The sequence below is a fragment of the Staphylococcus sp. 231237_7MaSpsaltlick genome (genome assembly GCF_043107035.1).
Window position 1 is genome coordinate 170291 of record NZ_JBICNX010000003.1, and the last position, 57671, is coordinate 227961.

The following is a 57671-nucleotide window of genomic DNA, read 5'->3' on the forward strand; positions in this document are numbered from 1 at the left end:
GCATATTTGCATTTGAAAATTCTGTACCGATGATTATTGTTTCTAGTTTTTTCATTGTAATAGGAAGTATTTGCACAGTTTTTGCCAGTCTACTTATATTTAAAAAGTATAAGTCATAACCTTATTCATATAAAAAGTTTGAATCATAAATTCCATAAACATAGCACTCAGATAAATGAATTCAATTTATCTGAGTGTTTTTTGTTTTAATTACGTATTGTTGGCTCGCTTTCCTAGGGGACTGCTTCAGCCTGTAGTCTTCAGCTTGTCCTGCTCCCTCAGGAGTCTCGCCAAAATACGTTGAAATTATTTATGTCTTTTATATTACTGTACATTTAAATTCTTATATTCAATTTGTCTTGTTTATGTTGGTATATCAATCATTAAATACTTAATACCTTATCTACTAGATTTTCATTCATAGTATGTTTTGTTGACTCCCTTTCCTAGGGGACTGCTTCAGCCTGTAGTCTTCAGCTTGTCCTGCTCCCTCAGGAGTCTCGCCAAAGTTCTGTCCCAAAATTATAAAAAAAGGCAACTTCTATATGATTTCAATAGAAATTGCCTTCTAATAATTGTACTAAAACTTTATGTCTTAGGGACTTTATTTCATTGTGTCCTTTGAAAATTAATCTTCAGGATTCATAACATGGTCTACTAAACCGTATTCTTTCGCTTCTTCAGCTGATAAGAAGTTGTCACGATCAGTATCTTTTTCAATTTTTTCAATTGATTGACCAGTACGATCTGCTAAAATTTGATTTAATTTAGTACGTGTTTTTAAAATATGGTTAGCAGCAATTTCGATTTCAGTTGCTTGACCTTGCGCTCCACCTAATGGTTGGTGAATCATTACTTCTGCATTTGGTAATACATAACGTTTACCTTTCGCACCAGCAGCAAGTAAGAATGAACCCATTGAAGCTGCCATACCAATACAAATTGTTTGAACATCAGGTTTGATATGTTGGATTGTATCATAAATAGCAAAACCAGCAGTCACACTTCCACCTGGTGAGTTGATATAAAGATAAATATCTTTCTCAGCATCTTGTGCTTGTAGGAATAATAATTGTGATACGATAGAGTTTGCTACGTTATCATCGATTTGTGAACCTAACATGATAATACGATCTTTTAATAAACGTGAGTAAATGTCATAAGCGCGTTCCCCACGGTTTGTAGTTTCAATTACTGTAGGTATTAAATTCATTAATATTGCCTCCTTATTTCTAACTGATAAACTTATTTTAACCTAAAAGTCAAACATGGTCAAAAAATAAAGCTCAAAATATTTAACCATTTTTATTTCATTCTTGTTGACCCTTACAAATAACATTTGTAAACTAATATTATTGTTATATTTACCCCTCGTAGTGTAATGGATAACACATAAGATTCCGGTTCTTAGAATAGGGGTTCGATTCCCTTCGAGGGGATACCTTACGCATAATTACATACAATTTAAGATAAAGAACCCCATAACAATGGGGTTCTTTTTATGTTATCTATCAATAATATACTATATTCTACAAAATTTCAGGGACTTTTTGGGATTCAATAATTAATATTAATGTTATATAATAAAAAGTGAGGATTTCTGAATTTTCAGTCATCTACATAGGAGGAAAAACATGTCTATAGAAAAACAACTTTTTGAAGCTGCTAAGTCTTTAATCGAACTTAGATATCCGAATGGTTGGGGTGGTGCGGCAGCTATGTATTCACTAAATGGCAATATCTATACTTCAATAGCACCTGAAGTTATAAATGCATCTACGAATTTATGTATTGAAACTGGTGCCATTTTGGAAGCACATAAAAATAATGATCCAATCACACATACAATTTGTGTTGTAAGAGATGATGAACAAAGTCAGTTTAAGATTCTTACACCTTGTGGTACTTGTCAAGAGCGCTTAAAATATTGGGGTAGTGAAATTAAAGCAGCTGTTACTGACAAAAACTTTACTCTAACATTTGTTACACTTAAAGAATTACAACCTTATCATTGGTCACAAGCATATTACGATTAAATATTTAATTAATGCATTTAGATAGGAGATTTTTAAAATGAGTTTAACTGTAAATTTATATTATACTGGTAAAAATGGAAGTGCTAAACGCTTTATCGAATCTATGATTAATGAAGGAATTGTAGCAAGAATTAAAGCACAACCTGTAATTTAAAATATGATTATTTCTTATCTTATGAAAATCCTGAAACTGTGTTATTGATATATAGTTGGATAAATCAAGAAGCATTGGATAAACATCATGCTTCAGATATGATGAAAGAAATTGCTGCATTACGAGATAAATATGATTTACATATGAAAATGGAACGTTACAAAGAAGATAATAGTTCACAGAATGATGATCATTTTTTAAGAAAGTAATCGTAACTTTACGCAAAAGTGACTTACCGCAAAAAATCATAATATACATCAACTTCATTGATTGACTGCGCATTTCGCGACTCCTAATGGTATGCTTGAAAGGCGTGTTCTGAACTGCATCTTATCTTAAACATGCAAGCAACAAAAAGACAAAGTGTTAACGTAATAATTAACACTTTGTCTTTTTACAGCTTAAATTATCAACTTCATTTTCTAATGATTATGGTTATATTTCTGTGTTATGTTATAGCTCAACTTTATTATTATCACTTATTTTAATTTTCATCATAGTATGCGCATTTTTTTGAAATTCATAATCAACTTTAATCAGTTCTGTCTCATGACCTAAATCTGAAATATAGCTTAAAATCTCAGATAGATATTGGTATTGCTCACCTTTTAAATCAACTATAGGAAAAATTCTAATTTCGTTCTTTGATACTCGAAGCATTTCATTAATGCAAGCACGATGAAATTCATAATCTAACTGGTCAGCATACATAAATAAAAAATGTGCAGATAATAAAATATCAAAACTATGATCTGCAAATGGCAAAACAGGCAACTTCGCGGCTACATAATCTTCCTTATTAATGACCATATCCGAATAACAATTCTCAAGTGCTTGGATGCGCGAATTTTTTAATTCTTGAATATTCTTAAAGTATGTCCAATTATAAAGATGCTTTGCTTTCTCTATATTTTCTATCGCATGTTGAATATCTTGTTGCCCTTTCTTATATAATGATTGTTTATCAAAATAATAAGCTATGTCACATGATTTAATATTTATTGAAGAAGATTTCATTTTAGACCCAAAGGCACATGCACCTGCTGGACAATCAAGTATATTTTTCCCCTTTAATTCTGCCACATTTAAATTAAACATTTTCATATATTCATCAAACGTACGTCCAATAAATATAATTCTATCTAGACTTAATCGATCTGTATTTACGCTCAAACAAAACACATCCTTCGCAAAATTGATTTCATATATCCATCTTTTAACTTAACATTTATTAGAATATTCTGAAATAAGTGATTAAATAAAAAAGAGTTCACTTATTAATGAGTGAACTCCAAATTTATACTGTTGTTATTTTATAATAATTTCTTTAAAAGTTTCATACATATCTACTATTTCAATTCTAATGGTTCTCCGCTTCGAATTTTATCAGCCATTTCGTTTAATTTTCTTAAGCGGTGATTCACACCTGATTTTGAAATCGTACCTGTAGACATCATTTCACCTAATTCCTTTAAAGATACATCTTGATGTTCTACTCTTAATTTAGCAATCTCTCTTAATCTTTCTGGCAAATTATCCAGCCCAATTTCCTCATCAATCAGCTGTATGCTTTCAACTTGTTTCATTGCAGCACTTACAGTTTTATTTAAATTAGCTGTTTCACAGTTAACTAAACGATTTACTGAATTTCTCATATCTCTGACGATACGGACATCCTCAAATTTTAATAATGCTTGGAATCCTCCGATTAGGCTTAGGAAATCAGATATTTTTTCTGCTTCTTTTAAATAGGCAATGCTGCCCTTTTTACGTTCTAAATGTTTCGCATTCAATTCATAATTATTCATTAATTGCGTTAAGCCTTCTGAATGATCTTCATATAATGAAAAAATTTCTAAATGATATGAAGACGTTTCTGGATTATTTACAGAGCCTCCTGCTAAAAAGGCCCCTCTTAAATAACTGCGTTTCATTTCATCATCTTGAATCATAGACTCATCAATTTCTCTAGTGAATACGCCGTCCTTTAAGATACCTAAATCATTCAATATCTCTCTAGATTGTGATTTGATACGACAAATATAAATGTTATTCTTCTTAAGTTTCATTTTTTTTCTAACAAGTAGTTCTACTTCAACACCGAATACCTTTTTAATTAAGGAATAAATACGGCGTGCCGTCGTGGCATTTTCAGTTTGAACATTTATGACAAATTGCTGATTGGCAAGACTGAGCGCACCATTCATACGAATAAGTGCACTGAGCTCTGCTTTTGCATTCGCTTCATCAACTTCTATTCTCGTGAGTTCATTTTTCATATCGGATGCAAAGCTCATTGTTTATCAGTCCTTTCCTTACTAAATCACTTTAGTAAAATTTATTTAGTCTTTTCATCTCTATTAAATTCAATTGTTTCTGTTTCGTTAATTGCGATTTCATAAATCATTTTAGCTAAAATTTCATAATTATGTCGTACATAATTTTGAGTTGAAATTTCAATTAAATCTGGGTGTGTCATCACTTTGATACCTAATTTTTCCATTTCTTGAATATCGCAATGTACAGGTTTAGCATTTTCCTCCCTGTAACGTCTCAACACTTCTTCATTATAGGTTTGTGGTCCACAGATTGCATAATCAATGCATCTTTCACCAATGTGTTCATGTATCGCATTAACATGATCTTCTGCAGTGTAACCTGTTGTTTCACCAGGTTGTGTCATCACATTAGATACATATAATTTGGGTGCTTCACTTTGTAATAAAGCTTTACTAATGCCTTTGACACATAGATTGGAAATCACGCTCGTATACAGTGAACCAGGACCAAGGACAATTAAATCAGCATCTTCTAATGCCCTAACCGCCTCTTCCATAGGCTCTACGTCTTCAGGTTCTAAAAATACACGCTTAATCCTTTTATTCTTTTTTGGTATTTCTGACTCACCATAAACAACTTCACCATCATCCATCACTGCATTTAAACGTACACTGGTATTCGTAGATGGAATCACTCGACCCTTTATATTTAAAATTTCACTCAATAACTTTACCGCATGACCAAAATCATCAGTAATATTTGTCAAAGCAGCAATAATCAAATTACCCAATGCATGTCCTTCGACTTGATTCTCTTTAAAACGATATTGAAATAGTTGATTTAACGTCGTTTCTGTTTCGCTTAATGCTGAAATTACATTTCGAATATCTCCAGGCGCAGGTATATCCATTTCATTTCTAATCTTACCTGTACTACCACCATCATCAGCTACAGTTACTATCGTTGTTATATCAATTTGGTAATCTCTTAAGCCACGTGCTAGTACGGATAAACCTGTGCCACCTCCGATGAGTACAAGTTTAATTTTTCTCATTTTTATTTCTCACGCCACTTTCAACATGTGCATCACGATGGTGCACATAGACATTATAGTCAAAGCTATCTTGCAAATCTGCTCCTATCCGCTTCGCTAAAGCAACAGACCTATGTTGACCACCTGTACAACCAATTGCGATAACTAATTGTGATTTCCCTTCCTTTTTATAACCAGGGATCATAAATTTTAGTAAATCCATTAATTTCTCAAAGAAGATATTTGTCTCTTTCCATTTCATTACATAATTGTATACAGGCTCATCTTCACCAGTAAGCGGTCTGAGATCGTCAACGTAATGTGGATTAGGTAGGAAACGTACATCAAATACTAAATCTGCATCCATTTGAATACCATGTTTAAAGCCGAAACTTGTCACGCTGATATTAAAGGTATCGATGTCATTGCGATTAAAATAGTCTTCAATTCTTTTACGCAATTCTTTTGGTTTCATGTATGATGTATCAATCGTATAATTAGCTAAACTTTTTATTTCATTTAAAAGATAACGCTCTTCATCAATAGATTCTATGAGTGAACGTTGACCATTTTCATTTAAAGGATGTGCTCTACGTGTTTCTTTGTATCGAGAAATTAACTTTTCATTTGAAGCTTCCAAAAACATTAAATCGACAATCAAATTGGCGTTGCTCTTTATTTGATCCATTTCTTGAATTAATGATTTAAAAAGTTCTTTCCCTCTCAAATCAATTGCTATTGCAACCTTTTGTAATGATGGGTTTCCCTGTTCCATCAATTCAACAAATTTTGGTAACAAAATGGGTGGCAAATTATCAACACAAAAATATCCAATATCTTCTAAACTTTGTATAACGACTGATTTACCAGCACCTGATAAGCCTGTTACAACCAATAATTCACTTTTAATTGTTTCCTTTTCTCCATGTTGCATATCTTCACACCATCCGTTACATATTTTCTATTACACTTCATTATAGATGACAATCTTATCAACCATATTGTCGTTGTATAAAATCAACTAATATTAATCATGCTATCATATTATATTTTACATTAAAAACCACATAGGTAATAGTTTATTATCTTAATTATTAAACCACATTTTAACCACTTCGTCTTTATGTACTTATCATTTTTTAAATAATATGTTTTTGTGTGAAAAATCCTATGCTATTTCTTTTCCCAAATAACTTTAAAGATAACAATAATAAACTTTTTATTAACCTCTTTCATATCTCTATATACATACGTAAAAAAGCTAGAATGTTATATTCACCATTAATTCTATGTGATAAACATTCTAGCTATGACTGAATTATTATTTTATTGTTCGTGTACTGCGAGTTATATTAATTATGCTTCAATTGTATCCATTAAATGTTCGATATATGCGATGGCACTTTGTGCAGCAATACTACCGTCGCCAGTTGCAGTTACGATTTGACGTAAACCTTTATCACGAACATCTCCTGCTGCATAAACACCAGGAATGCTTGTACTCATATCTTCGTTTGTTACGATATATCCAACTTCGTTTGTAATACCTAAATTTTCAAATGGCGCAGTTAGTGGTTTCATACCGATATAAACAAACACACCGTCTGCGTCTAATGTTTGTTCAGCACCATCTTTAGTTGATTCTAATGTTACTGAACCTACTTTACCATCTTTTTCATTGATTGTTTTCAGTGTGTGACTCCAGATAAAGTCAATTTTGTCGTTTTTAAATGCACGATCTTGTAAGATTTTTTGTGCGCGTAGTTCATCTCTACGGTGAACGATTGTCACACTATCTGCAAATTTAGTTAAGAAAGTACCTTCTTCAACTGCTGAGTCACCGCCACCGATAACGAATAATTTTTTGCCTTTGAAAAATGCACCATCACATACGGCACAATAACTTACACCGCGGCCACCTAATTCTTGTTCGCCAGGAACACCGATTTTCTTATATTCTGCACCTGTTGAAATAATAACAGCATGTGCTGTAATTTCGCTATTACCTAAATTGATGACTTTATAGTCACCTTTATCTTCAATTGATTTAATATCGCCATATTGGTATTTTGCACCAAATTTTTTAGCATGTTCGAACATTTTTGTTGATAAATCTGGTCCAGTTACCATTTCGAAACCTGGGAAATTTTCAACTTCTTCCGTATTCGCCATTTGTCCACCTGGCATACCACGCTCTATCATAACAGTGCTTAAATTTGCACGAGATGCATAAACTGCTGCAGTCATACCTGCTGGTCCAGCACCAATAATTGCAACATCAAAATCCACTTGTTCAGCCATTTAAATTGCCTCCTGTTTATTAATTCATTATGCGCATTATATATGATTTCTTGATTTTATTAAACTTATATGCTCAATAAATAATCTATGGTTTTATTTAATTTATAATTAGATATTTCAAACCAGTCACAGACTTGTTGCTTTGTGACCTTTTGCTCAGAAGCTCTATAATGCATATACACATAAGCTGCAACATAAGCATTAACGTCTGTTAAATCTGATTGTTCGGCAATAATTGCTTCTGCTTGGTCAATCCAAATAATAAATAACATTTCATTATTTTTTAATGCTTCCACATTGTACATCATCAGTAGGCCTTTGTGAATGAAATCTAATTTAGTTAATTTTAAATCTTGAATTAAATAAGTTAGATATAACTTCTCATAATCATTCATTGTTTCTAATACAGACCAAATTTCTTCAGTCATAAATACTTCCTTACCCCTTAATTGATTCAATAAAAAAATACCATATAATCTATGGTGATTATCATCATTCATCAACAGTGGTAAAATTTGTTCATCAAAATATACTTTACTTTCGGCAATGACCCACGGTGCATAGCCAACGTCAACTTGTGCAATATCTTGTAATTTTGACCAAAAATATTTACTTTCTTCAATATTATTTAAATGGTAATAATTAAAACTGAGTGCATTATACATTTGAATTGAAAGAAATTTGCCTTTTTTATATAGAGGTAAGAGCACACTTTGCGAAGCTTCGTATTGCTTTAAATAACAAAGTACGATACCGAGTTTAAATGATTCATCTTCATTCATCGGTGCGACTTTATTCAATAAATTTAAATAGCGTTCATACTTTTCTACATCATTTGTATTGTACAGTAACAACGTGTAATGGCAGAGTGCGTGTACATCGGTGTTATCTTCAGCTAGTAACTGTTCAAACATTTCACGTGCCGTATCATATTTATTGAGATATAAATAGCACATTGCAAGTAAATTACGTAGTACTCGATGTGCTTGAAGTGTGTCGCTTTGCCTTAACAAATATTTCTGAGCATCTACTAAACGTCCGTGTGAAAATAAATATTGGAAAATTAATTGTATGGCAAATAATTGACTTTCAATTTCTATTTTCTCTGGAGAATGATAAGATACTTCGAACATCTCTTCTAATTCTTCTTGATAATCTTCATCCTCGGCAAGAATAACGTAATTCATTCCAAATAAGAAGGCCTTATTAGGATCATTTTTTATAATATTTAACTGACTTAATTCGTAATAACTATCAGCAACGTCTTCATCTTGTGCAATGCTTTCATAATAAAGCTGTTCTGCTTTATTACTTAATCCCAGTTTCACAAGACTTTCTGCATACTTTACTTTGCTCTCAAAATCATGAGGTGACATATCAAGCACTTTTTCGAAGTATTCTGCAGCCTTTTTATAATCTTGATGTTGAAATTTTTGTTCAGCTAATCGCTTATAAAAATGACTATCTAATTTCATTTGTATCACTTTATTGTTTTGCGCCATCTATGTTCACCTCCTAGTTACATGTTTCATTATTTAATTTGCATTGGATTGCCGTATGCGACAGCATAATCTGGAATATCCTTTGCAACGACCGTTCCAGCACCTACTTTGACATTACTACCTATCGTCACACCAGCTAAAATTGTAACATTTGCACCAATTAATGTGTTGCCACCAATCTGAACTGGTCCAGTGCGATATTCATCAACTAAAAATTCATGCGTTAAAATAGTTGTATTGTAGCCTATTACACAATTATTGCCAATAGTAATAAGTTCCGGCTTAATGATATCTGGAACAACCTTAAATGCAAAGGCTGTATTCGTACCTATCTTCATCTTTAATATATGCTGATATATCCAACGCTTAACCTTTAAGTTTGGCATATAGCGACATAGTTCTATGACTATCGTTTGCTTAAATACTTTAACGGCTTTGACATATCGATACATTTGCCAAAGGGGATTAGACCCCTTTGATGGCAACTTTGTTAACTTACGCATAAACAATCATCACTTCACCTTTTTAGTTGGCCAAGCTAAAGGTCCGACAGCTTTATACTGTGGCGCCTTATATTTCACTCTACGTATTACCATTATCACGATACCGACGATAATGAGTACTACGGACATCACTTGTGCAACTCTAATATGTTCTGTCAACATAAGACTATCCGTACGTAATCCTTCAACGAAAAATCTACCGATCGAATACCATATTAAATAGAGACACAACGTATCTCCAACACGTAAATGCTTTCTAATAAAGATTAACACAATAAAACCAATAATATCCCAAAGTGATTCGTATAAAAATGTCGGATGATAGTACTTACCATTTATATGCATATTCTCAATAATAAAATTTGGTATATGTAGGTTCTCTAAGAAACTCTTAGCAACAGGACCACCATGTGCTTCATGATTCATAAAGTTACCCCAACGACCTATACCTTGACCTAATATCATACTTGGAGCAATCACATCACCAATTTGAAATGGATTGAGATTCTTATGTCTACATACAAAGATACCGGTAATAAATCCGCCTATTAAACCACCGTGTATTGCGATGCCCCCATGCCAAATCATAGGGATTTCTATTGGATTTTGTGCATAATATGGCCATTGAAATATTACAAAGTAAATACGTGCAACGATAAATCCTACAATAGCACTCCAAAATATAATATCTACTAACGTATCTTTATCATGACCAATTCGCTTCACACTAGCCTGTGCAATAAAATAGCCAAGTAATATACCGGTAGCGATAATTATGCCATACCAACGTACTGGAATTGGTCCTAATTCAAATGCAATAGGATCAATATAATTTAAACTCATCATCAATTAGTTCTCCTCACTGTGGTGTCCATTTCTCATAATTTCAGCATTGAGACGATCATTGAATTCTTCAGCAGTGTTGATACCCATAATATTTAAACGATAATTCATCGCTGCTACTTCAATGATAACGGCCACGTTACGCCCAGGTCTGACTGGAATCGTCTTCTTCGTGATTTCATTATCTAGGATTTTTAACTTTTCCTCATTTAAACCAACACGGTCATACAATTTATCTTTGTGCCAATTTTCTAAATGAATATTTAAACGTAGTCTTTTTTCAGTTAAAATTGACCCCGCACCAAATAGCGTCATTACATTGATGATACCTAAACCTCTAATTTCAAGTAAATGCTCGATTAACTTTGGCGCTTTACCAATGAGTTCGTCTTTACTCACTTCTCGAATTTCGACATTATCATCTGCAACGAGTCGATGACCACGTTTAACAAGTTCTAATGCTGTTTCACTCTTACCGATACCAGAATCACCGGTAATTAAGACACCTACGCCATAAACGTCAACTAACACACCATGTAATGAAGTCGTTCTAGCTAATTCATGTTCTAAAAACGTTGTCAAACGACCCATTAATTGTGTTGTCGCAATCGTTGATGTAATCAATGGTGTTTCAAGCTCAGTTGCAGCTTGTATCAACTCTTCAGGTGGTTCTAAATCACGCGTTACAATGATAGCTGGTGTTTCGGGGCGACATAGCTTTCTCATTCTACCCTTTCGCTCTTCATCTGGCAACAAGTTATAAAAAGATAATTCCGTTGTTCCCAATAACTGAATACGGTCAGAGGCATAATGAGAAAAATAACCTGCCATTTCTAAACCAGGTCTTGAAATATCAGTATTTTTAATTTGCTTATTTAAACCCGCTTCACCTGCAATAATTTCAAGTTCAAAGCGTTCGACTAAGCTTTTCGTAGTTAACATAGCTTCACCTCTATCAATATTTCTCCTACATTTGCGATATGTATTTATCATATCAAAAAGCATTGATAATCCATATTAAAAAGTGTAGTAGTTAATAAAATAATTCATACAATACTATTCTACCTTACATTTCTGTTTAGCGATATTACGATATTAAGTCTCTAGAATCATGCTTTATCGCTAAATTTTAGCATAAACTTATATTGCTTTTTAGTAGTTTAATAAAATCTATTCGTTATGTATTGAACCAATAAATTAAAGCATAAAGCGCATACCTTAAAATTTAAGTTCTTCGTCGATTCGGACTGTTGCGCATAATTTCTCAGCAGTCCAATTTATTATAGAACCAAAAGTTAATGGCTCAGTATAATAAAAGGCCGATTGGATAATTATAATCCAATCGACCTCATATGAATACACGATAATTAAATATCACTGATATATGCTACTATTGTTGAACTAAGATGTGATTGTATCTCTTTCTAATACTGGCTTTAAGTATCGACCTGTATAGCTTGCTTCAACATTCGCAATCTCTTCAGGCGTACCTGTGGCAACGATTGTACCGCCACCATCTCCACCTTCAGGACCTAAATCAATAATATGATCTGCCATTTTAATCACATCCAAGTTATGTTCAATAATAACGACAGAGTCACCATTTTCTACTAGTTTATTCAATACTTTAAGCAATCTACTAATGTCATCAACATGTAAACCAGTTGTCGGTTCATCTAAAATATAAATGGATTTACCTGTTGAACGTTTGTGTAATTCTGAAGCTAATTTAACACGTTGCGCTTCTCCACCTGATAATGTCGTTGCAGGTTGCCCTAAGGTTACATATCCTAGGCCAACATCGACTAATGTTTTTAATTTACGATGTATTTTAGGTACATTTTCAAAGAAATTAGTCGCATCTTCAGCAGTCATCGCTAAGATATCCGCAATATTTTTCCCTTTATAAGTTACTTCTAATGTTTCACGATTATATCTTGTACCGCCACATACTTCACATGGAACATACACATCTGGTAAGAAATGCATTTCGATTTTGATAATTCCATCACCTTTACAAGCTTCACAACGGCCACCTTTAACATTAAAGCTAAAGCGTCCTTTAGAATAGCCACGAACCTTGGCTTCATTTGTTTGTGCAAATATATCTCGAATATTGTCAAACACACCAGTATATGTTGCTGGATTTGATCTTGGCGTTCTACCAATTGGTGATTGATCAATATCAATAATTCGTTCTAGTTGATCAATACCTGTGACCTCGTCACAATCACCAGGTTTAACTTTAGATTTATTAATTTCTTTTGCTAATGATTTATATAGTACCTCATTCACTAGTGAACTTTTACCGGAACCGGATACGCCAGTTACTACTGTCATTGTAGATAGTGGAAATGACACGTTTACACCCTTTAAGTTATTGCTACGTGCACCTTTAACTTCTATCTTTCTGTCGGTAACTTCACGACGTTGTTCTGGTACTTCAATACGTTTCTTACCGCTTAAATACTGACCTGTTAGTGATTTTTTATTATTCATAACTTGCTTTGGTGTGCCACTTGCAACAATTTGACCACCATGTTCTCCGGCACCAGGTCCTACGTCCACTAGATAATCAGCAGCTCTCATCGTATCATCATCATGTTCAACAACGATTAATGTATTACCTAAATCTCTCATTTCTTTTAACGTGTTAATCAAGCGATCATTATCACGTTGATGCAATCCAATAGATGGTTCATCGAGTACATAGAGCACTCCAGATAATCTAGAACCAATCTGCGTGGCTAAACGAATTCGTTGCGCTTCTCCACCAGATAGTGAACCTGACGCTCGATTTAAAGTTAAATATTCTAATCCAACATTATATAAAAATTCTAATCGCGAAATAATTTCCTTTAGGATTTGATCGGCAATTTTTTGATCTTGCTCTGATAAATCGATATGTTGGTATAAATGTAATGCGTTTTTAATAGAATTCTCTACTATTTCACCAATATTATGACCCGCTACATAAACTGATAGCGCTTCTCTACTCAATCGTTTACCATGACATGTTTCACATGGTAGCTCAGTCATATACTTACTCATCATTTCTCTCACTAGTTCTGATGGTGACTCATGATAGCGACGATTAATATTTGGAATTACACCCTCAAACTCCATTGTACGTTTACGTGTTTGACCATTACGTTGTTTAAAGGTAAATTCGATTTCCTTACCTTTAGAACCATATAAGATGATGTCCTTTTGTCTATCTGTTAATTTTTTATAAGGTTTATCCATATTTATTTTAAAGACTTCGCAAACACGTTTTAACAATGTTGGATAATATTCCGAACTTGTTGGTTCCCAAGGGATGATTGCACCTTCATTCAGTGTTTTGTTTGGATCAGGAACAACTAAGTCTAAGTCTACTTTTAACTTTTGACCTAAACCATCACAAGTTGGACACGCTCCAAAGGGACTGTTAAAACTAAACATACGTGGTTCTAGTTCTCCAATAGAAAACCCACAAATTGGACAGGCGTGATTTTCAGAGAACTTTAACTCCTCACCATCGATAATATCTACGACGAGGTTTCCATCTGCAAGTTGTAATCCTGTCTCAATTGAGTCTGCTAGACGTGTTTCGATACCATCTTTCACAACTAATCTGTCGACTACGACTTCGATCGTATGATTTTTATTCTTATCTAATTCTGGCACTTCATTAATATCAGTAATTTCACCATCTACTCGTACACGAACATAACCTTTCTTACCAATATCATCAATCAACTTCTCATGTGAACCCTTTCTATGAGAAACAACGGGTGCTAGCAATTGAATTTTAGTACGTTCTTCCAATTCCATAACACGATCGACCATCTGTTGCACTGTTTGTGATTCAATTTCAATACCATGATTTGGGCATATTGGTTTCCCTACACGTGCATATAATAAACGGATGTAATCATAAATCTCTGTAACTGTTGCTACCGTCGAACGTGGGTTCTTACTTGTTGTCTTTTGATCAATAGATATTGCAGGTGATAAACCTTCAATTGTATCAACATCGGGTTTATCCATTTGACCTAAGAATTGTCTTGCATATGCACTTAATGACTCTACATAGCGACGTTGTCCTTCGGCATATATAGTATCAAACGCTAGTGACGATTTACCGGACCCTGAAAGTCCTGTCATCACAATCAACTTATCTTTAGGTATTTCGATATCTACACTTTTTAAATTATGGGCACGAGCGCCTTTAACTACAATAGATGGTTGTTTCATATACTTCACCCTTCTGCTTTTAATTCAAATAACATATCTCTCAATTCTGTCGCCTTCTCGAAATCTAAATCTTTGGCGGCTTGTTTCATTTCCTTTTCTATATTGGCAATTGTTTTTTCGCGTTCTTTCTTCGTTAATTTCTTAGGTACTTCTGTTTGTTGTTTTTCATTTGTGTCATCATTTTCTACTGTCGCGCTAATAACGTCATGGATTTGTTTATTAATGGTCGTTGGTGTAATACCATGTTTTTCATTGTATGCCATTTGAATATTACGACGACGTTCTGTCTCATCAATCGCATATCTCATAGAATCCGTAATCTTATCTCCATACATGATTACTTCACCTTTACTATTACGCGCAGCACGTCCAATTGTTTGAACTAATGAACGCTCTGATCTTAAGAAACCTTCTTTATCAGCATCTAAAATTACAACAAGTGATACTTCTGGTATATCTATACCTTCTCTAAGCAAATTAATCCCGACGATTACATCATAGGTACCCATTCGTAAATCTCTAATAATTTCGATTCGTTCTAATGTCTTTATTTCCGAATGTAAGTAGTTAACCTTAATTCCTGCTTCTTTCATATATGTCGTTAAGTCTTCACTCATTTTCTTAGTCAATGTCGTAACTAGTACACGTTCATTTCGGTCTATTCGCTCTTGAATTTCGCCAAGTAAATCATCAATTTGATTTTCCGTAGGTCGGACCTCAATCTTAGGATCAAGCAAGCCAGTTGGTCGAATAATTTGTTGTACCATTTCGTCTGTGTGCTCTAGTTCATAAGGTCCTGGTGTCGCAGAAACGTAGACCAGCTGATTTGTTTTTTCTTCAAATTCTTCAAACTTAAGCGGTCTGTTATCCAGAGCACTTGGCAAACGGAATCCATGATCAACTAAGACTTGCTTTCGTGCACGGTCACCATTGTACATACCACGAATTTGTGGCAATGTCACATGAGATTCATCAATCATAACCAGCCAATCGTCACCAAAATAATCAAGCAAGGTATATGGAGTCGAACCCATTGGTCTCAATGTTAAATGAACGGAATAGTTTTCTATACCAGAACAAAAGCCCATTTCTCGCATCATTTCTAAATCATAATTCGTACGTTGCTCTAGCCGCTGCGCTTCTAGTAGTTTATTTTCCGCTCTCAATTCTTCCAAACGTTCTGCTAATTCATTTTCAATTCTTTGTATTGCAGATTTCATCTTTTCCTCACGTGTTACGAAGTGGGATGCCGGGAAGATTGCAAAATGTTCGCGCTCTCTCAATACTTCTCCAGTTAAATAATTAACTTCGCGTATACGATCAATCTCATCACCGAAAAATTCAACTCGAATACACATTTCCTCACGAGAAGCAGGAAAAATTTCAACAACATCACCGCGTACTCTAAAGGTACCTCTTCGGAAATCAATGTCGTTTCTAGTATATTGGACGTCAACTAACTTTCTCAGTAACTCACTTCTATCCATTTCCATACCTACACGTACACTTACAACTAAATCTCTATATTCTTCCGGATTACCTAAACCATAAATACAGCTCACACTGGCAATTATGATGACATCATCTCGTTCAAACAAAGCACTTGTAGCAGAATGTCGTAGTTGATCAATTTCATCATTGATTGATGCATCCTTTTCAATGAAAGTATCTGTAGATGGTACATATGCTTCCGGCTGATAATAGTCATAGTAACTTACGAAATACTCTACTCTATTTTCAGGGAAAAATGTCTTAAACTCACTATATAATTGACCTGCTAATGTCTTATTGTGTGCTATGATTAACGTCGGTTTGCCGACTTCTTTGATAACATTACTCATCGTAAATGTCTTACCAGTTCCCGTCGCACCAAGTAATGTTTGATGACGTTTCCCTTCATTTACACCTTTGACAATTTCTTTAATCGCTTCTGGTTGATCACCTTGTGGCTCGAAATTGGATTGTAGTTTAAATGGATAGTGTTCCATGTTGACACACGCCTCCTATATATTTTCTTATGTGACAAATGTAACGCAAAGTTCTATGCTTTAATATTGATTTGTCTACTAAATTGTAAATTATTGTGTATAGTGTATAACCTTATTCTATATTTTAACAGATTTATGCACAAAAAGACAAACGTTTGTTCGTTATTTTAACATGTGTAAACAACAAAAAACAAACATAGTATCTTACCATGTTTGCCTTAATTAATTGCTTTATTTATTTTAAGAAGGTAATTATTTTATAGTTTACAAGTCATTTTTACAACTAGATTGCTTGTAACTTATCATTAATCACCATCATGCTTATGAAATTCGAGTTGATCGATAATAATATATCCCGCTAATAATGACACGACATCAATAAATATGATCCATTCATTATGAAAAAAGCCTTTGGCAACAGATGCCCCAATTAAGATGAGTGTCAAAATAGTGCCGACCCATTTATTTCTCGTCAGCACACTAAATAGTACGACTAATATGCACGGAAAAAATGCCGCAAGCATATACCAAATCATCTATGTCACCCATTTCTATTATTTAGGATTGTCATCGTTGTTTCTCTCAGTTCGGCACGTGGAATAAAGTTCTCAGTTAACATCTCTGGAATAATATTATCTATAAAATCTTGCACGGAACTTAAATGATCAAATTGCATAATTGTTTCTAAAGACATCTCATAAATTTCAAAAAACAATGGTTCCGGATTACGTTTTTGTATTTCTCCAAATGTTTCATATAATAAGTCAATTTTATCTGCTACCGATAAGATTTGGCCCTCTAAGGAATCATCCTTACCTTCTTGTAGCCTTTCACGATAGATATCTTGGTATGCTTCAGGAATTTCTTCGTTAATAAAATGATCTACCATTTCTTCTTCAACCTGTGAGAATAGTTTTTTTAATTCTCCACTCGCATATTTAACTGGTGTCTTAATATCACCTGTAAACACTTCAGCAAAGTCATGGTTTAGTGCTTTCTCATATAAACTTTTCCAATTCACTTCATTGCCATGATATTCTTCGACAGTTCCAAGATATTGAGCAATTTTAGTTACTTTAAATGAATGTGCAGCAACATTATGTTCAAAGTATTTGAATTGGCCTGGTAATCGAATTAATTTTTCTAAATCAGATAAACGTTTAAAGTATTGATGTACGCCCATGATATCGCCTCCTAAGTTTATTTAATGAATGATTATACTTGCTTTTATAATATCATTCAACAATCAAAATGTCTTATCAAATAGCTGTTAAACAAATAATTAGCAATTTAGAATTTCTATCTTTTCAGTTTATTAAGCTTTCATATAAATTTTTATCGTTAAAATAAAGCCACACTGTAATATAACAGTATGGCTTTATCTCATATTAGATATTATTTTTAAATTGTTACTAGTGAATATAGTTATACGCACTAGGTTGTTGTATCGTACGATATGATTTCTGTCCGACGCCTTGCCAATTCATTTCAGAAACAACAATGGAACCATCGGTATTTTTATGTTCTACCACACCAACATGTCCATTTGGACCAGATGTACTTTGCATAATTGCCCCTACTTCTGGCGTATGATTAACTTTATAACCACTTTGTCTAGCTGCATTTGCCCATTGATTGGCATTACCCCATAAATTGCTTACTGGCTTACCTAATTGACTACGTCTATCAAATGCGTAACTTGTACACTGACCATTATCATAGTAATTAGTGCCACCACTACGGCCAATACTTTGTTGTCCACTGTAATAATGATTGGCGTCATATTGATAAGCATTGGAATAATTACTATTTACATCATTATTCCACGATTGATAGTTTGAAAATTGAGTTGGTTGAGCCACATCATTCTGAGGATAATTCGGTGTCAATATTTGCGAATCACTTTCATCTGTTGGTTGTTGTAATGTATCTGGTGTCCCCCAGATTGCTTTATCATCATTATATAAATGCTTTGAACCTGCTTCAGATATAGCAATAAGTTGCCCCGGATGAATCGTTTCTGTAATCTGTGGATTCAATTTGAATAAGTCATCTAATGATATCTCATGCTTATTGGCGATATTTGTAAGTGTGTCACCACTTAATACTTCTACGATATCTCGATCAGGCACGACCACTTTTGTTCCAGTCGCAATAGAAGTCACACTATCATCCAAATTGTTTAGCGCCTTAATTTCATCGATATTGGTAGCAAATCTTTCAGCAATTTGCGTAAGTTCCATCTCCGAAGATGTTGTATGTACTTGTTCCGCTGACGCTATATGATTCACACCTAAAAACAGTGCCGTCGTCGATGCAGTAACTATTAAACCTTTCTTCATTGTTATGTTCATTCCTTTGCTGTCTTATTATTATACAAATTTAATATAGCACAAAACCTTATGCCATATTGAACTGTTAACAGACTGTAATACAATGGTTATTTAGTCCTATATGCAGTAAAATAAAATCTCTTAAGAAAGCTATGATATTACTAGCTTTACTAGCTTAATATTACTAAAATTGCCCCCTTCATATATACGCTCATGTAATATAATTAGATGATAGAAGCATATAATTAGAACATCATATCAATTTCTGCATAAATTATTGTACTATTGCTGACAACAATAATGCCATCTCTATATAATAAAAATGCCTTATAAGCCAGTTGCAAGATGCACAACTGTATATAAGGCATAAAATGATTTATTAAACTATTGTATTATGAATGATCCATTTGACTACGTAAGTATGCTTCAATAAATGGCCCAATTTCACCATCCATTACTGCATCAGTCTTACCGGTTTCTTCATTCGTTCTATGATCTTTGACCATTGCATATGGATGGAACACATAAGATCTAATCTGGCTACCCCAGCCAATCTCTTTTTGTTCACCACGTATTTCTGCCATTTCTTGTTCTTGCTCTTCTAATTTTAATTGATAAAGTTTAGATTTCAATGTCTTCATGGCAGCTTCTCTGTTCTTAATTTGTGAGCGTTCATTTTGGTTGTTAACAACAATTCCAGACGGATGATGGGTAATTCTAATTGCAGATTCTGTTTTGTTAATATGTTGACCACCAGCACCTGATGCTCTAAATGTATCTACTGTGATATCGTCTGGATTTATATCGATTTCAATATCCGCATTGTTAAATTCAGGAATAACATCACAAGATGCAAAAGACGTATGCCTTCTTCCAGATGAGTCAAATGGCGAAATACGAACTAATCTGTGTACACCCTTTTCGGCCTTTAAATACCCATATGCATTGTGACCTTTCACAGCAAATGTCACACTTTTAACTCCAGCTTCATCACCTGGTAAATAATCCATAATCTCTACTTTAAAGCCTTGTTGTTCACAATAACGTTGGTACATACGTAATAACATGTTTGTCCAATCTTGTGATTCTGTACCACCAGCACCTGGATGTAACTCGACGATGGCATTGTTTGCATCATATGGTCCATCTAATAAGAGCTGTAATTCAAATTGGTCCAAATTATCTTTGAATTGTTGGACTGACGTTTCTAAATCAGCTTTCATCGTTGCATCTTCTTCTTCGAGTAATAATTCTCTTGTCGTTTCCATATCTTCAATTTGTGCTTCTAGATCACGATATGCATTAACAATACTTTTCAAAGCGTTATTTTTATCAATTATTTCTTGTGCTTTATCTTGATTGTCCCAAAATGTTGGATCAGCCATCATTTCTTCATATTCTTGAATATTCGTCTCTTTTTCTTCTAAGTCAAAGAGACCCCCTAAGTTGCTCTAATTTTTCATTATAACTCTCTATATTTCTTTTTATTTCCGATAATTCCATCTAAACATCGCTCCTATTATAATTGAAAATTTACTTACTATTACATAACAATTGATTGAAGAAAAGCTAACTAAAGCTACATAAATGGTTCACTCCGTTTCAATAGTATACGAGCATTATGGTTATTATATGTTAAACTCACACTCATTTTCAAAATAAAACCGGAAGTTGATAATCACAAATCAATGCTTCCGGTTCATACTGTCACGCTTAAATCACCTAAGCGCCATGACAGTTTTTATATTTTTTACCGCTGCCACAAGGACAAGGATCATTTCTACCAATATGCTCATCTTTAACGTAAGGTTGAGCCTTTACCTTTTCTTTACCATCTTCAGCATTTGCTGATACGTGTTCAGCTTTACCGAAATCAGTCGTTTTGTCACGTTCAATATCATCTTCAACAGTAATGACAGATTTCAAGATATATTTACTTACATCTTCTTCTATTGTTTCCATCATCGTATCAAATAATTGGTGACCTTCATTTTGATAATCACGTAATGGATTTTGTTGTGCATAAGAACGTAAATGAATACCTTGTCTCAACTGATCCATAGTATCGATATGGTCTGTCCAATGATCATCTATAGATCTTAATAGAATCATGCGCTCAAATTCTGCGAATTGACTGCCTATTTTTTCCTTTTGATCTTTAAATGCAACTTCGACTTTTGCCCATACAATTTCAAAGATATCATCATTATCTTTACCTTTTATTTCTGATTCTTTCAAAGCACCTTCGCTTAAGAATACATCATCCACATAGTTGATAAATGGTTCGTAATCTGGTTCGTCCTCTTCGTCATTTACATAGTAACGTACACTGCGTTCTAAAGTAGCACGCATCATTGCTTCGACTAATTCACCACTAGAATCACTATCAATAATACTATTACGCTCTGTATAGATAATTTCACGTTGTTTACGTAATACATCATCATATTCAAGTACACGTTTACGTGCATCAAAGTTGTTACCTTCAACACGTTTTTGGGCAGATTCTACAGCACGTGACACCATTTTTGATTCTATTGGTGTTGAATCATCCATGCCTAAACGGTTCATCATATTTTGTAAACGTTCAGAACCGAAACGCACCATTAATTCATCTTGTAGTGATAAGTAGAAACGACTATCACCTTTGTCACCTTGTCGACCAGAACGTCCACGTAATTGATCATCAATTCTTCGTGACTCATGACGTTCGGTACCAATAACAGCAAGACCACCAAGTTCTTCAACGCCATCGCCTAGTTTAATATCCGTACCACGACCAGCCATGTTTGTAGCGATTGTTACAGCACCCTTTTGACCTGCGCCTGCTACAATTTCTGCTTCTCGTTCATGGTTTTTAGCGTTTAATACATCGTGTCGAATACCTTTTTTCTTTAATAAGTCTGAAATATATTCACTCGTTTCAACTGCTACTGTACCTAATAGTACCGGTTGACCCTGTTTGTGCTTTTCAATGACATCTTCAACGACTGCATCGAATTTACCTTTTTGACTAATATAAATTAAATCCGGTTTATCTTGACGTTGTACAGGTTTATTGGTAGGAATTTGTGTTACCGTCATATTATAAATATTGCGGAACTCTTCTTCTTCCGTCTTAGCCGTACCTGTCATACCAGATAGTTTATTGTACATTCTGAAGTAGTTTTGGAATGTAATTGAGGCCATGGTTTTGGATTCGTTTTGAATCGTCACACCTTCTTTAGCTTCAATGGCTTGGTGCAGACCTTCTGAGAAACGTCGACCAGGCATTGTACGTCCAGTAAATTGATCGACGATTAATACTTCGCCGTTATTTACCATGTAATCTACGTCTTTTTGCAGTGTCACATGTGCGCGCAATGCTGTATTGATATGACTAATGATTTCTACGTTTTTAACATCATAGAGGTTATCGATTTTGAACATACGCTCTGCTTTATCAATACCTTGTTCTGTTAATTGAACTGCTTTTGTTTTTTCATCATAATTATAATCATCTTCATTTTTTAACATCTTAGCGAAAACATTAGCTTGTGTATATAATGACGTAGATTTTTCCGCTTCACCAGAAATAATCAATGGCGTACGTGCTTCATCGATTAAGATTGAGTCTACCTCATCAATGATGGCATAGTTTAAAGGTTTCATTACACGCTCTTCAGCATAATTCACCATGTTATCACGTAAATAATCGAAACCAAGTTCATTATTGGTACTATAAGTGATATCACTTGCATAAGCGTCACGTTTTTCTTCGGTAGACTTACTATTTAAGTTCAAACCAACCGTCAAACCAAGGAACTCATACAATTCCGCCATTTCTTGACTTTGACTACTTGCTAAATATTCATTGACAGTAATAACGTGTACACCACGACCTGTTAACGCATTGAGGTAGGTTGGCATCGTTGCTGTTAAGGTTTTACCTTCACCAGTTCTCATTTCAGAGATATCACCATTATGAATCGCGATACCACCCATAACTTGAACTTTATACGGACTCATATTAAAGACACGCTTTGCACCTTCTCTTACTAATGCAAATGCTTCCGGTAGAATTTCGTCTAATATTTTATTTTGTTTCTTAATGTCCTCTTCATCACGCAATCTTTCTTGATATGATTGCGTTTTTTGTTTAATTTCATCGTCTGTTAATATCGATATATCCTCTTCTAATGCAAGGACTTTATCGGCTAATTTGCCAAGGCGTTTTATTTCTTTTTTATTGCCATCTGCAATTTTTGATAAAAAACCCATTTTGTTCGCTCCTTTAGCTTAATAACTCTTAGCTTACAACAATTTATGATATCATTTATAAGCCTAAATTTACACTTATAGACCTCTCTATTTCCTTCTTTATTAACATATATGTGTCTATCCATTAATATCATTGTATTGCATTAATTAAATACTACCCATTGATATAACTTTGCATGTACTATTATATTTCACTTTCAAATTATTTCATAGTAACATAACAAAAATTGGGCGTCCACGATTTAACATAATCATGAACGCCCTGCGTACAAATCATTTATAGAAAGTACAAAGATTAATCAGTAGTTTCAATCAATCCATATTTCCCATCTTTTCGTTTGTATACGATGCTAGTTCCATCAGTTTCACGATCTGTGAAAATAAAGAAATCATGTCCTAAAAGATCCATTTGTAATACTGCCTCTTCTGAATCCATAGGTTTCAAACTGAAGTTCTTTGCACGGATAATTTCGATATCACCGTCACCATCATTTTCAATTGGCTCGGCTTCTAATTGTTCAGCTTCATTTTCTTCTGGTAGTGAAGCAAACACTTCTTGTTCACCGCGATTACGCTTTTTGCGATTAACACGTGTTTTATATTTTCTTACTTGTCTTTCAAGTTTATTATTGATTAAATCAATGCCAGCGTATAAATCATCGTGGCGTTCTTCAGCTCTCAAAGTAACATTTTTCAATGGAATAGTTACTTCAATCTTAGTAGCTGAATTTTGATATGTTTTTACTTTAACGTGTGCAGTTGCGTTTGGCACATCGTTAAAATAGCGTTCTAATTTACCAATTTTCTCCTCAATATAGTTGCGAATCGCATCAGTAATAGTGAGGTTCTCTCCGTGAATTTCAAATCTAATCATAGTAATCGACTCCTTTAAAACCTCTATATTGGTAATATTGCTTACTCATATAATACCACGTTTATGCTACCGTGCAAACGTAAACACATCGAATTTTCTGATTTTTCTAATAAAAAGTTTTTCCGCAGCTTGATGCACTGTTAATCCAGTCGTATAAATATCATCTACCAACAATACTTGTGCATGCGTTAAATCAATATCGTCTATGACATGGAATGGATTACGCGCATTAATTCGATTACTTTTTGGCAAATTCGCCTGTTTCTCTCTATAATCCATCGTAAGCACTGCTTTATATTGTATACGCATTTGTGACAGTACCATCCTAATAGGATTAAAGGTTCTTTGATAATCGCGTTCCTTGGGTGATGGTATCGGTATAATTAAATCATAGTGTTGCTTTGGTAAGTTCATCATTGATGCGAATTGTTCACACAAGGCAACATCTTTATCAAATTTATATCGCCTTATCAAATCCTTCATTACGCCATCATATTGAAATTGACAATATAATTGATCCATTAACGTATAATTACTTTCTAAGTATTTACAGTCTAAACATGTCGGTTCTTCTGTACTTAAATACTTTAAACATCTCGAACAACGCTTTATATTGTCTTTTATTTTCACTTTTTCCCAAAGTTTTGTGCATTGTTTACAAAATAGTGTAGCTGGTTTGAACAATGTGACTGCATTTAATGGTTCGGTAAAGTAACCTCTACAATGGAGGCATTTAATCATGAATCCACCCCTTTTTACGTGCGAGTTTATTCATCTGCACAATTGTGCTTCGTGCTTTAATCATCTTAAATGTAATACCTTGATGACAGAACATGACTAAACCAGTTGGTGATGCCACTTTTCTACCTACCCGCCCAGCTATTTGTATTAATGCACTACTTGAAAATTTATGACTGTCTACAACAATTACATCTAAGTTAGCCATCGTGAATCCACGCTCTAAAATTGTCGTTGTAAATACAACACGATATTGTCCGCTTCTTAATGCCTCAACTTTATCCAACCGATATGGATCTTGACTATGTACAGTCGTAAGCGTTTCAATATCTTTGTGATAAATTTGATACATATATTCCATTATTTCAATATTATGAAAGAATACAAGTGTATACCGTTTAGCTTGTATTTGTTGGGTTAATAAACTTAAAAACTTAAATTGCTTTTTATGAGGGATAATTCGAAAGTATTTAAAAATAGGTACTGGCAAGGGGGATTGGTGAAATCTCGCTGGCAATCTAATGATGTGTGATTTATCAAATTGTTTGATTAACCATGGTGTTGGTGTAGCAGTCATATAAACTGCACTACCATCTTCATTTTGAGCAGCAGTAATGACTGACATCAGTGTAGGGTCCATTGATAATGGAAATGCATCAACCTCATCCACAACAATAAAGTCGAAATGACCTTTAAAGCGCATTAATTGATGCACAGTAGCAATAACAAAATGTCCATCGTATATTTGCCTTTGTCCTTGATACAACACATCGATTTGTTCATCGTGAAATGCCTCTCGTATTCTGATTTGCAATTCAATTATCACATCGACACGTGGAGATACGATAGCTACATTTAAACCTTGCTTTCTTGCTTGATGAATCGCCTCAAATATCATTTCAGTTTTACCAGCACCTGTGACAGCATATAGTAATAGCGCTTGACGTTTCATTAATGCCGTCACAATTGCAACAGAGGCATAATGTTGTTGGGGAGATAACTTGAAAGGTAAATCATAAGTTGCTTTACTCTTTTTATGCCCTGTTACAGTGATATAAACTTGATGATGACTATCCATTTTTCCAAGAGAAATACAGTTTCGACAATAAACAATTGCTTTATTTAGACAATCCGACCAATACGTATAAAAGTGTTGCTGAACTGTTGTTTCACATTGTTTACAATGCCACTGACCTCCAATGTCACATACACCTGTAGTTACTTCATGAATCGTTTCTGTCGTTAATAACTTGCGATCTGTTACTAACCTTCCATAATAATGTATATTAAATCTACCTCCTTTAATTAAAAAAAGACATCACATTACCGAAGCATGTCATGTCTTTCTCTCTATATGTTCTTAATCTAAGCGAATATTTCTACCAACGTACCCTACTGCTATGCCACCAGAACCTAAATGTGCAGCGACAACAGGTCCAAAATATGATTTGTGAATTTTATGTTGTGGGAATGTCTTTTGCACTTCATTGTACAACCACTCACCATCTTCTTCGATGTCACCCACGACAACATGTAAGGTCACTTCATCAAAGCCTTGAATATGTTCATTTACTTTTTCAATAATTTTTTTCAATGCACGCTTTTTAGTTCTTACCTTTTCATCTGGAACAATTAAACCGTCATCGAATTTTAGAACAGGCTTCATTTTTAACATTGTACCAATCCATGCTTGCGCACCTGTAATTCGTCCACTCTTTTGTAAATTTTTCAGATCATCTACCATCAGAATGGCACCCGTAACATCAATCATGCGATTTAATTCTTCGAGAATCTGATCAGGTTTATTTCCCTGTTCAACCATTTCGATAGCACGCAAGACGTAACTGCCTTCAATCATGGCTGCTAACTTCGAATCAAAGGTATGTACGTTGATGCCTTCAATCATTTCACCAGCTTGTGTAGCAGTTTGATAACAACCACTAATACCAGATGATAAGAAGATACAGATGACGTCGGTATACCCTTCTCCACGTAAAGCTTCAAAATGCTCTATAAAAGTACCAATAGCAGGTTGACTTGTTGTTGGTATAGTTTTAGATGTCTTCATCTTGTTATAAAATTCTAATCTAGAAATAGATTCATTTTCAACGAAATTTTCCCCAGTATCAAACGTAACACTTAAAGGGGCAACTCTTATATTATATTTATCAATTAATGTTTGTGATAGATAGCTTGTAGAATCTGTCAAAACAGCAATCTTCATCATAATCCTCCTTCATTATACTCACAACAATAATACATTATTTTTAGTTAAAAGAAAATTTATTTTTAAACATTTAATACAGGCTTCATTTCAGTGTATACTATATATAAATTGACTAACACGTATAATAAATAACATATATAATTTACGTCGTTTTTATTGGAGGGCAAAATATTGGGAGAATCAATTATTACAATTAAACGTGCACATACAATAGAGAATGTAATTAATAAATCACGTTTTATTGCACATATTCAACCTGTTGCTTCCGAACAAGAAGCAAAGGACTTTATTGAACATATAAAGAAAGAACATAAAGAAGCGACACACAACTGTTCAGCTTATACCGTTGGTGATCAGATGAATATACAAAAGGCCAACGATGATGGTGAACCAAGTGGTACAGCAGGTGTACCAATGTTAGAAATCTTAAAAAAATTAGATATACACAATGCCTGTGTTGTGGTTACACGCTATTTTGGTGGTATAAAACTCGGTGGTGGCGGTTTAATCCGCGCATATAGTGGTGCCGTTAGAGATGTGATTTATGATGTAGGACGTGTACAATTAAGGCCAGCCATCCCAACTACGGTCAGTATTGGTTACGATTTAACTGGTAAATTTGAGTATGAACTTGAAACGACTCCCTTCTTCTTGAGAGATACTGTCTATACAGACAAGGTGAGTTATCAAATCGATGTAGTAGCTACCGATTATGATGACTTTATCGCCTTTTTAAACCGTAATACATCTGGTAATTATGATTTAACACAGGATGATGTCGTACTTTTACCATTTGATATCGAAACTGCGTAGCCTCAATACTTTACTAGACATACAATCAATATCAGCAAATTCGTCTGTTTGTATACAAATAGACGAATTTTAATATTTATATTGTCCTTAGTCATGTAGTCTATTAAAGTGAAAACATTTCAAAGAGTAGCGTCATATGGCATTGCTCGTTTTCAACCAGTCTTATAGTTATATTAGCTCGATTACAAACACTTAATAATTTATTTCTTATTAAAAACTCAAAGATATTCATTCTATTTTAACTTGCTACAGTGCTAAAAATAAGACCTATTCGACTTAGCCGAATAGGTCTTATTTGATTAGCAATTAATCATGCTTTTCCTTATTTTCTATTAATTTCAATAATGGTCTATAATCATCGTCTATCAATCCCGTAAACTCTACAATTAATTCTATTGTTATCAGTATCAAGATTAACATCATCAAGACACCCCATGGTTGAGATAGATACAAGATGATACTCGACAAACTGAACAATAATGCTATCGAATAAATTAACATGACAGTTTGTCGATGCGTGTATCCTAAATTCAATAATTTGTGATGTAAGTGCGATTTATCAGCTTGCATAATATGTTGACCCTTTTTCACACGTCTAATCATCGCAAATAATGTATCGATAAATGGTACTGCTAATATAACAATTGGGAAGAATAGCGATACAAATGTAATATTTTTAAAACCAAGTAGTGACAAGAACCCAACTATAAATCCAATTAACAAGGCACCACTATCTCCTAAGAATATTTTTGCAGGATGGAAATTAAAACATAAAAATCCGAGCAGTGAACCAATTAAGACACTACAAATCATAATAATAAAAACATTTGCCTGCAAAATTGCTATAAATCCTATTGTAATTAATGCAATCATCGAAACACCTGATGCCAAACCATCAAGACCATCAATTAAATTAATCGCATTTGTAATTGCGACTATCCAAATAACTGTAATTGGAATAGCTAATATTCCGAAATGAATGGTCGGACCAATTGGCAATGAAATAAAATCAATTGTCACACCATAATATACTACTACTAATGCTGCAATAATTTGACCTAACAATTTCAATACCGGTTTCAAATCGTAGATGTCGTCTATCAATCCTACTAAATACATTAACACTGCACCAATAACCAAAGGTTTAACTTCCGTTTCAATTGGGTGCCCTAACCATATTCCTAATAAAAAAGATAACAAGATTGTAGTTCCGCCAAGAACAGAAACAGGTTTTGTATGAATCTTTCTGAAATTAGGTTTATCTACAATACCTAATTTATGGGACACCTTTATGATAATTGGTGTGAGTATTAAACTGACAATCATTGAAAAAATGATTAATAATAACGTATACATCAGTTCACCTTCAATAAAATAATTCAAAATTATTTAGATTTAAATTTTAGTAAATGAGTTATTCTTTATAATAATAAATTCACTAGTTCATTATGTATTCAACGTATAATATATTTATAACAGCATAATGTATTGAGTAAATTATATTCTCTATAAATCACTTAACTCTATCATACATGATTCGCTTTTACATATACAAATGGTAATGAGATAATGACTACTAAATGTAGAAAATAGTTAATATTTTTATATAATAAGCGAATTATTATTTAGTTATTTCCTCAAACAAATATTTTAACATGAAATTATAGTGATTGTTATAACTTTCTGTTTACATATTGATGACAAAATGTAAGTTTTCACTTACAATAACTAAGGGTTATTCAAAAGGAGCGTAAAATAAAATGTTCGAAGCAATTATTTACAATATTTCAGTTATTGTAGCAGGAATCTATTTGTTCCATCGATTACAATATTCCGAAAATCGAAACATGGTGTTTTCTAAAGAATATGTAACTGTATTAATGACAATTGTTGCATTATTATTATCGGCCTATCCAGTAACGATCTTTAATGAATATTCGTTGTACTTAACATTTGTTCCTATTTTATTTCTAGGACGCTTTACGAACACTTTCTACACTGTGTTATCAGCAATTATCGTGGCATTGATTAATGTCTTATTAGGCAATGATACGGTGATAGCTGCAGTTATACTTGTAGTCATAGCTATTATTGTAGGCGCAGTTGGTCCATTTTTAAAGCAAAATGATATTATATCCATTCAAATTTTGAATGCGATTGCTTTAATTATTTTTGCAATATTGTCGTTAATAAGTCCATATTATGAATTTAAAGAAGTGCTTTATCTTATTCCGCTATCTTATGTGTTATCAATTGCCTCTTCATTTACTTTTGTAGATATGTGGCATTTCTTCTCGTTAGTTAATCGCTATGAGAATGAAGATAAGCTAGATTACTTAACTGGCTTAGGCAATGTAAAGGAATTTGATAGACATTTAAACGAAGTGACACGTATTGCTGAAACAAATAACGAAAGCCTAGGATTATTGTTAATCGATATTGATGGCTTTAAAGATGTTAATGATACTTATTCACATCAATCTGGTGATGCTGTCCTTAGACAAATAGCACAGCTATTGAAAAACTATGTCCCTCAACAATTTAATATTTTTCGTAATGGTGGCGAAGAATTTTCAATTGTCTTAAACGACTATACCTTGGATCAATGTGTAAAGTTAGGTGAAAGTATACGTGCAGGCGTAGAACAATCCACATTCCATTTACCAAATAAAGAAGTTATTAAATTGTCTGTCTCAATTGGTGTTGGTTATTTAACACAAGAAGATTATAAGTCACAACGAAAGGTCTTTAAAGTTGCAGACGATATGTTACACATGGCTAAGAATGAAGGCAGAAATCAAGTCATGTTTAACCCTATTGTAAAACTTTAATACAACCTATTTAATCATGTAGTACTGTTCATACTATTCAAATTTAATTGCAACAAGTTTTATTACTTTTATTCAATAACATTAGGACACATCTATATAAGATGATTACTGACGTATTAAACGCAGTGATCATCTTTTTTATTGCGCGTCGTTGACTTTATAATATGATATAAGACACAGCTGTCATCATTTTAAAAATAGCCAGCTAATAAATGACACTAACATTATTACTTAAAATAGAGCATCACCTATTTTAGTAACATTACAGCAAATAGTTTACGGCGATTGCACAATTATTTATATTTTAGCCTATTTATTACGTTCTTAATAAATAAGAAATATTAAAAAATGATGACGGAATAATCATTGCTATTGAAAGTTCTAATTGTACACTGTAAACTTTCAATTGTTCTATATACTACAATTATGGGGGTGAATCATCTATGTCAGAGTCGATTACAATCATTGATGAAGATAAAGTTATCGATGTCGTACTCATAGCTGGGAGAATATTATTGGAGAGTGGCGCTGAAACTTATCGCGTAGAAGATACGATGAATCGTATTGCTGCAAGTTATGGATTAGATGATACATATAGTTTTGTCACTTCCACAGCTATTATATTTTCACTAAACAATCGTACTAATACGCGACTCATACGTATTCGTGAGCGTACGACTGATTTGGAGAAAATTGCATTAACCAATAGTCTCTCACGTAAAATTGCTAGCAAACAACTGGATATCGATGAAGCAAAGTCAGAACTCATTCACTTACACCATGCTTCGTTACAATTTTCATCTATAACAAAATTCTTTGCTGCAGCAATTGCTTGTGGATTCTTTCTCTTTATGTTTGGAGGCGTTATGCATGATTTTATTTATGCAATATTGGCAGGAGCCGGTGCTTTCTTGACCTTTGACTTCGTGCAACGCTTTATTCAAATCAAGTTCTTTTCAGAATTTATTAGTGCCGCAGTAGTTATAACAATTGCAGCATTTTTTACACATATAGGGTGGGCACAAAACCAAGATATTATCACTATTGCTGGTGTTATGCCATTAGTACCAGGAATATTAATTACGAATGCCATTCGTGACTTAATGGCTGGTGAGTTACTTGCCGGGATGTCTCGTGGCGTCGAAGCTGCCCTCACATCTTTTGCAATTGGTGCAGGCGTTGCAATTGTCCTATTACTATTTTAAGAAAGGAGCAGTAAAATGATCTTGATATATTATCTTCTGCAATTTGTTATTAGTTATTTAGCGACAATGCTTTTTTCTATTATATTTAATGCACCACGACGCTTATTGTTAGCATGTGGTTTTGTTGGCGCTATGGGATGGTTTATTTACAAATTAACGGTTGATTTAGATTTAGGTAAAGTTATGGCATCATTTTTAGGTAGCTTTATCTTAGCCTTAATGAGTCATGTGATGAGTCGACGTTATAAGAGACCTGTCATTATCTTTATTGTTCCAGGTATCATCCCACTTGTGCCTGGTGGATTAGCATATGAAGCGACACGCTTTTTAGTCAGTAATCAATACACACACGCAGTTAACACATTCCTAGAAGTGACATTAATTTCAGGTGCCATTGCCTTTGGAATATTATGTGCTGAAATAATTTATTATCTCTATACACGCATCAAACAATATTTTGGTAAAATGAATGGTAAGATATATAAAAAATCTTATAATATGAACAACAGAGCTTAAGAGGTGTTAACTATGAAAAAAGATATAATCGATCGTTTAACAAAATACGTCATTATTGATACACAATCTGATCCTGAATCAAATACAACACCATCTACTGAAAAGCAGTGGAATCTATTAAATTTATTACAACAAGAGTTAACAGATTTAGGTTTAGAAACTGAATTAGATGACAATGGTTATTTATTTGCAACCTTAGCAAGTAATGTTGAAGCGGATTTACCGACCGTAGGCTTTTTAGCACATGTTGATACGTCACCGGATTTTAATGCTACAAATGTAAATCCACAAATAATCGAAAATTATGATGGCAATACTATTAAATTGGGCGATACAACACGTGAATTATCACAAGATGTCTTCCCTGGCTTAAAGCAAGTCGAAGGACATACATTGATGATAACTGACGGTACATCTTTATTAGGTGCAGATGATAAAGCTGGTGTTGTGGAAATTATGGAAGCAGTAAAATACCTTACTGAACATCCAGAAATCAAACACGGTGATATTCGTATCGCCTTTACTCCTGATGAAGAAATCGGTAAGGGACCTCACGCATTTGATGTGGAACGTTTCAATGCTGATTTCGCTTATACGATGGATGGTAGTGAGTATGGAGAATTACAATATGAAAGTTTTAATGCAGCAGAAGCAAAGATCACATGTCATGGTGTGAACGTACACCCTGGTTCTGCCAAAAACACTCTTATTAATGCTATATTACTCGGCCAACAATTCAATGCCTTATTACCACAACAAGAAGTCCCTGAACGTACAGAAGGTTATGAAGGATTTTATCATTTGATGAAATTTAATGGTGATGTAGAGAAAACAACGTTACAATATATTATTCGAGATCATGATCGCGAACAATTTGAATTACGTAAAAAACGTCTGATCGAAATTAAAGAAGATATCAACACACATTATCAAGATGATCCAATCGAAATAGAAATCAATGATCAATATTATAATATGGGTGAAAAAATTGCCGAAAACCCACACGTTATCGATATTCCAAAACGTGTTTTCGCAAATCTTGGTATCGAGCCTAATACAGAACCTATACGTGGCGGTACAGATGGATCACAACTCTCGTATATGGGCTTACCAACACCTAATATTTTTACTGGTTGTGCTAACTTCCATGGCCCATATGAATATGCCTCAATTGATGTTATGGAAAAGGCAATCGATGTAATAATTGGTATTGTACAAGAAGTCGTTAACACATACGAACAATAATTTATCTAGGAGTATTCAGGTCAATCGTTAGGTTATTATGATTATCACTTAACACATTCGATATTTTAAATAAGAATCTAGGACAGAAATACCTAACATTAAGCCCATCAAGGATCAAAAATCTTTGATGGGCTTGTTATTTATATCAATACTCCCTATTATTATCGCTCACTTACCTAAGGGGATTGGCTCGAGCCTTGGTCTCGACACTCACCCTACGCCCTCACGTGTCTCGCAAACAATACGAAGTTCATATATGTTATTACTACAAAAAATAAGACACTCTCGTATAATTTAATAAACATCACTAAACTAAATTAACAAGGTGTCTTATGTATAAAAATTGTTACATCTTTCAATTAACTCTACCAATAGAATCTGAAACACTTATACCTGAAATTGATATCGTACAAATTGTAAATCATTTAGGAGAAACAATTCCATAAAATGAATTCAACCATTCCTATGGCGCTTCTTCTTATCATTCTAAAATGATGTTAAACATCACTCTTTATGCTTATACTCAATCGATTTTATTTTTTAGTCTGAAAGACTAAAGTCCCAGACTCTTATACTATTTATTAATAATATGCTGAATTAATCGCATTCTACGAACATAACATAAACTTTATTCTAATTTATTTTGTCGAATCAAAATCTGTTTTTAATAGTTTAATAGCTTGAACAGCATAATGTCTGATTTGAATTCCCATTTTAAAATCAGTAAAATACTTTGGCATTTGAATAAACGTATTAAACATAGATGTAACACCCATTGATTCAAATAAATCAAACTTATCGTCAGTCGCACATATCGCAATTGATGGTTTATGATGCTTCGTCGCTAATTCCGCAATACGAATCGTCGTCGTTTCTAATAAACGGTCTTCTTCACTTACACCCTCGCCAAATATTACTAAATCAGCTTGTGCTATCAGCGATTCCAAGTGCGTAATTTGGTCAACCAACTCATGACTAGTCATAATCTCGGCATCATATAAAGCATGAAGTACAGCTGCAATACCACCACCTGCACCACCTTTAGCAATTGGACCAAGCGCGAGTTTCATTTCACTTTTAAATATTTCACTTAAATACCAAATCAAGTTATCAATTTCTGCCGCATCGTTTCGCTCAAGACCTAATTGCTCGTGTAGTTGAATAATTTCACTTTCCTTACCATACAATTTACTGTCAAAATCTGACATCAATTGTAACCTGACATCTTTAAGTTGTGGATGTAACCCAGAAGCGTCTATTTTTCGAATATATTTCAATACACGCGTTCCTTCAGTGACATCGACTTCATTTGCTTCATCATCGTAAAACTTCATACCTAGTGCTTGCAACATACCCGCACCACCATCAAAACTATCAATACCACCTAATGAAATAATGATATGTTTAGCATGATTTTCTAAAGCATCTACGATGAGCTCTCCTAAACCATAACTCGTACGTTGATTGATTGGTTTAGTCCCTTTTAAAAATAAATTCCCTTCAATGACAGTTACATCATTATCCGTAATACCATAAACAGCTTCTACTTTATTCATATCTGCATCATGTGTCATAATTCTGTATTTCGTTCCCGATTGCCATAAAAATACAGAATCCATTAACTCATGACGACCATTAAATAATGGTACTTGAACGATATCTGCACGTTCAATCTGGCTCGCTACCGCTTCTTCCACATATCTATTCGCTTGGTAACTTGAAATAATACCATTAAATTCATCCATCGCCACTAATACTTTCATCTTGTCACCTCAAAATATTTATATTAACAACAATTACTATATATTAATTTAAGCGTTATTTATTTCAATACATAGTACAATTCAAAAATAGTTAGTGAGTCACAAACGACTTAATGTCGTCACTACATGCTGATTTTATACACATGTGGCACGCTTCCCACTCACGAAATGATATAGCTACAAAATTTAAGTGCTATAATTTGGCGCACTATCATATCGCAAGCTATAATTTCCCATTCATTTTTACATTATACATGTCATTATCATTTTTTTCACATTAAAAGATAAAATAAGCGCTTGTGATAGGTTTCCATATTAGAAACATACTACAAGCGCTTGTGCTAATTTTTAAGTTTATTATTCTTCAGCATTTGCTAAAGAACTTACATTGATATTTTCGTGATCTGCATTCCAAACCGCTTGTCCCTTCACAAAATAAAATGCTTGTGGCGATTCGTGCTTTACATTTGTCTTCTCTTCAATATAGTTAGATAATTCACGTTCTTGTTGAACGACTAAATAGTATCCATCCATATCTCGTTCATATAAAAATTTGTTAAATTGATCAAATGCATCTGCTGAAATAGGACAAGTTTCACTATGTTTCAGTACAAATACATAACTATTTTCTTCAATAACTTGTTCAAACTGGTCAATCGAACTCAGCTTTATAGCCATTCTATTCACCTCTAAAAATATTTAACACACAATAAGTTCCAAATTGTGTGAAAGTGCCACGATATTAACATATCATCGTTTCCAATTATACACAATTACCTTTTTGTTGTTAACCGTTTATTTAAATTCTTATAACTAATCAAAAATATTATCTCGTTTTAACTATCTTTAATTTTTTTATACTTCTTGTTAAACGCTTTATCATAACGTTCTAGGTCTTTCCCCTCTTTAGGTAATGCATCGATATCCATTTTCTCTATTTTTTCACTTATTTCTATCGTTTCTTCTCTTGTTTCATAATAATTTTGTAAACTATAGTACATTTCTATTGCATTTTTACGCGCATCATTGACGTAGCCACTCGTGATTTCTGTTTTATTTAAATCTCTAATTTCCTTAGTAATCAGCGGCATAATATCATCGTTAATTAATTTTTTTACCTTTTGAGGATCCGAAGAATCAAAACCATCATCTACAGTTGATTTTAATGCTTTATTATTTTCTTCTAATTTTTCCTCAAAATATTTCACATCTGATGTTGCGCCAGCTTTTTTAGCTTTTTTCATATTTGCCTCAACCTGCGAACGATTCTTCTCAAATAATTTCGTATAATCTAATATGTCTTCATTAGCCTTTATAGATTGATTATATAAATCGACAAACTTTTTTGTTTGATTTAGTGCTTTTTTCTTATCTTGAACTACCTCTAGATATTCAGATTTAAGCGCTTTGGTTTCAGCAGATTTGGCAGGTAAATGTTTCGCTGCCTTTTCATATGCATCCATTTTAGGAATAACCTTACTATTTATTTTATTTTGTAAATCATTAAACTCTTGCTTATTCTTATCAGTGGTGTCTGTTTTGCTTAAATCATCCAAACGTTTAAGTTGGATACTGTCCATTGCCTCTTCTACATTCTTCCCTTTATTTTTAACATCATTCAATGATTTGTTAAAATCTCTAAATTCAGAAGACCATTTATTACTACATGACGTCAATATGATTGATATACTAAGTAAAAAAACGATGCAAAGTATTCTTTTCATTTCTGCACTCCTTATTATTCCGTATTATACAGAAACTTATTTAACTTGAAAATGATATGTGATATATTATTTCAGAATTTACAGTTTAACAAGAATAAAATCAGAATAAAAGGAGCGCTCAACTTAATGTATTCTCAAGTACAAAATTTTATCATTGAGCATAAAAACATTGATTTTGCACAGCAGTATGAAACGCTTAGTACAACTTTATTTAACCTTTTAGATACGCCCGTAAAATCAACGCACCATATTGGTGGTACAAAACATTTCACTTATCCTACCGAACCTATCTTAGACATTCTTGTAGGAGTAGATAATTTACATGACATAACATCTTTAGATGAAAAACGACTGAATTATGCTGGCTTCTATCGTTTACATCATCCATATAAAAAGAAAGTAGTCATGGCTCAATTTAATAACCTTATTGATTTAAAGCAAATCGCCCGTCTACATATTATCCAAAAGGATTCTACGCTATATAATGATTACTTATTAAGTACAAAGTATTTAGAAAATAATCCATCAGCAGCGCAAACTTTTGGAAATGCTAAACAAAATATTGCTCAACATGCACCTACAATTCGTGCATATGAGAATCAAAAGCAACAGTTATTCTCTAAATTATTAAAGCAAATACATACAGATTAATTTGAATCGGTTTTTACGTTCACTTTTCATACAGACATGGTATAATCAACTCAAATTTTAATAGATGTATAAGTTTTGTGATTAACTAGCATACTATTTAGCAAATACCCACAAATATTGCTATAATGTATAAATGAATTCACTAGGAAAGGACGTACAATACATTGCATAAAGATGACATCTTAAAGGAATTAGAAGCAATTGTACCTAAAGATATAATAAAGATTGATGAACCTTTAAAGCGCTATACATATACAGAAACTGGTGGTCAAGCAGATTACTACTTATCACCAACCACACATCAACAAGTGCAAGCGATTGTGCACTTTGCTTATTCCAATGATATTCCTGTTACTTATTTAGGTAATGGATCAAATATTATTATTCGTGAAGGCGGCATAAGAGGTATTGTTATCAGCTTACTTTCACTCGATTATATTGAAGTTTCAGATGATGCTATTATTTCTGGAAGTGGTGCTGCAATCATTGATGTTTCACGCACTGCAAGGGATTATAGTTTAACTGGTTTAGAGTTTGCATGTGGCATTCCGGGCTCTATTGGTGGCGCTGTATTTATGAATGCGGGCGCCTATGGAGGCGAAGTAAAGGATTGTATTGATTATGCTCTTTGTGTAAACGAAAAGGGAGAATTAATCACCTTAACTAAGCATGAATTAGAATTAGATTATCGAAATAGTATTGTTCAGAAACAACACCTTGTAGTTTTGGAAGCTGCTTTTACACTTGAACCGGGTCATAAAGAAGACATTCAATCGAAGATGGATGATTTAACTGAACGCCGAGAAACAAAGCAACCATTAGAATATCCTTCATGTGGTAGTGTATTCCAACGCCCACCTGGACACTTTGCAGGAAAACTAATACAAGATTCAGACTTACAAGGTCATCGCATTGGTGGAGTTGAGGTTTCAACAAAGCATGCTGGCTTTATGGTTAATGTTGATAAAGGTACAGCCACAGACTACGAAGATTTAATACATTATGTACAAAAGGTCGTTAAAGAAAAATTCGATGTGGAGTTACATCCAGAAGTACGAATTATCGGAGAGCATCCCCAAGACTAGTTAGGAGACAGATACAATGGTTAATATTTATGGTCCAACGGTAGATAGCGAAGGCAGATGCACACATTATCAAACGCCTTTAGACATTATTTCAATTAAATTTAAATGTTGCGATAAATACTATCCATGCTATAAATGCCATAACGAAAGCGAATCACATCCTATAAAGCGATGGGAATCAGACGAATTTAATGAATGCGCAATTTTGTGTGGTGTTTGTAAACACGAAATGACAATTAACGAATATATGATGATTGAGGCTTGTCCAGAATGTAATGCGCATTTTAACAATCGTTGTAAATATCACTATCATCTTTACTTTGCTATTTAATGCATAATAAAAACCAGACCTTTTCAAATCCCGGAAAGGTCTGGTTTTTTAATATGAATATTTCATTTCTTCTTAATTATTTATGAAGGCATTTGTGACTTAACATAATCCACAAAAGTTTGGATATCACCCTTTTGTAGTTCTTTCATTGGCATTGGTCCCACATTAAAGACAAATTGAATACTATCGTCGTGTGCTTCAATCTGTTCAATTTCATTATAAGCAATACTTCTATAATAAAATTCACCATTCATATCTACATTTAAAATCAATCGCTCATTTGTCGCAATAAAGGCACCTTCGAATTCTGAAGTACCATGCATATTATACTCAATCGTCCCTAATACAGTAGGACCTTGCTCTTCTGTTGGATATAAATCATTAGGATTCACTTTATCTAATATCATCATTGCACCTCTGTTCAAATGTAATTACTCAGTTTCCTTTTAACATTAAAGCTAGAAACGTCACCTTAATTTAGTGTTTATAAACCATTTACCCTTTCCATTTCTAAAATAACACAATTCTACTTTAATCCCAGGTTATTTAAAAGACACTATATTTACGTATGTTTGTTGCAAAATACCTAAATAAACATTGTCATTCTCATTTCTAGTTTCAGATGATCTTATCAATAATACAAAGTACAGTAACGAATCTAGAACATAAACACCTAGCATTAAGCTCATCAAAGATTTTTGATGGGCTTTGTTATTGTTATCGATACTCAGTATTGTTATTGCTCGCTTACCTAGGGGGCTGGGTCGAGCCTTGGTCTCGACACTCACCCTACTCCCTCAGGTGTCTCGCAAACAATACTGTAAAATTATAAGCAGTAAATATCAAGACAACGATTTTAATATAATTCAATTTCCTTACACACACGCTAGCATACTAGGTAAAAGGAGATATTCTATCTATCTTTCTGATTCGTATTGCTCACTTACCTAGGGGGGATGGCTCAATCCTTGATGTCGACACTCACCCTACTCACTCAAGTGTCTCGCAAACAATACGAAGTTCTTATATGTAATTACTACAAAAATAATGACTATGATTTTAAAAGAGGTTTCAAATTAGACGAATGTGATGATTGTTCAGGGTGTCCACACTCCAACCGATATAGCAAACATAATTCGGAGACTAATAAAAAAGTTTTGAGGAATTATAATTGGGAATCTTTCAAAACTAAAATAAATCAACAGCTTTCAGAACCAGAAATACAAAGATTCTATAATCAAAATAAAATTGAGATAGAAGCTGTTTTTGTATTATTAAAGGCTATTTGTGGATTTACTCGCATGTCACTTCGAGGAATAACAAGGATAAAACATGAACTCGGATTAGCATTATTAGCTATCAATATAAGTAAAATAATAACACTAAGTGATAATCAATTTGATAATAATAGAAAAATCGATAATTTTTACATTTTCACAGTAAAAATTATCGATTTCATTTTAGTCTGAAGACTAATGTTCCAGACTCTTTCATTCTAGGATTTAAATCCCAATCTTTTAGGTCTTATGATTATCTACAATCAAATTCGATACGTATAAAATAAATTCACTTGCTGTATTAACAGTATGAATTTAATATCTAGACAATGCATTTACATCATTTTAACTAACATTTCCCCACTCTAGATGTTAATTATTTTTTGTCTAATGCTTTTTCAACTTCATCCATTTGTTTAATGGCAGTTGTAGTAGAACCACTTGCAAAGTACCATAATTTAGGATCTAGTTCATAGACTTTATTATGTTTTACTGCATCTACATTTTTAATTACATCATTGCCTAAAGCTTGTTTCGCTGTTGATTTACCACCGATTGCTTGTCCGCGGTCCATTGCAAAGATAATTGCTGGATTTTTCTCAGCAATATATTCATTTGTTACGTTTTGTCCGTGTGTACTTCCTTTAATATTATCATCAGCAGCAGTGAAGCCCATTGTATTGAAGATTAATGAACCAAAACGATCACCAGCACCATAAGTAGATAATTCACCTTCATTAACTAGTAAGAACATCGCTTTTTCGTCTTTCATGTCTTTTGTTTTATCTTTTACTTCAGCGATTTTATCATCTAATTTTTTATTTAAAGATTTAACTTCGCTTTCTTTATCGTAAATTTTACCAAGTTTTTCAGCATTTTCTTTTAATGAATTAACTTCATTTTTGTTATCTACACCTACATAAACCACTTTTGCATCTGGTGCTGCTTTCTTAAATTCATCTAAGTTTTTCTGATTAGCCGTACGACCAGATATGTATATAACGTCAGGTTTAGCAGCAGCTACTTTATCATAATTAACTTCTTTCAGACTACCAGTATTTAAGTATTTTTCATCTTTAAAATCACTTAAGAAATCTGGTAATGATTTACCACCTTCACCTTTAGGCACAGCTTTAACTTTGTCTGCTAAGCCAAGTTCTTTCATTGTGTCTAAAGTTCCATAGTCAAAAACTACAGCCTTTTTAGGATTCTTCGGTACTTCTACAGTTTCTTTTACCGTTTTAGCATCGCTACCATCTCGTTTTTCGCCACTTGCTTGATAATTATTTTCAATTTTCACTGTATCTTTAGTGTCCTTGCTTTCTGATTTTTTATCATCAGATCCAGATCCACTATTACCACATGCTGCTAATAAAAACATTAAACCTATAACTAAGACTAAAGCATATTTTTTCATGGTGTTTCATTCCTCCAATTTTTGTTTAATACCCAATCTATCCCACGTTTTAAAAGTAACGCTACGTTTGCATCACTCCCTTCAATGTTTAGGACAAAGACATCTTAGATTTAAATGGACTCTACTAAAGACAGTGCTTCTTCCTCTGTAGACTCATCGAAGTAAACACAGATCCGTTGTCCACGTATTTCTTCGATTTTCACATCCATATCATAAAGTTGTCGTAACACATCCGTTTGAATGACTTCGTCCTTATCACTCGCTTTCACTAATTCACCATGTTTTAACGCGATGATGTCATCTGAGTAACAAGATGCAAAATTAATATCATGTATCACAATGACGATGGTCTTATTCAACTTTTTAGCAAGTTGACGTAACGTTTGCATGATTTGAACAGAGTGCTTCATATCGAGGTTGTTTAATGGTTCATCCAACAAGATATAATCTGTATCTTGTGCAATTGTCATTGCGACATATGCACGTTGTCGTTGTCCACCTGAAAGCGTCTTAAGATAACGATGTCTAATTTCCTGTAATTGAAGTAATTCTAATGCATATTCAACTTGATCCTTATCTTCCTTTTTCAAATGGCCCTTACAATGCGGAAATCTACCAAAGTTAACTAACTGCTCAACAGTAATATTCAACTCTGTATGATTACTTTGCTTTAAAATAGATAGTTTCTTGGCAAGTTCATTACTTTTAAAATCATTAATCGAACGCCCTTCTATCTCAATCTGTCCTTCTTCAAAGTCCATCAATCGTGTAATCGCACCTAATAAAGTACTCTTACCAGCACCATTTGGTCCAATCATCGATGTGAGCTTCCCTTTTTGGATATCTACATTGATATTCTTTAAAATAGGCTTATCTTGAATTGTTTTATTAAGTCCTGACACACGTATCAATTTGCATTCCTCCTTTTAATTAATAAGTAAATAAAGTAACTACCACCAATTAAATCGATAATAATACTTACTTGTGTTGTCGCTTCAAAGAGATTTTCGACTACTGCTTGCGCAATAAATAAACTCAACCAACTAATACAGATTGTTGCCGGTAAAATATATTTATGTTCATACGTTCTCATCATTTCATGTGCTAAGTTGACTGTTAACAAACCAAGAAATGTAATTGGTCCTACAAGTGCTGTTGAAATTGATACGAGAATAGCAACAAGGATTAACAGTAATCGTGTTAATGTTTTATAAGATACACCAAGATTAATGGCTTGATCTCTACCTAATAACAATACGTCTAGATATGGAATTAATAGTACAGTGACAATAATTAAGACAATAAGTATAATGCCACAAAGGGTGACAAGCTTACTATTTGATGCGTCAAAATTAGCAAACATCGCACTTTGAACCGCTAAATAGTCCTCTGGATTAATAATTAATTCAAGAAATCCTGTGATACTTTTGAAAAATGTCCCTAAAATCACACCTACTAATAATATAAAGTAAACTGAAACGTCTCCAATTTTAAATATACCTTGGAAAAGTAGTAACGAAAATACCACCATGACGACCAAAGTAATTATAAAATTGAGATACAGATTCGTAACTAATACAGATTGCACACCAAAAGCAAAAACTAACAGCACCTTAACAAACATATAAACCGCATCTAACCCCATAATCGAGGGTGTTAACAACCGATTGGTCGTAATCGCTTGAAAGATGACTACTGAAGCAGCAATTGCTCCTCCGACGAGTATCATCAAGATTAACTTCCTTAATCTACTTGAGAATTGATATTGAAAAATTTCAAAATCAATGCCTACGATTGAATAGATGACGCCCATAATCACAGTTAAAGCAATAAGTATCAATAATTTATTCTTTGCACTAATTTGCATGTTGGTGTCTTCCTTTCATTAGCAAGATTAAGAATATAACAGTGCCGAATACACCAATCGTTAAACCAATATTGATTTCATACGGATAGACGACAATTCTGCCAATAATATCTGAAAACATCACAAATATTGCTCCTAACATTGCTGTATGTGGAAGTGCATTTTTCAAATGATCCCCTCTAAAGATAGAGACGATATTAGGAACGATAAGTCCCAAAAATGGTAATGTACCAACCGTCACAACAACTAATGCAGTAATAGTCGCAGTAATAAATAAACCGATGTTGATTATTTTTTCATAATTCACACCTAAATTATTACTAAAATCCTTCCCCATGCCTGCAATCGTAAAATGATTTGCAAAGATATATGTAAGTAATAGTAGCGGAATACTTAAGTATAATATTTCATACCTTCCTGTTGTTATAATTGCAAAATTGCCGTTTAACCAATTGCCAATACTTTGAACAGCATTCGTTCTAAGCGCAATAAAAGTTGAAAAACTTGATACTATACCACCGAGCATAATACCTAACAACGGAATAAAAATGACATCCTTAAATTGTATAAATTGAACTAATTTAACAAACATAAAAGTACCTAAAATACTAAGTACGACAGCAAAAGATAATTTAATTAAAATATTCTCTTGCGGGAAAAAAATCAATGATATCAAAATTCCTAACTTCGCCCACTCCATCGTTCCTGCAGTTGTAGGAGAAACAAATTTATTTTGCATCATTTGTTGCATAATTAAACCTGCAAGCGCTAATGTACTTCCAGATATTAAAATACTCACTGTCCTAGGTATTCTACTTGAAACAATGATATTTTTTTGCTCATTTGTTAGATGAAAAATATCAGTTATCGAAACTTTGCTGACACCTATAAACAAAGAAAGGATGGTTAAAATAACTAAAACAGTAAACAACACTGTACCTTTAAGTAAAAATTTCATAATGCCTTCCCTAAATCCCTTCTATTTAATTGCTCCCAATTCTTGTTGGTTATGATAATCATTATCACTATATATAAAAAATTTTACCACGTTCTTAGTTAAATTCAATAGCAATCGGAAATTTTACTTATTTGTTAAAATAATTTATAGAGCTAAACATATTAATTTATTATTTTCATTTGATTTCATTTAAATTAAGTGGCTAAATTTATTTATACATGAGTTGTTGCAAGCGTAGATAATAACTGTCACTATCTTTAGCAAATGAATACAGTAATTCCACGGTGATAAGCGAATTCAAAAAATTAGATAACCTATTTCCTGTACAATACAGAATACGTGTAGCCTAATCGAGTGTTTTTATATAGTTTACAATTAAAGGGTTTAGCATCTTTGTTTACTGATTTTTATAGAGTATTTCTCTAGATTATCCTTTATAGTTTTTGTGACAGTGTTTTCGCGAGACTCTTGAGGGAACAGGAGAAACTGAAGACCACAGGCTGAAGCTGTCCCCTAGGAAAGCAAGCCAACAATACGAAGTAATAACTAAAAAAGCTTCACTCTTAAGTAGAGCGAAGCTTTTTCTTAATATTTTACTATAATAATAATTATCTTAAACACATCGCCACTTCAATGACAATATGCATCGATAATCGCTGATATATTTGATTACTTAACAAAAAAAGATTAATCCTCAAAGATAAAATCTTCATCTGTCAATGCTTCAACATTCAATGCAAGTGTATAACCGTCACCTTTAACAGAGAAGAAATCATGGTTTTTAGTTGATGTATCTAAAGCATTCTCGATAATTGGATTGAACTCTCTTTCTTCAAAGTATGGTTCAAATCCAAGGTTTGATAATGCTTTATTACCATTGTATCGAACATAATTCAATACATCTTCAGATAAACCAATTTCATCATATAGTGAATGTGTATAAGACACTTCATTTTTATATAAATCATCTAATAATTTATACATTTCTTGATCAGCTTGTTGCTTTTCACTTTCTGATAACTCGTTTCTTAAACTTTGTGCATCCATTCCAGTAAACACACCATGTATTGATTCATCAAGTAAGATTTTACGAATAATTTCACCAGACGTTGTCATTCTACCTTGCCCAGCAAGATATAGAGGATAATAGAAACCTGAGTAGAATAAGAATGTTTCTAAGAATACACTTGATACACGTGCAATATATTGATCATAGATTGAAGCTTCTTTGCCCCATAATTTATGGTAGTTTTCGATAATTTTATCTGATTTATATTTTAAATGAGGTTCTTCAATCACCCATTTATCTAATAAGTAGTTAGTTTCGCTTGAGGGAAGTAATGTCGTAAAAATATGAGAATAACTTTTAGCATGAATTTGTTCCATCATTGCCATGAAAGAATATACAGCTTTTTTACGTAAATCTGTTGTATGTAACATGATAAGTGGCATACCATCATCTGCTTGATGTGTATCCAAACCAGTTAAACCAGCTAACGCTTTTTTAAAAGCATTTTTTTCTGCATCTGTTAACGTCTTCCAACTTGCTATATCCTTAGAAACTTTGAATTCCGTTTCTACCCACATTTGTGAAATATTTTGTCGCCAAAACATATTTGTCATGTCTTCTTGAGTATTCCAATTGACTGCTTTCATTTAGATAATGTCTCCTATTCCAGTATAAATTTATTTAAATAGCGATTATTTACAGTTACAACATAAGCACACAAAGTTAACAGCTAAATCGTTAATATATTAAGACCCTCTTACCGCCCTAATATTAAAGTTACGATTCGCTGTTAACGATGGGTTTCTTATTCATTGATGTAAATATTAAACTGTTGTGTTCACTTACGTTAATAATCACTTTCGTCGTGTTTCACTAAAACTAGATTGAGCAACTTGTACATTCTTCAACACTTAATAATTTATTTCTAGTGTAGTATAAAGACTTTAATCCTTTATGATGTGCATAGACATAGAGTCTAGACAATTCACGTGTAGATATTTCTGAATTCACATATAGAATTGTTGAGATACCTTGATCCACATGTGTTTGAATTGTAGAAATTAAATCGATTAATTTCATTTGGTCAGTATTAAATGCTGATTTATAGTACCACATTGTTTCTGGTGATAAGAATGGCATTGGATAAAATGTTTCCGCATTACCATAAGTACGTCTCTCAATTTGATCAACAATTGGCATAACAGAGCTTGTAGCATTTTGGACATAAGAAATACTTTGTGTTGGTGCAATTGCTAAGCGATACGCATGGAATAAACCATGTGTTTCAACTTGTTGTTGCAATGCTTTCCAATCCTCAGGTGTTGGAATTTCTAAACCATCAAACAATTTACGTACTTTTTCGTATTGTGGTGCAAATGTTTGTGACGTATAGAAGTCAAAATATTTTCCATTAGCATAGTCCGACTTTTCGAAACCTACATATGTTTCTTGACGCTCTTTAGCTATTTCCATTGAACGTTCTATTGAATAATAATTCATCATCATGAAGAAGATATTAGCAAAATCTTTCGCTTCTTCAGATTCATATCCAATTTTGTTTTTAGCTAGATAACCGTGCAAGTTCATAACACCAAGTCCAACTGAATGCAGTTCACTGTTAGCTTTTTTAACACCAGGTGCATTCTGAATATCTGCTTCGTCACTTACCACTGTCAATGCATCCATACCTGTGTGAACAGAATCTTTAAATTTACCTGATTCCATTACATTCACAATATTTAATGAACCTAAGTTACATGAAATATCACGTTTAATTTCATCTTCTGTACCATAGTCATTGATGATTGATGTTTCTTGTAATTGGAAGATTTCCGTACACAAGTTACTCATTTTAATTTGGCCGATATCTGAGTTAGCATGTACTTTATTCGCATTATCCTTAAACATTAAATATGGATAACCTGATTGTAATTGTGTTTGAGCAATCATATTCAACATTTCACGTGCATCTTTTTTCTTCTTATCAATGTTTGGATTAGCTACTAATTCATCATAATAAGCTTCTAAATCAATATCATCCAAAGTAACCCCATACTCTTTATATACTGTATGTGGTGCAAACATGTGGAAATCCTTGCCTTCCTTAGCTAAATCAAAGAACTTTGAAGGTACGATTAAACCAGTAGAAATCGTAGATAAACGTAAATCTTCATCAGCATTAACCTTCTTAGTATCTAAAAACTCTTCAACATCATAGTGGAAGATATTTAAATATACAGCACCAGCGCCTGGGCGTTGTCCTAATTGGTCTGCGTAGCTAAATCCACCTTCTAATGACTTAGCAACTGGTAGTACACCCTTTGCAACACCTTTAATGCCTTTAATCGCTTCACCACGTGCACGTAATTTAGATAAATTAATCGCTACACCGCCACCAATTTTACTTAATTGTTTAGCTGTTGCATCGATAAAGTTAATTGAATTTAAACTATCATCTACTTCTAATAAGAAACATGATACTAATTCACCACGACGAGCACGTCCTGCATTTAAGAATGTAGGTGTCGCCGGTTGGTAACGTTGTTCAATCATAGCTGAGATAAATTGCTTAGCTGTTGCCTTATGACCATTAGCAAGATAAAGTGCAACAATTACAACGTGCTGTTTATAATCTTCTAGATATTGACTCTTGTCATTTGTTTTTAATGCATAATCTTTAAAGAATTTACTAGCTGACATGTAACTTGCAAAATTGAATTCAATTTGCTTAGCAAAATCAGTAATTTCTTGAAGATCTGCTTCTGAATAAACTTCAAAAACATCAAAATAGAAGTCGTTGTCGACGAGGTAGTGTAGGCGTTCTAGCTCACTATCAAAGTAAATTGTCTTGTCTTGGATTTCTTCTAAATATACTGTTAACGCCTCTTGGTCCTTTTCTAAATTGAAAAAACCATTGTCTTTACGCTTGGTAACTTCGTTATTTAATTCAATATGATTGTATTTCTTCTCGTCTATTATCTTCATTAAAATGCCCCACCTTATCTTTAAATTCGCTAATGTCTTCCTTTGTGCCTTGAACTTCAAACTTCATTAATAATGGAACGTTATATTGTTCCGAAATAGCGCGTCCAGCTTTGGCGAAATTTTGTCCCCAATTTCGATTACCACTTGCTGCTACTGCTCTAATCAAATCATGATTAACCTCTAAAAATGCTTGTACAGGTTGTGGAATTTCACCAAAACCAATTGTACCAGTGACCATAATGAACGGTTCATCCAATCTTTCCGTGCAATTATTCTGCGTAATTTCCATCGTATTCTTCAATTCTGCTCTGGTAATAAAGCGTCGCACATTACCGGAAAATGAAAAATAAACAACCTTCATCGGCACACCTACTTTCTATCTTTGATCTATCCATTAAATATGGAAAATCATATTATTCCACTAATCTATTCACCTAATTTCAATCGTGTAATGCCCCATAGAAAATCATATTATTTAAAAACACAATATATAGTGATCATGTCATCTACATATAGTGATGTAAAAATGCATTTTGAAAGTATTACTACTATATTTGTCATGATTAAGTGGCTAAACCAGTGTGATTTTACTTGAAATTTGGTTTATTATATATAAAGTGACTTGAAACCGAAACACAATATATAGTGTTTCGGTTCTGTCGTTAATACTATATTATGTGTTTCATTATACATAAGTCCGAAGACGATTAAAAGCCTTTTTATTTTAGGAAACTGTGGACAAATTTTGAAAACGGAATGAAAATGGCACCAATTCAACTTTAAATTGAACTCTTAACTTTAAAAAAATTTTTTTACTAAAATTCCGTTCATTTTATTTGATTTTTCTAAAAGTTATACAAAGCGCTATATACCGTTGTTTTGCACATTGTACCAATTACGTTGTATAAAATATTCAAAAAATTTGCTTTACTTTTTCTAGAATTTAATTTGAACAAAGTCCAAGATAAAAGGGAACGTTTGTTCGTATTTATATGATATTATATTACTTCCCTAATTTCAACCATATATACATGTTTTAAATATTTATGCTAATATAGATACGTCAAATTTTTAAAATTGAGGCGATACTATTGAATCCTAAAGTTAAAGGTATCATCGCTATTTTAATTTCTGCTATTGGCTTTAGCTTTATGTCAGTATTCTTTCGCTTAGCAGGCGATTTACCTGTATTTCAAAAGTCATTAGCCAGAAACTTAGTAGCTATGTTTATACCTCTCTATTTCATATTTAAATACAAGCAACCTCTATTTGGTAAACTAAGTAGTCAGCCATTACTTATCTCTAGATCAACCTTTGGTTTAATTGGTGTATTACTTAATATTTATGCCATTGATCATATGATATTAAGTGACGCAGATACATTGATGAAATTAAATCCATTTTGGACTATTTTACTTAGCTTATTATTCTTAAATGAAAAAGTACGCAACTATCAATTTATAGCTATGATTGTGGCGATCTTCGGTATGCTCTTTGTAGTTAAACCTGAGTTCTCTTCGTCAGTGATTCCTGCTATCGGTGGTTTGTTCTCTGGCATTTTTGCCGCAGCAGCTTATACATGTGTACGCGCCCTAAGTTCTAGAGAAGCACCATATACAATTGTATTTTACTTTTCATTCTTTTCAATCATCGTGTTAATTCCATTCACGATTTTTACATTTGAACCTATGTCGTGGTTACAGTGTCTCTATTTATTAGGCGCCGGATTAGCTGCAGCCATTGGTCAGATTGGTATCACACTTGCCTATAGCTTTGCACCAGCAAAAGACATTTCGATATTCACCTATGCATCCATTGTATTTACTGCATTATTTGGCTTTATTCTCTTTGGAGAGTCACCAGATCTATATGCAATTTTAGGTTATATCATTATTATAGGATCTAGTTACTACATGTTTGAAAAAGCACGCCGACAACCCATTGACATACAGAAATAAATGTTAAAAATATATCTTAAAAGGAGCGATTTATATGGCTGAAGGCCGCAACAAAGATGAATTACAAGATATTACACTATTAGGTAACCAAAATAATCAATATGATTTTGATTACCGCCCAGACGTACTCGAGTCATTCGATAATAAACACCAAGGTAGAGATTATTTCGTTAAATTCAACTGTCCTGAATTTACATCTTTATGTCCGATCACAGGTCAACCTGATTTTGCGACGATTTATATCTCTTATATCCCTAATGTTAAAATGGTAGAATCTAAATCATTAAAACTCTACTTATTCAGCTTTAGAAATCATGGAGATTTCCATGAAGACTGTATGAATATAATAATGAATGATCTTATCGAGTTAATGGATCCACATTATATAGAAGTATGGGGCAAATTCACGCCACGTGGTGGAATTTCAATTGATCCATATACCAATTATGGTCGTCCTAATTCTAAATATGAAAAAATGGCAGAGCACAGATTAATGAATCATGACCTCTACCCTGAAAAAATAGACAACCGTTAAACGATTCTTACAAATAAAGAGCTTCATCAGTGACGAAAACATCTGTTTTCGTCACTTTTTTTAATAAATTAACAGTACAAAAGGTAAAACAAATCATTTACCATTTAATATTGTACAAATAATACATACACTTGTCATTTTTATAAAAACAGTATAGAATTAATCCAACTATAATTGGGGAGGGAATTTATGAGAAAGGTTAATTATACACACGAAGAAATTATGGAAAGTACACCACGTACAGGTTTCTTCGGACATCCAAAAGGACTAAGCACGTTATTCTTCACTGAATTTTGGGAGAGATTCAGTTACTATGGTATGAAAGCCATATTAATCTATTATTTATACTATACCGTTGCTAAAGGTGGTTTCGGTTTAGATGAAGCAGTCGCACTCCAAATTGTTTCCATCTACGGAACATTGATTTATATGTCGGGCGTAATTGGTGGTTGGATTGCTGATAGAATTACCGGCACTCAAAATGCTGTTTTCTATGGTGGATTCTTAATTATGATCGGACATATCTTATTATCACTACCAAACAATCTAACTTTAGTAATGATTGCATTGGCCGTAATCATAGCTGGTACTGGCTTATTAAAACCAAACATTTCCACAACTGTTGGTGAACTTTACGATCGTAATGATGTACGTCGTGATGCTGCCTTTACATTATTCTATATGGGGATTAACTTAGGTAGTTTATTGGCACCTTTAATCACTGGTTATTTACAAACAAGAGTGAGTTTTCATGCTGGATTTTTAGCTGCAGCTATTGGGATGTTCTGTGGCTTAGTTGTCTATGCTATCAAACGCAAAAAGAACTTAGGTTTAGCGGGGCGCAATGTACCGAATCCATTAACTAAACCGGAAATTAAAAAGTTTGTATTGATTACACTTGTCGTAATCGTATTATTTTTACTATATTTATTTGTACTACATTTAAATAATGCATTATCATTAGAAAACTTTAGTTTACTAGTAACAATATTAGGTATCGTATTACCAATTTACATTTTCTTGAATATGATATTAAGTAAGGATGTTACCAAAGAAGAACGTTCCAGAATCTACAGTTACATACCACTTTATATTACGTCAGTTGCATTTTGGATGATTCAAGAACAAGGTTCTACAGTTTTGGCAAGTTTTGCTGACAAAAAAACACAACTTGAAATGTCTGTCTTAACAGGCGGTTTAATTGATTTCTCTATCCCAGCATCTTGGGCACAATCATTAAACCCTATCTTTATCGTTTTATTAGCACCTGTCTTTGCTACATTATGGTTGAAACTAGGTAAGCATAATCCTCCAACTGTGCATAAATTTGCATACGGTGTAATTGTTGCTGGTTTATCGTATCTTGTAATGATTATTCCGCTAGCATCTGGACAATCACTAGTTAATCCATTATGGCTCGTATTAAGTTTCTTCTTAATCACGATTGGCGAATTATGTATCTCACCTGTTGGATTATCAACAACGACTAAATTAGCACCAATTGCGTTTACAGCTAGAATGATGAGCTTATGGATGCTAAGTAACGCTACTGCACAAGGACTAAATTCACAACTCGTAGTGGTATATACAAAGATAAATCAAAGTGATTATTTCATGTATTCAGGACTTGTAGCAGTCGTTATCGGTATTGTATTGTTAGTTATCTCACCTATTGTTAAACGTGCTATGAAAGGCGTCTATTAACATTAGTCAACTGAATCATATTAATGCAGTGGTGTATTTATGCACCACTGCTTTTTTATGCCTTTTTTATAAGTGTTTTTTACAATAATTATATTTTATACACCTTTCTGTTATCCTATTATATGAATAAATTATGTGAAAATTCGGAATATTGTTATTTTGAGAATATTATTGAAATTCAATAATATTAGGAGTAAAATCTTTTTTATACATTTTTTTATTGGGAGCAAGAAAGGACGGGGAATGTTTTATGCAAAATCAAACAACAACCCATGAGCAAGACGTGCAGTCTATCCCTCAAAAAGGCTTTTTCGGTCATCCAAAAGGACTTGGCGTATTATTTTTCGTAGAATTTTGGGAACGATTTAGCTATTATGGTATGCGCGCACTACTCATTTTTTATATGTATTTCGCTATTAAAGATGGCGGTCTCGGTATGGATAAAGCCACTGCACAGTCTGTAATGGCAGTTTATGGTGCATTGATTTATATGACTTCAGTACTTGGTGGTTGGATTGCTGATAGAGTTACGGGGACACGTTCAGCAACACTAATCGGTGGTATATTAATCATAATTGGTCATATCTTCTTAAGTTTACCACTTGATATTATAGGATTATTTATCTCTATGTTCTTCATCATTGTAGGTTCTGGTCTAATGAAACCAAATATTTCAAATATTGTTGGTAGACTTTACCCTGAAAATGACGTAAGACTAGATGCGGGCTTTGTAATCTTCTATATGTCAGTTAATATGGGCGGATTAATCTCACCATTAATTTTAAATCATTTCGTTGGTACAGGTAATTTCCATGGTGGATTCTTAATCGCAGCAATTGGTATGGCATTAGGATTAGTATGGTATGTATTATTTAACAAGAAGAATCTAGGTACAATTGGAACGAAAGCATCAAACCCACTAAGCGCTAGTGAGAAAAAGAAATACGGTATATTATTCACTATTGCGATCATAATTATTGCTGCTGTATTCATTATCACTGGCTTGACTGGTACCCTATCATTCAACATTATCAGTACTGCAGTACTCGTGTTAGGTGTAGCATTACCAATCATTTACTTCACGATTATGATTCGAAGTAAAGATGTGACAGATGATGAACGCTCAAGAGTTATAGCATTTATTCCATTGTTTATTCTTGGTGTCCTCTTCTGGTCAATCCAAGAACAAGGTGCCAACGTACTTAATTTATATGCATTTGAAAGCAGTGATATGAAGTTAAATCTCTTCGGATGGAAATCAGATTTTGGTCCAGCATTATTCCAATCAATTAACCCATTGTTCATTGTGCTATTAGCACCAGTGATTTCAATGATTTGGGCTAAAATGGCACGACGCCAACCAAGTCTACCAACTAAATTTGTCTTGGGAGCATTTTTAGCAGGGGCATCATATATTATGATTGGTTTAATTGGTCATTCTGCAGGCGCTTCACAAATTAGTGTTAACTGGGTCATCTTATCGTATATTATCTGTGTTATTGGTGAATTATGTCTGTCACCTACTGGTAATAGTGCTGCTGTTAAGTTAGCTCCAAAAGCATTTAACGCACAAATGATGAGTTTATGGTTATTAACAAATGCCTGTGCACAAGCAATCAACGGATCACTCGTCCACTTAATTGAGCCACTTGGTTATAAGAACTATTTCTTATTCTTAGGTGCTGTAGCAATTATTGTCAGTGTGATTATTTTAGCTTTTGTACCGAAGATTGTTAAAGGTATGCGAGGAATTAAATAATTGTTAAACTTAACTATGGTGAACTGAATGGTTCATCATAGTTTTTTTATTGTTATAAAAGGTATAATAAATAAGTAGGTATTGCTAAACATAAATAAAGAGAAGTATGGTGAATATATTGACTAACAAAAAATACAATCATGGTGTCTTATTTTACCATGAACATTCTGGTATCAAAGATATTTATCGAGGATTAGGTGACGTTACTGCTGCATTGACAACATTTTGTAAACACCTATCTATTCAACTAAGTGAAAATGAAGGCGATATTATTGAATATTGTAAGAAAATCAAATCAAAGTCATATAGTGATGATGTAGATATTGTCTTTATATTGGGGGGAGACGGAACGGTCAATGAATTAATCAATGGAATCATGCACAGTGAACTCGATATCCCTATCGGTATTATTCCCGGTGGAACCTTTAATGACTTTGTCAAAACGCTTAACCTAAGTCCACGTCATAAAGCAGCTAGCCAACAATTAATAGAGGCCGAGTTGCAACCCTATGATGTAATGAAGATTAATAACCAGTACGCATTAAACTTTGTCGGATTAGGTTTAATTGTACAAAATGCCGAAAACGTTCAAAACGGTAACAAAGATGTATTTGGTAAATTGAGTTATGTTGGTTCGACCGTTAAGACCTTGCTAAATCCTGAATACTTTAACTATAAAGTCACTGTAGACGATAAAGAAATAAATGGTAAGACGTCTATGCTTGTCGTTGCAAATGGACCTTTCATTGGTGGTAGTCGTATCCCATTAACTGATTTATCTCCAAGTGACGGTTATTTGAATTCATTTATATTTAAAGAACAAAATACTCGAGTTTTAAATGATATTTTCAAACAACGTGATAGTATGAATTGGAATCATATGACTGAAGGTATTCAACACATTTTAGCCAAAAAGATTTCGATAACAACTGACCCCGTAGTCAAAGTAGATATCGATGGTGAAATTGCATTAGAAACACCATTAGAGATAGAAATCATTCCAAACGCTGTTCAAATCCTAACACTAAATAATACAGTATCAAATAACAATACAACAGCGGATGAAGAAATCGAATCGTAGTTAATATCGCTATTATTATTACTAAATAGTCATACGCTGATATCACGCTTTAACCATCGAAAAAATAATGACTTTGTTCAATTGTTTATTGTTATAGAAGTAAACTATTTACTTGCGTATGTGCGGGCGAGACGCCTGAGGGAACAGGACAAGCTGAAGACTACAGGCTGAAGCTGTCCCCTAGGAAAGCGTTGCCCTTTTCATACGCTAAAAAAACAACATCGTGAATTATTGTAGATTTAATCTACTTTGTATAAAAAGATATCAAGTCACAAATCAAATTGTTTTTATCATTAAATTTTGCTATTTACTTGCGTATGTGTGGGCGAGACTCCTGAGGGAACAGGACGAGCTGAAGACTACAGGCTGAAGCTGTCCCCTAGGAAAGCGTAGCCCTTTTCATACGCTTAAAAAACAAAAAAAATTAGCCATTAAATGAATCAATAATAACTTCATTTAATGGCTATTTCTATTTATAGTACAGATTATTTACTCTATATTTTCAACAATAGAATAAATCTACCTAAATTTGATATGATTTATCTCCTAAGAAATAAGCTTCCACATCTTGCCAATTATTAACACGTGTGAAACGATCATCATTAATATTATGAGACGCTGTATACATAATAGGCTTACCTGTAAAAATACTCAACTGCCTTGGATTATCATCAATTAAATAATCCGCATGTACAATATTTTTTCTACCACAAAAAACAAACTGTTGTGGATCTAAAAATGGAAAATACTCCCTTAACCATTCATATTTATCGTGAAAAGAAGTTGGTACATCCATTGCAGCTGTCGCAATATACACATCATAATGCTCAGTTAGTTTCTTCACAACTGCTTGCGCATCAGCCATAACCTCTAATTTCCTAAAGAAACCTGGTTCACGAAGGATTTCAGTCAGTAGTCCATCATGTTCTGGCATTGCATGTCGCAATTTCATACCATCCAACATATCATATGAAATACCTAAATCCGTTCGTTTATTAACGTCTTCAATTAATGCACCTACTGTATCTGCTAATACTTCATCCATATCAATTGCAATAGATTGTCGTGTCATTTAATACTCTACTCCCTTTTTAATAACATCATTCATTTCAAACATCACTAAGCTATCTTTCCCTTGCTACTATCCCTACTACATCTTGTAAAATGGAACGTTTCCTACATCATCATAAATGTATCAACCATAAAGCATAATTGGACTATTTTTTATTTATATTTTATAACTCAAAGTCCTTTAGTACCTCAATCATTTTATCATTTTGTTCTGGGAAGCCAATCGTAATTCTTACACCATTTGGAAATTCTCGCGTTATACAACCAACATTTAACAACGCTTCATATAACTCATGTGGTTTGGAAGTATTTACAAAGACGAAATTGGTTTGGCTATCAAAGAATGCATCACGTTTATCAATTGCGAAGAATTTTTCTCGTTCTTCCGCATTACGTTCACGAATAAACGTTAAATAGTCTTGATCTTCTAACGCCGCTAGTGCAGCGTATTCGGATAAGCGTCCCACATTAAATGGTGGGCGAATAATATTCCATTGTTCTATCGCTTCTTGTGCAGCAACGACATAGCCTATACGCATGCCTGCTAAGCCATATGCTTTTGAAAATGTACGTAA

General features: G+C 33.4%; 52 protein-coding genes, 1 tRNA gene and 1 pseudogene (2 of these 54 running past the window's edge). 19 read left to right on the plus strand and 35 right to left on the minus strand.

Annotated features, from left to right (window positions below):
* Window positions 1-119: the 3' portion of a hypothetical protein gene (locus ACF91D_RS06920; RefSeq protein WP_042738245.1), read on the plus strand. It extends 64 nt beyond the left edge of the window; 119 of the gene's 183 nt are visible here — the last part of the coding sequence; its start codon lies beyond the left edge, outside the window; its stop codon occupies window positions 117-119.
* A 509-nt stretch (window positions 120-628) separates the two neighbouring features.
* Here the strand turns inward: ACF91D_RS06920 and clpP are convergent.
* Window positions 629-1213 carry an ATP-dependent Clp endopeptidase proteolytic subunit ClpP gene (clpP, locus tag ACF91D_RS06925; RefSeq protein ID WP_392436764.1) on the minus strand — a complete coding sequence of 195 codons (585 nt, stop codon included), beginning with the start codon at window positions 1211-1213 and terminating at the stop codon, window positions 629-631.
* A 154-nt stretch (window positions 1214-1367) separates the two neighbouring features.
* Between clpP and ACF91D_RS06930 the strand changes: the two genes are divergently transcribed.
* The 3 genes from ACF91D_RS06930 (at window position 1368) to ACF91D_RS06940 (ending at window position 2399) form a co-directional block, all read left to right on the plus strand.
* A tRNA-Arg gene (locus ACF91D_RS06930) sits at window positions 1368-1439 on the plus strand.
* 195 nt (window positions 1440-1634) lie between these two features.
* Window positions 1635-2036 (plus strand): cytidine deaminase, encoded by a 402-nt coding sequence (locus tag ACF91D_RS06935; protein WP_229367013.1) that lies wholly within the window; start codon window positions 1635-1637, stop codon window positions 2034-2036.
* A gap of 198 nt (window positions 2037-2234) precedes the next feature.
* The gene (locus ACF91D_RS06940; protein ID WP_342899654.1) at window positions 2235-2399 is read left to right on the plus strand and encodes a hypothetical protein; all 165 of its coding nucleotides are present in this window, start codon (window positions 2235-2237) and stop codon (window positions 2397-2399) included.
* A gap of 244 nt (window positions 2400-2643) precedes the next feature.
* Here ACF91D_RS06940 and ACF91D_RS06945 read toward each other — a convergent pair whose 3' ends face one another.
* The 20 genes from ACF91D_RS06945 to fakB1 all read right to left on the minus strand — a co-directional run bounded on the left by ACF91D_RS06945 (window position 2644) and on the right by fakB1 (window position 27308).
* Entirely contained in the window at window positions 2644-3363 is a 720-nt protein-coding gene (locus tag ACF91D_RS06945; RefSeq protein ID WP_232161289.1) for a class I SAM-dependent methyltransferase, read from the minus strand.
* Window positions 3364-3539: 176 nt separating this feature from the next.
* A complete protein-coding gene (whiA, locus tag ACF91D_RS06950) occupies window positions 3540-4487 on the minus strand; it encodes a DNA-binding protein WhiA (RefSeq protein WP_042738240.1) in 948 nt (315 codons plus the stop codon).
* 41 nt (window positions 4488-4528) lie between these two features.
* A complete protein-coding gene (locus ACF91D_RS06955; RefSeq protein WP_042738239.1) occupies window positions 4529-5524 on the minus strand; it encodes a gluconeogenesis factor YvcK family protein in 996 nt (331 codons plus the stop codon).
* Entirely contained in the window at window positions 5511-6437 is a 927-nt protein-coding gene (gene rapZ / locus ACF91D_RS06960; protein ID WP_107512771.1) for an RNase adapter RapZ, read from the minus strand. Before rapZ ends, ACF91D_RS06955 begins: the two co-directional genes overlap by 14 nt.
* 422 nt (window positions 6438-6859) lie before the next feature.
* On the minus strand, window positions 6860-7804 hold the full coding sequence (gene trxB / locus ACF91D_RS06965; protein ID WP_107512772.1) for a thioredoxin-disulfide reductase: 945 nt from the start codon (window positions 7802-7804) through the stop codon (window positions 6860-6862).
* 65 nt (window positions 7805-7869) lie between these two features.
* Window positions 7870-9306 carry a tetratricopeptide repeat protein gene (locus ACF91D_RS06970; RefSeq protein WP_042738236.1) on the minus strand — a complete coding sequence of 479 codons (1437 nt, stop codon included), beginning with the start codon at window positions 9304-9306 and terminating at the stop codon, window positions 7870-7872.
* Between the two features lie 29 nt (window positions 9307-9335).
* Window positions 9336-9809 carry an acyltransferase gene (locus tag ACF91D_RS06975; RefSeq protein ID WP_107527002.1) on the minus strand — a complete coding sequence of 158 codons (474 nt, stop codon included), beginning with the start codon at window positions 9807-9809 and terminating at the stop codon, window positions 9336-9338.
* A 9-nt stretch (window positions 9810-9818) separates the two neighbouring features.
* Window positions 9819-10655, minus strand: coding sequence for a prolipoprotein diacylglyceryl transferase (gene lgt, locus ACF91D_RS06980; RefSeq protein ID WP_107512773.1), 837 nt, complete (start codon window positions 10653-10655; stop codon window positions 9819-9821).
* 3 nt (window positions 10656-10658) lie between these two features.
* A complete protein-coding gene (hprK, locus tag ACF91D_RS06985) occupies window positions 10659-11594 on the minus strand; it encodes an HPr(Ser) kinase/phosphatase (protein ID WP_042738234.1) in 936 nt (311 codons plus the stop codon).
* A 459-nt stretch (window positions 11595-12053) separates the two neighbouring features.
* Window positions 12054-14891 carry an excinuclease ABC subunit UvrA gene (gene uvrA / locus ACF91D_RS06990; protein WP_107527001.1) on the minus strand — a complete coding sequence of 946 codons (2838 nt, stop codon included), beginning with the start codon at window positions 14889-14891 and terminating at the stop codon, window positions 12054-12056.
* A 5-nt stretch (window positions 14892-14896) separates the two neighbouring features.
* Complete coding sequence (gene uvrB, locus ACF91D_RS06995; protein ID WP_042738232.1) at window positions 14897-16879, minus strand: excinuclease ABC subunit UvrB; 1983 nt, start codon at window positions 16877-16879, stop codon at window positions 14897-14899.
* Window positions 16880-17184: 305 nt separating this feature from the next.
* Complete coding sequence (locus ACF91D_RS07000; RefSeq protein WP_107512776.1) at window positions 17185-17415, minus strand: CsbA family protein; 231 nt, start codon at window positions 17413-17415, stop codon at window positions 17185-17187.
* Window positions 17416-17420: 5 nt separating this feature from the next.
* Window positions 17421-18062, minus strand: a complete 642-nt coding sequence (locus tag ACF91D_RS07005) for a YfbR-like 5'-deoxynucleotidase (protein ID WP_042738230.1) — start codon at window positions 18060-18062, stop codon at window positions 17421-17423.
* A gap of 229 nt (window positions 18063-18291) precedes the next feature.
* Window positions 18292-19221 carry a COG3942 and LysM peptidoglycan-binding domain-containing protein gene (locus ACF91D_RS07010; RefSeq protein ID WP_107527000.1) on the minus strand — a complete coding sequence of 310 codons (930 nt, stop codon included), beginning with the start codon at window positions 19219-19221 and terminating at the stop codon, window positions 18292-18294.
* A 383-nt stretch (window positions 19222-19604) separates the two neighbouring features.
* Window positions 19605-20715, minus strand: a protein-coding gene (gene prfB / locus ACF91D_RS07015; RefSeq protein WP_107512795.1) for a peptide chain release factor 2 whose coding sequence is annotated in 2 segments (ribosomal slippage) — window positions 19605-20642 and window positions 20644-20715 — 1110 coding nt in all. Because the reading frame shifts where the segments join, the coding sequence is not laid out codon by codon here.
* 219 nt (window positions 20716-20934) lie between these two features.
* Window positions 20935-23472: a preprotein translocase subunit SecA gene (gene secA / locus ACF91D_RS07020; protein ID WP_042738227.1), complete on the minus strand. Its 2538-nt coding sequence runs from the start codon at window positions 23470-23472 to the stop codon at window positions 20935-20937.
* Between the two features lie 295 nt (window positions 23473-23767).
* Window positions 23768-24346 carry a ribosome hibernation-promoting factor, HPF/YfiA family gene (gene hpf / locus ACF91D_RS07025; RefSeq protein WP_042738226.1) on the minus strand — a complete coding sequence of 193 codons (579 nt, stop codon included), beginning with the start codon at window positions 24344-24346 and terminating at the stop codon, window positions 23768-23770.
* A 66-nt stretch (window positions 24347-24412) separates the two neighbouring features.
* Window positions 24413-25087 carry a ComF family protein gene (locus ACF91D_RS07030; RefSeq protein WP_232161288.1) on the minus strand — a complete coding sequence of 225 codons (675 nt, stop codon included), beginning with the start codon at window positions 25085-25087 and terminating at the stop codon, window positions 24413-24415.
* Complete coding sequence (locus ACF91D_RS07035) at window positions 25080-26162, minus strand: DEAD/DEAH box helicase family protein (protein ID WP_232161287.1); 1083 nt, start codon at window positions 26160-26162, stop codon at window positions 25080-25082. Before ACF91D_RS07035 ends, ACF91D_RS07030 begins: the two co-directional genes overlap by 8 nt.
* Before the next feature lie 282 nt (window positions 26163-26444).
* Window positions 26445-27308, minus strand: a complete 864-nt coding sequence (fakB1, locus tag ACF91D_RS07040) for a fatty acid kinase binding subunit FakB1 (protein ID WP_107527802.1) — start codon at window positions 27306-27308, stop codon at window positions 26445-26447.
* 174 nt (window positions 27309-27482) lie between these two features.
* On the opposite strand from fakB1, the gene ACF91D_RS07045 reads away from it, so the two are divergent.
* Entirely contained in the window at window positions 27483-28124 is a 642-nt protein-coding gene (locus ACF91D_RS07045) for a YigZ family protein (protein WP_107512801.1), read from the plus strand.
* Between the two features lie 306 nt (window positions 28125-28430).
* Here ACF91D_RS07045 and ACF91D_RS07050 read toward each other — a convergent pair whose 3' ends face one another.
* A complete protein-coding gene (locus ACF91D_RS07050; protein ID WP_042738221.1) occupies window positions 28431-29480 on the minus strand; it encodes a glycosyltransferase family 4 protein in 1050 nt (349 codons plus the stop codon).
* A 404-nt stretch (window positions 29481-29884) separates the two neighbouring features.
* On the opposite strand from ACF91D_RS07050, the gene gdpS reads away from it, so the two are divergent.
* The 5 genes and pseudogenes from gdpS to ACF91D_RS07075 form a co-directional block, all read left to right on the plus strand.
* Window positions 29885-30955, plus strand: a complete 1071-nt coding sequence (gdpS, locus tag ACF91D_RS07055) for a GGDEF domain-containing protein GdpS (RefSeq protein ID WP_107512802.1) — start codon at window positions 29885-29887, stop codon at window positions 30953-30955.
* Window positions 30956-31398: 443 nt separating this feature from the next.
* Entirely contained in the window at window positions 31399-32160 is a 762-nt protein-coding gene (locus ACF91D_RS07060) for a threonine/serine exporter family protein (protein WP_042738219.1), read from the plus strand.
* Window positions 32161-32175: 15 nt separating this feature from the next.
* Entirely contained in the window at window positions 32176-32676 is a 501-nt protein-coding gene (locus ACF91D_RS07065; RefSeq protein WP_392436769.1) for a threonine/serine exporter family protein, read from the plus strand.
* A gap of 12 nt (window positions 32677-32688) precedes the next feature.
* Window positions 32689-33921, plus strand: a complete 1233-nt coding sequence (gene pepT, locus ACF91D_RS07070; protein ID WP_107512803.1) for a peptidase T — start codon at window positions 32689-32691, stop codon at window positions 33919-33921.
* A 332-nt stretch (window positions 33922-34253) separates the two neighbouring features.
* Window positions 34254-34454 (plus strand): annotated as a pseudogene (locus ACF91D_RS07075) (IS5/IS1182 family transposase); the annotation flags it as partial.
* A 105-nt stretch (window positions 34455-34559) separates the two neighbouring features.
* Here the strand turns inward: ACF91D_RS07075 and ACF91D_RS07080 are convergent.
* From ACF91D_RS07080 to ACF91D_RS07090, 3 genes are all read right to left on the minus strand, one after another.
* On the minus strand, window positions 34560-35684 hold the full coding sequence (locus ACF91D_RS07080) for a glycerate kinase (RefSeq protein WP_042738217.1): 1125 nt from the start codon (window positions 35682-35684) through the stop codon (window positions 34560-34562).
* 357 nt (window positions 35685-36041) lie between these two features.
* A complete protein-coding gene (gene ytxJ, locus ACF91D_RS07085; protein ID WP_042738216.1) occupies window positions 36042-36362 on the minus strand; it encodes a bacillithiol system redox-active protein YtxJ in 321 nt (106 codons plus the stop codon).
* Between the two features lie 158 nt (window positions 36363-36520).
* A complete protein-coding gene (locus tag ACF91D_RS07090) occupies window positions 36521-37408 on the minus strand; it encodes an EMYY motif lipoprotein (RefSeq protein WP_107589982.1) in 888 nt (295 codons plus the stop codon).
* Between the two features lie 126 nt (window positions 37409-37534).
* On the opposite strand from ACF91D_RS07090, the gene ACF91D_RS07095 reads away from it, so the two are divergent.
* From ACF91D_RS07095 to ACF91D_RS07105, 3 genes are all read left to right on the plus strand, one after another.
* Entirely contained in the window at window positions 37535-38059 is a 525-nt protein-coding gene (locus tag ACF91D_RS07095) for a GrpB family protein (protein ID WP_107527349.1), read from the plus strand.
* A gap of 164 nt (window positions 38060-38223) precedes the next feature.
* On the plus strand, window positions 38224-39144 hold the full coding sequence (murB, locus tag ACF91D_RS07100; protein ID WP_042738213.1) for a UDP-N-acetylmuramate dehydrogenase: 921 nt from the start codon (window positions 38224-38226) through the stop codon (window positions 39142-39144).
* Between the two features lie 16 nt (window positions 39145-39160).
* Window positions 39161-39475, plus strand: a complete 315-nt coding sequence (locus ACF91D_RS07105; protein WP_392436773.1) for a CHY zinc finger protein — start codon at window positions 39161-39163, stop codon at window positions 39473-39475.
* Window positions 39476-39555: 80 nt separating this feature from the next.
* Here ACF91D_RS07105 and ACF91D_RS07110 read toward each other — a convergent pair whose 3' ends face one another.
* Complete coding sequence (locus ACF91D_RS07110; RefSeq protein WP_107527348.1) at window positions 39556-39882, minus strand: PH domain-containing protein; 327 nt, start codon at window positions 39880-39882, stop codon at window positions 39556-39558.
* Between the two features lie 549 nt (window positions 39883-40431).
* Here ACF91D_RS07110 and ACF91D_RS07115 point away from each other — a divergent pair.
* Window positions 40432-40944 (plus strand): transposase, encoded by a 513-nt coding sequence (locus ACF91D_RS07115; RefSeq protein ID WP_232161286.1) that lies wholly within the window; start codon window positions 40432-40434, stop codon window positions 40942-40944.
* Window positions 40945-41128: 184 nt separating this feature from the next.
* Here the strand turns inward: ACF91D_RS07115 and ACF91D_RS07120 are convergent, their stop codons facing one another.
* The 7 genes from ACF91D_RS07120 to nrdI form a co-directional block, all read right to left on the minus strand.
* On the minus strand, window positions 41129-42169 hold the full coding sequence (locus tag ACF91D_RS07120) for a ferrated catecholamine ABC transporter substrate-binding lipoprotein SstD (RefSeq protein ID WP_107589978.1): 1041 nt from the start codon (window positions 42167-42169) through the stop codon (window positions 41129-41131).
* Window positions 42170-42279: 110 nt separating this feature from the next.
* Complete coding sequence (locus ACF91D_RS07125) at window positions 42280-43080, minus strand: iron ABC transporter ATP-binding protein (RefSeq protein ID WP_042738208.1); 801 nt, start codon at window positions 43078-43080, stop codon at window positions 42280-42282.
* The gene (locus ACF91D_RS07130) at window positions 43077-44036 is read right to left on the minus strand and encodes an iron chelate uptake ABC transporter family permease subunit (protein ID WP_107526568.1); all 960 of its coding nucleotides are present in this window, start codon (window positions 44034-44036) and stop codon (window positions 43077-43079) included. Before ACF91D_RS07130 ends, ACF91D_RS07125 begins: the two co-directional genes overlap by 4 nt.
* Window positions 44026-44994, minus strand: a complete 969-nt coding sequence (locus tag ACF91D_RS07135; protein WP_042738206.1) for an ABC transporter permease — start codon at window positions 44992-44994, stop codon at window positions 44026-44028. Before ACF91D_RS07135 ends, ACF91D_RS07130 begins: the two co-directional genes overlap by 11 nt.
* A gap of 687 nt (window positions 44995-45681) precedes the next feature.
* Complete coding sequence (gene nrdF, locus ACF91D_RS07140) at window positions 45682-46650, minus strand: class 1b ribonucleoside-diphosphate reductase subunit beta (protein WP_042738205.1); 969 nt, start codon at window positions 46648-46650, stop codon at window positions 45682-45684.
* A 232-nt stretch (window positions 46651-46882) separates the two neighbouring features.
* The gene (gene nrdE / locus ACF91D_RS07145) at window positions 46883-48988 is read right to left on the minus strand and encodes a class 1b ribonucleoside-diphosphate reductase subunit alpha (RefSeq protein ID WP_042738204.1); all 2106 of its coding nucleotides are present in this window, start codon (window positions 48986-48988) and stop codon (window positions 46883-46885) included.
* Window positions 48951-49349 (minus strand): class Ib ribonucleoside-diphosphate reductase assembly flavoprotein NrdI, encoded by a 399-nt coding sequence (gene nrdI, locus ACF91D_RS07150; protein ID WP_107512128.1) that lies wholly within the window; start codon window positions 49347-49349, stop codon window positions 48951-48953. Before nrdI ends, nrdE begins: the two co-directional genes overlap by 38 nt.
* A 730-nt stretch (window positions 49350-50079) precedes the next feature.
* On the opposite strand from nrdI, the gene ACF91D_RS07155 reads away from it, so the two are divergent.
* The 5 genes from ACF91D_RS07155 (at window position 50080) to ACF91D_RS07175 (ending at window position 56025) form a co-directional block, all read left to right on the plus strand.
* Window positions 50080-50946: a DMT family transporter gene (locus tag ACF91D_RS07155; protein WP_042738202.1), complete on the plus strand. Its 867-nt coding sequence runs from the start codon at window positions 50080-50082 to the stop codon at window positions 50944-50946.
* A gap of 34 nt (window positions 50947-50980) precedes the next feature.
* The gene (queF, locus tag ACF91D_RS07160) at window positions 50981-51481 is read left to right on the plus strand and encodes a preQ(1) synthase (protein ID WP_107512129.1); all 501 of its coding nucleotides are present in this window, start codon (window positions 50981-50983) and stop codon (window positions 51479-51481) included.
* A gap of 189 nt (window positions 51482-51670) precedes the next feature.
* Window positions 51671-53185, plus strand: a complete 1515-nt coding sequence (locus ACF91D_RS07165; protein ID WP_042738200.1) for a peptide MFS transporter — start codon at window positions 51671-51673, stop codon at window positions 53183-53185.
* Between the two features lie 250 nt (window positions 53186-53435).
* On the plus strand, window positions 53436-54944 hold the full coding sequence (locus ACF91D_RS07170; RefSeq protein WP_107526566.1) for a peptide MFS transporter: 1509 nt from the start codon (window positions 53436-53438) through the stop codon (window positions 54942-54944).
* Between the two features lie 118 nt (window positions 54945-55062).
* A complete protein-coding gene (locus ACF91D_RS07175) occupies window positions 55063-56025 on the plus strand; it encodes a diacylglycerol/lipid kinase family protein (protein WP_107526582.1) in 963 nt (320 codons plus the stop codon).
* Between the two features lie 523 nt (window positions 56026-56548).
* Here ACF91D_RS07175 and ACF91D_RS07180 read toward each other — a convergent pair.
* Both ACF91D_RS07180 and hisC read right to left on the minus strand, forming a co-directional pair.
* The gene (locus tag ACF91D_RS07180; protein WP_042738197.1) at window positions 56549-57097 is read right to left on the minus strand and encodes a 5' nucleotidase, NT5C type; all 549 of its coding nucleotides are present in this window, start codon (window positions 57095-57097) and stop codon (window positions 56549-56551) included.
* 163 nt (window positions 57098-57260) lie between these two features.
* Window positions 57261-57671, minus strand: partial view of a histidinol-phosphate transaminase gene (gene hisC / locus ACF91D_RS07185; protein ID WP_107526565.1) — the 3' end only. Its footprint extends 645 nt past the window's final position; 411 of the gene's 1056 nt are visible here — the last part of the coding sequence; the start codon falls outside the window, past its right edge; it ends in the stop codon at window positions 57261-57263.

Excerpts from the sequence above, each read along its gene's own strand:
- hprK (WP_042738234.1), bottom strand. The coding sequence starts at position 11,594 with ATGTTAACTACGAAAAGCTTAGTCGAACGCTTTGAACTTGAAATTATT.
- queF (WP_107512129.1), top strand. The coding sequence starts at position 50,981 with ATGGCTGAAGGCCGCAACAAAGATGAATTACAAGATATTACACTATTA.
- ACF91D_RS07130 (WP_107526568.1), bottom strand. The coding sequence starts at position 44,036 with ATGCAAATTAGTGCAAAGAATAAATTATTGATACTTATTGCTTTAACT.
- clpP (WP_392436764.1), bottom strand. The coding sequence starts at position 1,213 with ATGAATTTAATACCTACAGTAATTGAAACTACAAACCGTGGGGAACGC.
- ACF91D_RS07010 (WP_107527000.1), bottom strand. The coding sequence starts at position 19,221 with ATGAAGAAAGGTTTAATAGTTACTGCATCGACGACGGCACTGTTTTTA.
- rapZ (WP_107512771.1), bottom strand. The coding sequence starts at position 6,437 with ATGCAACATGGAGAAAAGGAAACAATTAAAAGTGAATTATTGGTTGTA.
- ACF91D_RS07065 (WP_392436769.1), top strand. The coding sequence starts at position 32,176 with ATGATCTTGATATATTATCTTCTGCAATTTGTTATTAGTTATTTAGCG.
- ACF91D_RS07090 (WP_107589982.1), bottom strand. The coding sequence starts at position 37,408 with ATGAAAAGAATACTTTGCATCGTTTTTTTACTTAGTATATCAATCATA.
- pepT (WP_107512803.1), top strand. The coding sequence starts at position 32,689 with ATGAAAAAAGATATAATCGATCGTTTAACAAAATACGTCATTATTGAT.
- ACF91D_RS07095 (WP_107527349.1), top strand. The coding sequence starts at position 37,535 with ATGTATTCTCAAGTACAAAATTTTATCATTGAGCATAAAAACATTGAT.
- ACF91D_RS07115 (WP_232161286.1), top strand. The coding sequence starts at position 40,432 with ATGGCTCAATCCTTGATGTCGACACTCACCCTACTCACTCAAGTGTCT.
- ACF91D_RS07060 (WP_042738219.1), top strand. The coding sequence starts at position 31,399 with ATGTCAGAGTCGATTACAATCATTGATGAAGATAAAGTTATCGATGTC.
- uvrA (WP_107527001.1), bottom strand. The coding sequence starts at position 14,891 with ATGAAACAACCATCTATTGTAGTTAAAGGCGCTCGTGCCCATAATTTA.
- nrdI (WP_107512128.1), bottom strand. The coding sequence starts at position 49,349 with ATGAAGGTTGTTTATTTTTCATTTTCCGGTAATGTGCGACGCTTTATT.
- ACF91D_RS06935 (WP_229367013.1), top strand. The coding sequence starts at position 1,635 with ATGTCTATAGAAAAACAACTTTTTGAAGCTGCTAAGTCTTTAATCGAA.
- secA (WP_042738227.1), bottom strand. The coding sequence starts at position 23,472 with ATGGGTTTTTTATCAAAAATTGCAGATGGCAATAAAAAAGAAATAAAA.
- ytxJ (WP_042738216.1), bottom strand. The coding sequence starts at position 36,362 with ATGGCTATAAAGCTGAGTTCGATTGACCAGTTTGAACAAGTTATTGAA.
- nrdF (WP_042738205.1), bottom strand. The coding sequence starts at position 46,650 with ATGAAAGCAGTCAATTGGAATACTCAAGAAGACATGACAAATATGTTT.
- ACF91D_RS07170 (WP_107526566.1), top strand. The coding sequence starts at position 53,436 with ATGCAAAATCAAACAACAACCCATGAGCAAGACGTGCAGTCTATCCCT.
- ACF91D_RS07110 (WP_107527348.1), bottom strand. The coding sequence starts at position 39,882 with ATGATATTAGATAAAGTGAATCCTAATGATTTATATCCAACAGAAGAG.
- ACF91D_RS06970 (WP_042738236.1), bottom strand. The coding sequence starts at position 9,306 with ATGGCGCAAAACAATAAAGTGATACAAATGAAATTAGATAGTCATTTT.
- trxB (WP_107512772.1), bottom strand. The coding sequence starts at position 7,804 with ATGGCTGAACAAGTGGATTTTGATGTTGCAATTATTGGTGCTGGACCA.
- lgt (WP_107512773.1), bottom strand. The coding sequence starts at position 10,655 with ATGATGAGTTTAAATTATATTGATCCTATTGCATTTGAATTAGGACCA.
- ACF91D_RS07000 (WP_107512776.1), bottom strand. The coding sequence starts at position 17,415 with ATGATTTGGTATATGCTTGCGGCATTTTTTCCGTGCATATTAGTCGTA.
- ACF91D_RS06975 (WP_107527002.1), bottom strand. The coding sequence starts at position 9,809 with ATGCGTAAGTTAACAAAGTTGCCATCAAAGGGGTCTAATCCCCTTTGG.
- nrdE (WP_042738204.1), bottom strand. The coding sequence starts at position 48,988 with ATGAAGATAATAGACGAGAAGAAATACAATCATATTGAATTAAATAAC.
- ACF91D_RS07030 (WP_232161288.1), bottom strand. The coding sequence starts at position 25,087 with ATGATTAAATGCCTCCATTGTAGAGGTTACTTTACCGAACCATTAAAT.
- hpf (WP_042738226.1), bottom strand. The coding sequence starts at position 24,346 with ATGATTAGATTTGAAATTCACGGAGAGAACCTCACTATTACTGATGCG.
- gdpS (WP_107512802.1), top strand. The coding sequence starts at position 29,885 with ATGTTCGAAGCAATTATTTACAATATTTCAGTTATTGTAGCAGGAATC.
- ACF91D_RS07180 (WP_042738197.1), bottom strand. The coding sequence starts at position 57,097 with ATGACACGACAATCTATTGCAATTGATATGGATGAAGTATTAGCAGAT.
- whiA (WP_042738240.1), bottom strand. The coding sequence starts at position 4,487 with ATGAGCTTTGCATCCGATATGAAAAATGAACTCACGAGAATAGAAGTT.
- ACF91D_RS07165 (WP_042738200.1), top strand. The coding sequence starts at position 51,671 with ATGAGAAAGGTTAATTATACACACGAAGAAATTATGGAAAGTACACCA.
- uvrB (WP_042738232.1), bottom strand. The coding sequence starts at position 16,879 with ATGGAACACTATCCATTTAAACTACAATCCAATTTCGAGCCACAAGGT.
- ACF91D_RS07120 (WP_107589978.1), bottom strand. The coding sequence starts at position 42,169 with ATGAAAAAATATGCTTTAGTCTTAGTTATAGGTTTAATGTTTTTATTA.
- ACF91D_RS06955 (WP_042738239.1), bottom strand. The coding sequence starts at position 5,524 with ATGAGAAAAATTAAACTTGTACTCATCGGAGGTGGCACAGGTTTATCC.
- ACF91D_RS07035 (WP_232161287.1), bottom strand. The coding sequence starts at position 26,162 with ATGGATAGTCATCATCAAGTTTATATCACTGTAACAGGGCATAAAAAG.
- ACF91D_RS07050 (WP_042738221.1), bottom strand. The coding sequence starts at position 29,480 with ATGTATACGTTATTATTAATCATTTTTTCAATGATTGTCAGTTTAATA.
- ACF91D_RS07080 (WP_042738217.1), bottom strand. The coding sequence starts at position 35,684 with ATGAAAGTATTAGTGGCGATGGATGAATTTAATGGTATTATTTCAAGT.
- ACF91D_RS07105 (WP_392436773.1), top strand. The coding sequence starts at position 39,161 with ATGGTTAATATTTATGGTCCAACGGTAGATAGCGAAGGCAGATGCACA.
- ACF91D_RS07005 (WP_042738230.1), bottom strand. The coding sequence starts at position 18,062 with ATGGGCGTACATCAATACTTTAAACGTTTATCTGATTTAGAAAAATTA.
- ACF91D_RS07135 (WP_042738206.1), bottom strand. The coding sequence starts at position 44,994 with ATGAAATTTTTACTTAAAGGTACAGTGTTGTTTACTGTTTTAGTTATT.
- fakB1 (WP_107527802.1), bottom strand. The coding sequence starts at position 27,308 with ATGAAGATTGCTGTTTTGACAGATTCTACAAGCTATCTATCACAAACA.